This window comes from Arcticibacter tournemirensis (genome assembly GCF_006716645.1).
Classification (GTDB): domain Bacteria; phylum Bacteroidota; class Bacteroidia; order Sphingobacteriales; family Sphingobacteriaceae; genus Arcticibacter; species Arcticibacter tournemirensis.
On the sequence record NZ_VFPL01000001.1, the window covers coordinates 865,072 to 922,742 of the forward strand.

40 protein-coding genes (2 of these 40 only partly in view) are annotated in these 57,671 nt (G+C 44.2%); 23 read left to right on the forward strand and 17 right to left on the reverse strand.

What is annotated here, in order from left to right; genetic code table 11:
• The 9 genes from BDE36_RS03675 to BDE36_RS03715 form a co-directional block, all read right to left on the reverse strand.
• A protein-coding gene (locus BDE36_RS03675) for a mechanosensitive ion channel family protein (RefSeq protein ID WP_141813772.1) crosses the window boundary here: on the reverse strand, positions 1–389 show its beginning. 397 nt of this gene lie to the left of the window's left edge; only the first 389 of its 786 coding nucleotides appear in the window; it begins with the start codon at positions 387–389; its stop codon lies beyond the left edge, outside the window.
• A gap of 119 nt (positions 390–508) precedes the next feature.
• Positions 509–2,149: a chaperonin GroEL gene (gene groL / locus BDE36_RS03680; RefSeq protein WP_141813773.1), complete on the reverse strand. Its 1,641-nt coding sequence runs from the start codon at positions 2,147–2,149 to the stop codon at positions 509–511.
• Positions 2,150–2,306: 157 nt separating this feature from the next.
• Positions 2,307–2,582 (reverse strand): co-chaperone GroES, encoded by a 276-nt coding sequence (locus tag BDE36_RS03685; protein WP_109418203.1) that lies wholly within the window; start codon positions 2,580–2,582, stop codon positions 2,307–2,309.
• Positions 2,583–2,820: 238 nt separating this feature from the next.
• A complete protein-coding gene (gene secG, locus BDE36_RS03690) occupies positions 2,821–3,159 on the reverse strand; it encodes a preprotein translocase subunit SecG (RefSeq protein WP_128771347.1) in 339 nt (112 codons plus the stop codon).
• Positions 3,160–3,172: 13 nt separating this feature from the next.
• Positions 3,173–4,378, reverse strand: coding sequence for a hypothetical protein (locus BDE36_RS03695; protein WP_141813774.1), 1,206 nt, complete (start codon positions 4,376–4,378; stop codon positions 3,173–3,175).
• Positions 4,379–4,442: 64 nt separating this feature from the next.
• Positions 4,443–4,952, reverse strand: coding sequence for an LptE family protein (locus BDE36_RS03700; RefSeq protein WP_141813775.1), 510 nt, complete (start codon positions 4,950–4,952; stop codon positions 4,443–4,445).
• Between the two features lie 7 nt (positions 4,953–4,959).
• Positions 4,960–6,195: a sigma-54-dependent transcriptional regulator gene (locus BDE36_RS03705; protein ID WP_141813776.1), complete on the reverse strand. Its 1,236-nt coding sequence runs from the start codon at positions 6,193–6,195 to the stop codon at positions 4,960–4,962.
• A gap of 103 nt (positions 6,196–6,298) precedes the next feature.
• Entirely contained in the window at positions 6,299–7,720 is a 1,422-nt protein-coding gene (miaB, locus tag BDE36_RS03710; protein ID WP_141813777.1) for a tRNA (N6-isopentenyl adenosine(37)-C2)-methylthiotransferase MiaB, read from the reverse strand.
• A gap of 145 nt (positions 7,721–7,865) precedes the next feature.
• Entirely contained in the window at positions 7,866–8,930 is a 1,065-nt protein-coding gene (locus BDE36_RS03715; RefSeq protein WP_141813778.1) for a branched-chain amino acid aminotransferase, read from the reverse strand.
• A gap of 191 nt (positions 8,931–9,121) precedes the next feature.
• Between BDE36_RS03715 and BDE36_RS03720 the strand changes: the two genes are divergently transcribed.
• A complete protein-coding gene (locus tag BDE36_RS03720) occupies positions 9,122–9,373 on the forward strand; it encodes a hypothetical protein (RefSeq protein ID WP_141813779.1) in 252 nt (83 codons plus the stop codon).
• Entirely contained in the window at positions 9,370–9,774 is a 405-nt protein-coding gene (locus BDE36_RS03725; RefSeq protein WP_141813780.1) for a type II toxin-antitoxin system VapC family toxin, read from the forward strand. Before BDE36_RS03720 ends, BDE36_RS03725 begins: the two co-directional genes overlap by 4 nt.
• Positions 9,775–9,849: 75 nt before the next feature.
• Here the strand turns inward: BDE36_RS03725 and BDE36_RS03730 are convergent, their stop codons facing one another.
• Both BDE36_RS03730 and BDE36_RS03735 read right to left on the reverse strand, forming a co-directional pair.
• Positions 9,850–11,142, reverse strand: coding sequence for an HAD-IB family phosphatase (locus tag BDE36_RS03730; RefSeq protein ID WP_141813781.1), 1,293 nt, complete (start codon positions 11,140–11,142; stop codon positions 9,850–9,852).
• Positions 11,143–11,281: 139 nt separating this feature from the next.
• Positions 11,282–12,268, reverse strand: a complete 987-nt coding sequence (locus tag BDE36_RS03735; protein WP_141813782.1) for an NAD-dependent epimerase/dehydratase family protein — start codon at positions 12,266–12,268, stop codon at positions 11,282–11,284.
• 61 nt (positions 12,269–12,329) lie between these two features.
• On the opposite strand from BDE36_RS03735, the gene BDE36_RS03740 reads away from it, so the two are divergent.
• The 5 genes from BDE36_RS03740 (at position 12,330) to BDE36_RS03760 (ending at position 19,817) form a co-directional block, all read left to right on the forward strand.
• Entirely contained in the window at positions 12,330–13,514 is a 1,185-nt protein-coding gene (locus BDE36_RS03740; protein WP_141813783.1) for a formimidoylglutamase, read from the forward strand.
• A gap of 118 nt (positions 13,515–13,632) precedes the next feature.
• Positions 13,633–14,283 carry a TetR/AcrR family transcriptional regulator gene (locus BDE36_RS03745; protein WP_141813784.1) on the forward strand — a complete coding sequence of 217 codons (651 nt, stop codon included), beginning with the start codon at positions 13,633–13,635 and terminating at the stop codon, positions 14,281–14,283.
• An 87-nt stretch (positions 14,284–14,370) separates the two neighbouring features.
• Positions 14,371–15,696, forward strand: a complete 1,326-nt coding sequence (locus tag BDE36_RS03750; RefSeq protein ID WP_235904384.1) for a TolC family protein — start codon at positions 14,371–14,373, stop codon at positions 15,694–15,696.
• Positions 15,697–15,702: 6 nt separating this feature from the next.
• Positions 15,703–16,752 (forward strand): efflux RND transporter periplasmic adaptor subunit, encoded by a 1,050-nt coding sequence (locus BDE36_RS03755; protein ID WP_141813786.1) that lies wholly within the window; start codon positions 15,703–15,705, stop codon positions 16,750–16,752.
• A gap of 11 nt (positions 16,753–16,763) precedes the next feature.
• Positions 16,764–19,817 (forward strand): efflux RND transporter permease subunit, encoded by a 3,054-nt coding sequence (locus BDE36_RS03760; RefSeq protein ID WP_141813787.1) that lies wholly within the window; start codon positions 16,764–16,766, stop codon positions 19,815–19,817.
• Here the strand turns inward: BDE36_RS03760 and BDE36_RS03765 are convergent.
• Together BDE36_RS03765 and BDE36_RS03770 are read right to left on the reverse strand one after the other, a co-directional pair.
• Positions 19,814–20,800: a hypothetical protein gene (locus BDE36_RS03765; RefSeq protein WP_141813788.1), complete on the reverse strand. Its 987-nt coding sequence runs from the start codon at positions 20,798–20,800 to the stop codon at positions 19,814–19,816. The genes BDE36_RS03760 and BDE36_RS03765 overlap by 4 nt on opposite strands.
• A 445-nt stretch (positions 20,801–21,245) precedes the next feature.
• Positions 21,246–22,295 (reverse strand): GntR family transcriptional regulator, encoded by a 1,050-nt coding sequence (locus BDE36_RS03770; RefSeq protein WP_202618180.1) that lies wholly within the window; start codon positions 22,293–22,295, stop codon positions 21,246–21,248.
• Positions 22,296–22,642: 347 nt separating this feature from the next.
• On the opposite strand from BDE36_RS03770, the gene BDE36_RS03775 reads away from it, so the two are divergent.
• The 16 genes from BDE36_RS03775 to porN all read left to right on the forward strand — a co-directional run bounded on the left by BDE36_RS03775 (position 22,643) and on the right by porN (position 49,775).
• The gene (locus tag BDE36_RS03775; RefSeq protein ID WP_141813789.1) at positions 22,643–25,801 is read left to right on the forward strand and encodes a SusC/RagA family TonB-linked outer membrane protein; all 3,159 of its coding nucleotides are present in this window, start codon (positions 22,643–22,645) and stop codon (positions 25,799–25,801) included.
• 18 nt (positions 25,802–25,819) lie between these two features.
• Positions 25,820–27,388: a RagB/SusD family nutrient uptake outer membrane protein gene (locus tag BDE36_RS03780; protein ID WP_141813790.1), complete on the forward strand. Its 1,569-nt coding sequence runs from the start codon at positions 25,820–25,822 to the stop codon at positions 27,386–27,388.
• A 23-nt stretch (positions 27,389–27,411) separates the two neighbouring features.
• On the forward strand, positions 27,412–28,293 hold the full coding sequence (locus BDE36_RS03785) for a DUF5017 domain-containing protein (RefSeq protein WP_161987529.1): 882 nt from the start codon (positions 27,412–27,414) through the stop codon (positions 28,291–28,293).
• A gap of 72 nt (positions 28,294–28,365) precedes the next feature.
• Positions 28,366–30,993 (forward strand): glycoside hydrolase family protein, encoded by a 2,628-nt coding sequence (locus tag BDE36_RS03790; protein ID WP_235904383.1) that lies wholly within the window; start codon positions 28,366–28,368, stop codon positions 30,991–30,993.
• Positions 30,994–31,017: 24 nt separating this feature from the next.
• Positions 31,018–34,398: a hypothetical protein gene (locus tag BDE36_RS03795; protein WP_141813792.1), complete on the forward strand. Its 3,381-nt coding sequence runs from the start codon at positions 31,018–31,020 to the stop codon at positions 34,396–34,398.
• A 51-nt stretch (positions 34,399–34,449) separates the two neighbouring features.
• Positions 34,450–35,838 carry an SGNH/GDSL hydrolase family protein gene (locus tag BDE36_RS03800; protein WP_211360906.1) on the forward strand — a complete coding sequence of 463 codons (1,389 nt, stop codon included), beginning with the start codon at positions 34,450–34,452 and terminating at the stop codon, positions 35,836–35,838.
• 1 nt (position 35,839) lies between these two features.
• On the forward strand, positions 35,840–36,505 hold the full coding sequence (locus tag BDE36_RS03805) for a GDSL-type esterase/lipase family protein (RefSeq protein ID WP_161987530.1): 666 nt from the start codon (positions 35,840–35,842) through the stop codon (positions 36,503–36,505).
• A gap of 28 nt (positions 36,506–36,533) precedes the next feature.
• Entirely contained in the window at positions 36,534–39,038 is a 2,505-nt protein-coding gene (locus BDE36_RS03810) for a beta-glucosidase (RefSeq protein ID WP_141813795.1), read from the forward strand.
• Positions 39,039–39,093: 55 nt separating this feature from the next.
• Complete coding sequence (locus BDE36_RS03815; RefSeq protein WP_141813796.1) at positions 39,094–41,379, forward strand: FAD-dependent oxidoreductase; 2,286 nt, start codon at positions 39,094–39,096, stop codon at positions 41,377–41,379.
• Between the two features lie 47 nt (positions 41,380–41,426).
• Positions 41,427–43,106 carry a sodium:solute symporter family protein gene (locus BDE36_RS03820; RefSeq protein ID WP_141813797.1) on the forward strand — a complete coding sequence of 560 codons (1,680 nt, stop codon included), beginning with the start codon at positions 41,427–41,429 and terminating at the stop codon, positions 43,104–43,106.
• Between the two features lie 79 nt (positions 43,107–43,185).
• On the forward strand, positions 43,186–44,202 hold the full coding sequence (locus BDE36_RS03825) for a DUF4271 domain-containing protein (protein WP_141813798.1): 1,017 nt from the start codon (positions 43,186–43,188) through the stop codon (positions 44,200–44,202).
• A gap of 8 nt (positions 44,203–44,210) precedes the next feature.
• The gene (locus BDE36_RS03830) at positions 44,211–44,975 is read left to right on the forward strand and encodes a uroporphyrinogen-III synthase (RefSeq protein WP_128771328.1); all 765 of its coding nucleotides are present in this window, start codon (positions 44,211–44,213) and stop codon (positions 44,973–44,975) included.
• A gap of 169 nt (positions 44,976–45,144) precedes the next feature.
• Positions 45,145–46,461 (forward strand): T9SS ring complex lipoprotein PorK/GldK, encoded by a 1,317-nt coding sequence (gene porK, locus BDE36_RS03835; RefSeq protein WP_128771327.1) that lies wholly within the window; start codon positions 45,145–45,147, stop codon positions 46,459–46,461.
• Between the two features lie 29 nt (positions 46,462–46,490).
• On the forward strand, positions 46,491–47,300 hold the full coding sequence (gene porL / locus BDE36_RS03840) for a type IX secretion system motor protein PorL/GldL (RefSeq protein ID WP_128771326.1): 810 nt from the start codon (positions 46,491–46,493) through the stop codon (positions 47,298–47,300).
• A 57-nt stretch (positions 47,301–47,357) separates the two neighbouring features.
• Positions 47,358–48,890, forward strand: a complete 1,533-nt coding sequence (gene porM / locus BDE36_RS03845) for a type IX secretion system motor protein PorM/GldM (RefSeq protein WP_128771325.1) — start codon at positions 47,358–47,360, stop codon at positions 48,888–48,890.
• Between the two features lie 6 nt (positions 48,891–48,896).
• The gene (gene porN, locus BDE36_RS03850) at positions 48,897–49,775 is read left to right on the forward strand and encodes a type IX secretion system ring subunit PorN/GldN (protein ID WP_128771324.1); all 879 of its coding nucleotides are present in this window, start codon (positions 48,897–48,899) and stop codon (positions 49,773–49,775) included.
• Between the two features lie 211 nt (positions 49,776–49,986).
• On the opposite strand, the gene uvrC is transcribed toward porN, so the two are convergent.
• From uvrC to porW, 4 genes are all read right to left on the reverse strand, one after another.
• Positions 49,987–51,804 (reverse strand): excinuclease ABC subunit UvrC, encoded by a 1,818-nt coding sequence (gene uvrC / locus BDE36_RS03855; RefSeq protein ID WP_235904382.1) that lies wholly within the window; start codon positions 51,802–51,804, stop codon positions 49,987–49,989.
• Positions 51,805–51,969: 165 nt separating this feature from the next.
• Positions 51,970–53,025 (reverse strand): IS110 family RNA-guided transposase, encoded by a 1,056-nt coding sequence (locus BDE36_RS03860; RefSeq protein ID WP_141813799.1) that lies wholly within the window; start codon positions 53,023–53,025, stop codon positions 51,970–51,972.
• A 426-nt stretch (positions 53,026–53,451) separates the two neighbouring features.
• Positions 53,452–55,701 (reverse strand): transglycosylase domain-containing protein, encoded by a 2,250-nt coding sequence (locus BDE36_RS03865; protein ID WP_141813800.1) that lies wholly within the window; start codon positions 55,699–55,701, stop codon positions 53,452–53,454.
• Between the two features lies 1 nt (position 55,702).
• On the reverse strand, positions 55,703–57,671 hold the 3' portion of the coding sequence (porW, locus tag BDE36_RS03870; protein WP_141813801.1) for a type IX secretion system periplasmic lipoprotein PorW/SprE. The gene runs 755 nt beyond the window's last position; 1,969 of the gene's 2,724 nt are visible here — the last part of the coding sequence; the start codon falls outside the window, past its right edge; it ends in the stop codon at positions 55,703–55,705.

The following is a 57,671-nucleotide window of genomic DNA, read 5'->3' on the forward strand; positions in this document are numbered from 1 at the left end:
CCCTGAGCAATGATGTTATCCCCTGCTTTAAAGGGCTTCAGGACGAGTATCAGCACACCGCTTGCGAAGTTTTGAAGAGTGCCTGACAAGGCTAAGCCGGCCGCCACACTAAATGCTCCAATAACAGTGGTGAGTATGGTCAGCTGTATTCCAAGCGTCTGCATTACGATCAGAAGCAGCATAACCTGCAACGAAATAATGATCAGACTCTGGATAAAAGGCTGCAAAGAGGTGTCGAATTTTCTCTTTTCCATACTCCGTGCTAGTCCCTTTTTTACCAGCCTGATGACCCACAAGCCTACTAAAAGGATGATAATTGCCAGGATTAGTCCCGGTCCGTTACGAAGGATCCAATCATATGCTTTGTCGTAAAATTTTTCCAGTTCCATGAGCTCAAACTTAAATAAATTGTTGCGAAATTATCTGCCGAAGTACAATGCAATAAAAAACCCCGAAGCTAAAAACTCCGGGGCTTTAATTTATGTCCCTAAAAGGGCATTTGCGAATCTTACATCATTCCGCCCATGCCGCCGCCGCCCATTGGAGGCATACCAGCACCAGCTTTCTCATCTTCAGGATCGTCAGCAAGTACACATTCTGTAGTTAACAACATGGCTGCGATAGAAGCAGCGTTCTCTAAGGCAACACGACCTACTTTAGTAGGATCGATTACACCAGCGCCAATTAAGTTTTCATAAGCATCGGTGCGTGCATTGTATCCGAAGTCAGCTGTTCCTTCTTTTACCTTCTGAACTACGATAGAACCTTCGATTCCTGCATTTTCGCAGATCTGACGTAGAGGCTCTTCAATAGCACGACGGATGATCTGAATACCGGTGTTTTCGTCTTCGTTTGATCCTTTAAGATCAGCTAAAGCTTCAACAGCACGGATGAAAGCAACACCTCCACCAGCAACAATACCTTCTTCAACAGCGGCGCGTGTAGCATGTAACGCATCATCAACGCGGTCTTTCTTTTCCTTCATCTCAACTTCAGTAGCAGCACCTACGTAAAGAACAGCCACGCCACCTGCTAATTTAGCAAGACGTTCCTGTAGTTTTTCGCGATCGTAATCTGAAGTAGTAGTTTCAATCTGAGATTTGATCTGATTAACGCGGGCCTTGATATCTTCACCCTGGCCAGCTCCGTTGATAACTGTAGTATTATCTTTATCAACTACAACTTTCTCAGCCTGTCCAAGATATGAAAGGTCAGCATTTTCAAGCTTATAGCCTCTTTCTTCAGAGATAACAGTACCACCTGTCAGGATAGCGATGTCTTCAAGCATAGCTTTACGACGGTCGCCAAAGCCAGGAGCCTTAACAGCAACAACCTTCAGTGAACCGCGAATTTTGTTAACAACTAAAGTTGCTAAAGCTTCGCCGTCAAGATCTTCAGAGATAATTAAAAGAGGTTTGCCGGTCTGAACTTGTTTTTCAAGTACAGGAAGCAATTCTTTCATGCTGCTGATTTTTTTGTCGTAGATCAGGATGTACGGATTCTCTAATTCCGCTTCCATTTTATCAGCATTGGTTACGAAGTAAGGAGAAAGATAACCGCGGTCAAACTGCATACCTTCTACAGTTTTAACTTCAGTTTCTGTGCCTTTTGCTTCTTCAACAGTAATTACACCGTCTTTACCAACTTTACCCATAGCTTCAGCTATTAACGCACCAATAACTTCGTCGTTGTTAGCTGAGATTGAAGCTACCTGTTTGATTTTGTTGTTATCTTCACCAACTGCTTGCGACTGGTTTTTCAGGTCGGCAACAACAGCTGCCACAGCCTTGTCAATACCACGCTTCAAATCCATAGGATTTGCACCGGCAGCTACGTTTTTAATACCAGCAGTTACAATAGCCTGAGCCAAAACAGTTGCAGTTGTAGTTCCATCACCTGCAATATCAGCAGTTTTAGAAGCTACTTCCTTCACCATCTGTGCGCCCATGTTTTCAAGGCTATCCTTCAAATCAATTTCCTTCGCTACAGTTACACCATCTTTGGTGATAATAGGCGATCCGAATTTTTTGTCAATGATCACATTACGACCTTTAGGGCCTAAAGTAACCTTAACTGCATTTGCTAAAGTATCTACCCCTTTTTTCAGGGCGTCACGTGCTTCAACGTTGTATTTAACTTGTTTTGCCATTTTTGTTGTTTTTAGTTGTGAGAGATTAGATATTAGATTTGAGTCTGTTTATCCTAAATGTCTTATCTAAGCCTCGACTTTTAATAGTTTCTTTTTAACATTCGATCTGGATTATGAGGGATTCTACTCTCTCATTCCTCAAATCTCATATTTCTTTTTACAATACTGCGTAGATATCAGATTCACGCATAATTAAATACTCCTTACCTTCATAGGTAATTTCTGTACCGGCATATTTGCCATATAAAACCTCGTCACCTACTTTAACAGTTAACGGCTCATCTTTTTTGCCATCTCCAACGGCAACTACAGTTCCTCTTTGAGGTTTTTCTTTAGCTGTGTCAGGGATATAGATACCTGATGCTGTTTTTTCTTCTGCAGGAGCAGCTTCAACTACTACTCTATCTGCGATAGGTTTGATATTTAATGCCATAGTAATTATGAATATTAGTTTGTTTCTCTTATCGTCAGATTTTATGCCAAAGGATACGCAACGTATCTTAATGTGTCTTATTTGTCAAAATTTCATCTGTTATATATTTCTGTTTAAATTGATTTAACCTTCCAGTGTCAAGCTGTCATGGAGTGGCAGTGTTGTGAGGCTAGGTAGGGGTATATAAAAAAAGCTGCCCCATTCGAGGACAGCTTTTCTTTATTCTTTTTTTCTGAATTTACTTCTTGCTGGTATCTTTTAACCCCGGCAAAGTGGTAGGAGCAATAGGAGCAGCCGGAGCCCCTTTGTTAATCTGCTTTTGAATTTCTTCTGCTTCAGAATTTCTTTCACCACCTTTTGGAATGACAACATTGATCAGCAGTACAATCACCATCAGGCTGATGATAAGGGTCCACGTGCCTTTTTCAAGGAAATCGCCTGTTCTCTGAACACCCATAATATTGTTGGAGCCTGCGAAGCCTGAAGTAAGGCCTCCTCCTTTTGGTTCCTGGATAAGTATAAGAAATGCTAATAATACACAAATGACAATTCCCAGGATGATAAGCACGTAAAACATAATATCTTATTTATTAACTGATTTTCTTTTCTAATTCTTCAATTTGACCGGCAAAGTAAAGCTTTTTATCCGGGAATTTCAAACTTAATTTCTTGTAAATTTCTATCGCTTTATGATAGAGCATCTGGTCTGTATAAATTTTAGCCAGGGTTTCTGATACAAGCTCGAAATTATCCTCGGCGCTTTTGCGGGCCTTGTTCTCTGTATCAAGTTTATTAGCGACAGGCGGCCTTATCTGAGGCTCCTCTTGTATAAACTTTTCTATTATTTTATCTTCTTTCTTTTTAAGCTCAAACTCTATGGTCGTGGCTGCTGCAGCGGCCTCAAAGGTATTCAGCTCGGGTTGAATATGAAATATATTCTCGATAATCTGCTGATTCAGTTCTCCTGCAGGTGTTCTTTTAAGGTGGTGTGGATTTCTTACGAAAGGCTGATATGTTGCTGCGTGCTCCTTCCGTGTTTTATGAAGCCACCATAAGAACGTGTACGGCATTGTGTCATCGTCATATTTGGCTATATCTGAGTCATGTCCAATGCCTGGAGTTATCACTTCCCCGCTCACCGCTTTCCCTAATTCCGCTCCCTGAAGCGGATCTATAGGAGAACGGTCAAAAATAAAGTAATCCGAAGCTGCAATGCTTTCCAGGGCTATGGCGTTATTGCCTTCAATAACTTCTGTGGCCTCCTGCGGCTTCGCTTCTTCCTCTACCTCTTCAGAAATTTCAGTTACTTCTTCTATCAGATGTTCAACAACAGGGACCACCGTTTCTATAGCAATACCTTCAACCGGAGTTACATAAAGTATTTCACTATCATGAGGAATCTGGCTGTCTTCGGCGCCTTCAATAATAACTCCAGTCGTTTCCTCCTCCGTTACTGCGGGTTCTGGAACAGACGCTTCCTGCATGAACGCTGAAGGACTGCTGCTTTCATCCAGACCAGATGAAACAGGATTATTATAGAATGACTCAGGATTATAAATAAAGCGATGTAAAACGTCCCGCCTCGGAGCATAAGCAGCAGCCTTTTGAAGATAAAAATCGTAATCTGGGGAGTCGGCATGCTTCAGGGCTGACAGATAAGCAAAATGTAAAGGCTGACAATAAGGGAATTTTAATACCAGGTATTTTAAAGCAGCAATATCAGCATCGTTCAGATCGTTCTGAGGCAAAAGGAATTTTAGAAATTCGCCGTCCCCTGTTACATTTAGTTCTCCCACTGTGCTATATATTAAAACTTAAATATTCTCTTATAATCATCCTTCAATGTCTTACCTCACCGAGCTACCAGTTTGCAAACGCCCGGTTAAAGATGTCCTCTGTTAATTGGCGATTGATATTTGCTATTGCTGTACCTTCCTGCGACTGTATGTTACTACCCTGGAGCTGCTCGTATCTTGTGAACTGTTGCTCGAAACTAAGCTCGTTATCCAGAGTATTTATAAATTTTACACTTACCGTAATGGTTAGCCTCATTGCTTCAGCACGCTCATTTCCTGTAATTGCTGCCGGTTTAATGCTATAATCTGTGATACGGCCTTCAAAAATACCATCGCCATTTTCTCTCACAATGCTTAGGCGCGACTGACTTCTGATTCGCTCTTTCAGCGCTTCGGTAAATTGCTGACTGAGGGTCGCCACTACTATTGGTGCGTTATTTTCGAAAAATTGAACGGTCACCGTTTTCATGTTAGCGGGAATTGACGCTCCGGAAAAGCTGTAGATCCCGCACGACTGTGATAAAAACAGGAAAGGAAGAATCAGCCAGAGGCTTTTTTGCTTAATAATTTTCATTTTCAAATTAACTGAGGTTTAGCTCTTTTATTTTACGGTAAAGAGTACGTTCAGATATTCCCAGTTCCTGTGCTGCAAGCTTCCGTTTCCCTTTGTGTTTCTTCAGAGCTTTTTTTATCAGGTCTGATTCCTTTTCTATCAGCGAGAGCGACTCTTCCACTTCTTCCGTATGAGGGGCGAAGTTAAACTCACTCTTTTTATCTTTTTCCGGTTGATGCAGCAGAATGGGCTGCAGGTTTTGAGGCGCGGGCGGGAACTCGGGCTCGTGGTAGAGTTGATTAAAAATCTGGGGATTTTCCCGTAAAGCTGAAGTGTTGCCTCCATCACGGATAATCTCCGCAACCAGTTTTTTCAGGTCTACCATATCCCTTTTCATATCAAACAGAACTTTATAGAGAATATCTCTTTCTGAAAAGTCGTCTTTCGCATCCTGTTTGATCCTCATAGGTAAAGTAGAACCCTGATCCTGCGGTATATAATGCAGAAGGTTTTGAGCAGTGAGGTTCCTGTCTTTTTCGAGCACTGCAATCTGTTCCGCCACGTTCTTTAGCTGCCGGACATTTCCCGGCCAGGAGTAATTAGTTAACAGTTGCTGCGCGTCAGGATCAAGCTGGACAGAGGGACTTCTGTATTTGGCGGTGAAATCAGAAATAAATTTCCTGAAAATCAGGTGAATATCTTCTTTTCGCTCTCGTAGAGGCGGTATTTTAAGGGGCACGGTACTTAAACGGTAATACAAGTCTTCCCTGAACTTTCCATTTTTTACCGCGTCGTAAACATCTACGTTTGTTGCCGCAATTATACGCACATCAGTTTTTTGCACTTTGGAGGATCCTACTCTCAGGTATTCACCTGATTCAAGCACCCGTAAAAGTCGTGCCTGGGTTCCAACCGGAAGTTCCGCTACTTCATCCAGGAAAATAGTGCCACCATTTACTACTTCGAAGTAACCCTTTCGGGCCTCATGAGCTCCTGTAAAAGAGCCTTTCTCGTGACCGAATAATTCGGAGTCGATTGTACCTTCAGGAATTGCGCCGCAGTTCACAGCAATAAAGGGGCCGTGCTTTCGCGCACTCAGCTGATGGATAATATGCGAAAATACTTCTTTACCGCTTCCACTTTCGCCAGTGATCAGAACTGAAATATCTGTAGGTGCCACCTGCCGGGCAATATCTATCGCCCTGTTAAGCAATGGTGAGTTGCCTATTATTCCGAAACGGTTTTTTATATCCTGAATATCCATGTATATTTAGTATCAAGTAGTTAGTATCAAGTATCAAGATGCAAGTACCAAGAGCCATTTTTATTGTCCTGATACTTGCATCTTGTGTCTTGATACTAACCTGCTATTCAACAATTTTACCAATAAGCGTTGCAGTCGTACAGCGTTCAACGAACACATTCACGTACTGCCCCGGTTTATAATTTTTGTCCGCCGGAAATACCACCGTTGCATTCTGATCACTCCTGCCTGCATAATCAAGTTCTGACTTTTTCGAGAAACCCTCGATAAGTACTTTTTGAACTTTCCCTACCTGCTGAAGCAGCCGTTCGTGTGAATGCTGCTGCTGCTTCCTGACAATTTCATTCAGCCTGCGCTTCTTTACATCGTCAGGAATATCATCAGTGAATCTTTTAGCTGCCAGTGTTCCGGGTCTTTCAGAGTACATGAACATGTATGCAAAATCATACTTTACATAATCCATCATGCTCAGTGTATCCTTGTGCTCTTCTTCCGTTTCTGTACAAAAGCCGGCAATAACATCAGTGGAAATTGCGCATTCGGGGATGATACGACGAATGCTGTTTATTCTTTCTGTATACCATTCCCGGTCGTACGTGCGGTTCATTATTTCAAGTACCCTCGAATTGCCCGACTGGATGGGCAAGTGGATATACTTACATATATTTTCATGCTGTGCCATGGTATATAACACTTCATCGGTAATATCTTTCGGATGCGAAGTTGAAAAACGGATCCTAAGATCAGGACTTACAAGAGCAACCTGTTCAAGAAGGCCGGCGAAGTTTACGCTTTCTGTTCCATCTTCAGAAGTCCATTTATACGAATCTACGTTCTGTCCTAGCAAAGTCACTTCCCTGTAACCTAGGTCGAATAACTCCTGAGCCTCTTTAACGATAGAATGTGCATCGCGGCTGCGTTCCCGTCCTCTGGTGAAGGGAACAACACAAAAGGAACACATATTGTCACATCCCCTCATGATAGAGATGAATGCAGTGATTCCATTTGAATTTAGCCTCACCGGATTAATATCGGCATAGGTTTCTTCGCGCGAAAGCAGTACGTTGACAGCACGGCTACCGTCGTCCACTTTATCGATCAGGTTAGGAAGATCACGATACGCATCAGGCCCAACAACCACATCTACCAGCTTTTCTTCCTCGAGGAACTTAGATTTCAGTCGTTCTGCCATACAGCCAAGTACGCCAACCACCATTCCCGGGTTCCTGCTTTTTACAGCACCAAACTCACGCAGGCGGTTTCGCACCCTTTGTTCAGCATTTTCACGAATAGAACAGGTATTGATGAAAATAACATCGGCTTCTTTGTAATCCGCGGTGGTTTCAAACCCCATATCCGTCATAATCGAAGCAACGATCTCGCTGTCGGAGAAGTTCATCGCGCAGCCATAACTTTCGATATAAAGCTTCCGGCCGTTATTTTTAGTGGAGGTACTTTCGAGCATTAACGCTTCTCCCTGCCTCGCTTCATCATGTTCTTTTACACTGCTCTGCAAATTGTACATACTATTCTGCTTTGAAGTGCAAAAGTACGAACATTTTGTATAAATGACAGGATGGCAGGCAGGTTTTATTGAAGAGTTCGCTGGGTGCGATGCTTTATGATAGCAGGGGAGGATAGCTCCCCTGCATATTCTCTATGTTTGGACTTTATACGGTATAGTTCCAGCCAAATTCGTCCGCTACTTTTCCATAGCGGATTTCATTAAGCGCTTTGAGTGTTCTGTTCGAAAACTCGGCTTTAGTGGTGTCAGGCAGGTGATAAAGTTCACCTTCCGACCCAATACTGGCAATCGGCGCAATGGTAGCTGCTGTTCCAACTCCGAAAGCTTCCGTTAATTTTCCGTTTTTAAGCGCGTCAATCACTTCAGCAACCGAAACACGTCTTTCTTCAACGGGAATACCCCATTTTCTCGCAAGTGTCAGAACACTGTCGCGGGTGACACCTTTGAGAATGGTATCCCGCGTAGACGGAGTGATCAGGGTACCATCAATCATGAACATAACATTTGCGGCTCCAAGCTCCTCGACGAATGCATGGTCGCGGCCATCTGTCCAGATAAGCTGATCGAAGCCTTCTTTCATGGCTTCCTGAGCTGGAAGCAATGATCCGGCGTAATTTCCTGCTGCTTTAGCAAACCCGAATCCGCCTTCACTTGCACGTGAGTATTTGGTTTCAACCTTCACCTTTAAAGGCTTTGAAAAATATGCTCCTACCGGTCCTGTAAGAACCATGTACTTATATGTCTTAGAAGGCTGAACTCCCAGGTAAGGATCTGTAGAGAACATGAATGGCCTGATATACAGCGAATGATGTGCTGCTGTCGGGATCCAGTCCCGGTCGAGATCCACCAGCGCAGCTATGCTCTGCACAAAGATATCTTCGGGAAGCTCCGGAGCGCATAAGCGTTCTGCCGATTTATTAAAACGTTCTGCATTCTTGTACGGACGGAAAACAGTTACTTTTCCATCATCGTGTTTATAAGCCTTCAGTCCTTCAAAAAAAGCTTGCCCATAATGGAGCACTGAAATAGCAGGACTAAAAGAGATATCGCCATAAGGGACTATCTGGAAATTTTTCCATTCGCCGTCTTCGTAATCGGCAGTAAACATGTGGTCGGAAAATACTTTTCCGAAGGGTAAATGACTGAAATCTGTTTCTTCCAGCCTTGACTTGTTCGTTTTTGTGATCTTTATATCAAGTGTATCTGTCACGGCATCAGAGGTTTTATAGAATACTTTTACAAAGTAACAGTTTTTTGAGGAGTAAAAGGGGAGAATTTGCGAATTCTTTGTTTCTCTATAATTGTTAGCTGCCGGGTTATTTCACTTGTTTCAATAAACTAACTGTTTTGACTTATGTTATTTTAGAACACCGGAAGTAAAGAAATTCTTATATTTGAATAATGAGAGCAACAGATTTGAATGGACGATTAATTGATACTTATCTTGAAATGCTCAGGAACCTAAGCCAGGATCATAAGCTTGATCTAATTTCTAAGCTTTCGGAATCATTAAAAACTCAGCGGAATGGCTCTAGTACGGAGAAAGCTTTAAATGATCTTTACGGGGCTTTTAAATCGGAGGAACAGGCAGATGAAATAATTGCTGCTTTACGGGATTCCAGACGTTTTACACGTGGCATTGAAGAATTGTGAAAAAATATCTCCTTGATACTAATATTTGCATTTATTTCCTCAAAGGCCTTTATGACATCCATTCAAGGATTGAAAAAGAGGGGATAGGTAATTGTTATATTTCAGAAATTACAGTTGCAGAGCTGAAATATGGTGCTGAGAATAGCAAAACTGAAAGGAAAACAGAGAATAGAAGAGTCGTCGCTGAGTTTATTCAGATGTTTACTATATTGCCAATTTTTAATAGCCTTGATATTTATGCTTCTGAAAAAGCGCGGTTAAGGAAATCTGGGCTTCCTGTGGACGACTTTGATCTCTTAATTGGTGCAACTTCAATAGCAAACCGCATGGTAATGGTTACGAATAATTATAATCATTTTGAAAGAATTAAAGATATAAAGCTGGAAGACTGGACTAAATAGGAGAAAGGTCTTGCAGTACCTGACCACCAAGATACTATAAAACCTATACATCAACCCGGAATCACAACCCGGCCCTTAATACAATATCCTGAATTTAATCGTTTGCTCGATTTCTTTCAGTTCTTTCAGCACCTGCGGATCATATTCAGTAACCACGTCGGTTATAGCATAACCTATCTGGTGATTAGTCATCAGGAACTGGCCAACAATGTTAATATTGTTGCGTGCGTATACCTGATTGATCTGCGCCATTATTCCCGGAACATTTTTATGAATATGGATCAAACGATGGGCATTTCCAACTTTTGGTAATTGGAGGCTTGGAAAATTGCCGCTTAAATAGGTATCACCATTATTAATAAAAGTCGCCATCCTTTTAGGGATAAACTGTGCGTTACGGGGATTCTGTTTAGGATCATCGAAAACTACAATCCCCATTTCCGTGGCTATTTCATGAGATAATTTGTGCCGGCTGTTTCCAAGGTATCCTATTGTTTTCAACTTAACAGCCCTTTCAAGCTGAACATCGTCCAGTTTTTCGCCATCGCCCAGCAATAGCATGCCTACATCTGCAACGTATTTTTCTTCAAAAGTTGGCTTTTGACGGATAGAGAAGCCGTCCTTGCTCAATACTTTTATCGCTTCTTCGGGCACACCGCCCACGATCAGGCACAGGATTCGGTTCTTTGGATATGAAATAGCACGTGGAAGGTTATTGACGTATAAAAACTCATCGAAGCTTGGTGTAACATGATCAGCCTTTTCAAGGATGCTCTGACGCGCAATATTCTCTGTAAATGCATAGAACTTTTGTATCAACCCGGATTCCTTTAGCTGGAAGTCAGAATGCCCATCACCTATTCCAAAGATGTTTCCCTGTAATTGCAGCTGTTTCAATAATTTAACCTTTCCCCCCTCTTCCGAAAGCGGGTTCGTTTCATCGTACCCTATGATATTGCCTTTATCATCAAACTTAAAAGTATTGGCATAAATATTCTCTCTTTTGATGTAGTAGGGGAGCACAACGGGAGTGATAAACTCCTTAAATCCTCCGGAAACAATCAAAACCTCATCTGCGTGTTTTTTGAAGAAATCACGGTTGCGCGAGAATGAAGATGACACTTTTTTCTTGAGGCGGCTTACAAGCAGTTTAAGATGTTCTTCATTAGCATGAAGAAGCTGGACCCTTCCCGAAAGACTCTCCCGGAATGAAAGTTTTCCTTCCATAGCGGCATTGGTAAGATCTTCAATCTTCTTATATATAGCTTCCCTTTCAGGGTGTTTTTTTAAAGATATCCTTACCAGTTCGTCTAACGCCTCAACCTGCGTAAATGTGCTGTCAAAATCTATTATGTAATAATTCTTCATTTTATATTCGATAGGGACAAAACTAATTTTGTTACCAACCCGTCAGCCCCTTTTTCTATTTACTTGCTATTTAATTTCAATACTATAACTCACCGAAGCCATTGCTCATCAACAATCGTCCCCTTTCAACTGTCCATTCTCAATTGTCCCCTGTCAATTGTCCATTTTCAATGATCCATTCTTTTATGCTCTCCTTCACCGGTTTAAACCTGAAATCAGGAAAGAAGCGTAAGAATTTTTCTGAAGAGTAGCTCGTCTGTTTAGAAGCACTGTGTGCCGTATCCTTTGTCAGGCCGTATTTCTTACCCGTGAAAAATCCGGCGAGCCGGGTGAGCCGCCAGGCAATCGAGAGCAGCCAGGGTCTGGCCCTGATATTAGGCGTTTTAGTTCCAAGTGCGTGTGCTACTGTTTCAAATACCGTCTTGAAAGCGATGTTTTCTGAGTTAAGAATGAAGCGTTCAGAGCGAACGTCGGCTTCCATCAGCAAGATCATCGCCCTCGCAACATCTTCAACATCCGCCATTCCGCAAACACCATCTGTATAGAACTTTGATCCCTTCCGCGCCATGTCAAAAATTTGACCGCTTCCCTGGGTTCCCGCGTTTTTACCAATAATGATGGAGGGATTCACAATGACAGCGTTCAGTCCTTCTGCAATTCCCCGCCAAACTTCCATTTCACTTTCGTATTTCGAAATAGAATAACCGTGCTGGCTTCCGTCAAATTCCCAAAAGCTCTTTTCATTTACAGCGTTTCCGTTCTTCGGATCTCCCAGCGCCGCCACAGAGCTAACATGCACCAGTTTCTCGACGCCGTGCTCCATGCACAGGTCAACAACATATGCGGTGCCTTCTTCATTTACTCTGATCATTTTCTTTTTGTCAGATGGCTGAAATGAAATGGTGGCTGCACAATGGTACACGTGGCTGATCCCTGCAAATGCCTTTTCAAGAGAAAAATAGTCGAGCAGGTCGGAGTCGAACCACTCAATCTGAGGGATGGATTTTAAAGTATCGGGAATTACAGAGCTTTCGCGTTTCAATGCCCGAACCCTTTTCCCTTGTGCGTATAGTTGTCTTACTAATTCTGAACCTAAAAAACCTGTTGCGCCAGTAACCAATATCATCCGGCAAAATTTTGAAAATGCTTTCAAAAGTAAATGAATAAAATGGATATTTGGAGCGAATATGTCTTTAAACGATTTTTTCTCGCCTGTCGATCACGATAAAATTAGCCCCCAGTCAGGTTTTCTGCCTGGCCAGCTGGGTGCACGAGCTATAATTTATTCCGGCGAATTTCCCGAATTAAGTAAGGAAAACTTTGATATAGCTTTATTTGGGGTACTTGACGACAGGAATGCGGTAAACAATCAGGGATGTGCCCTCGGCCCCGATTATGTACGGGAAAAGCTATATAGTTTGTATGAGGGAACAGCGAACATGCGTATTGCAGATCTTGGCAATATTAAAGCTGGTCACACTGTTTCCGACACCTATATCGCCGTAAAGACGGTAGTTGCAGAACTTGTAAAAGAGAATATCCTTCCTGTCATTATTGGCGGGGGGCAAGATCTTACATACGCTCAATATATGGCCTACGAGGAGCTTGAGCAAAAGGCCGATCTTGTTGTTATCGATCCGAAATTCGACCTCGACGGTACTACTGATGTCTCTACCATTGAAACAAAGTCGGATGCTTATTTGAATAAGATCTTCCTTCATCAACCCAATTATCTTTTTAACTTCAGTAATATTGGTTATCAGAGTTATTACGTTAACCAGGACAGCCTTCGCGTGATGGAGCAGCTGTTATTTGACGTGAATCGACTTGGCGACTTTTACGGAAGAATTCCTGTTGCAGAACCTATTATTCGCAATGCTAACATATTAAGCTTTGATATTTCAGCAATCCGGTCATCCGATGCAGGCGGAAACGCGAATGCCAATCCAAACGGTTTTTACGGCGAAGAAGCCTGCCAGTTATGTCGCTATGCCGGCATGAGCGACAAGCTGAGCTCTTTCGGATTGTACGAATTTAACCCGGCTTTTGACCGCAACGGACAAACAGCAATGTTACTTGCCCAAATGATATGGTATCTTTTTGATGGATATTATCAGCGGAAAAGTGATTTTCCTCTTCAGCCTAAATCTCAATACCTCATTTACAGAGCAACACTCAGCGACAATACCCATGAGCTTGTTTTTGTAAAAAGCAAAAAGTCGGATCGCTGGTGGATGCAGGTTCCTTATCCCACAAGTCATTCGGGGAACGACCGGTACCATCTTGTTCCCTGTCGCTACGACGATTATCAGACTGCCGTGAACGGCGAAATGCCAGACCTCTGGTGGCGTACCTATCAGAAGCTGGTGTAAAAGGGAATCTTGAGTCTGAGTCTTGGGACTTGAGTAAAAGCGAAAAGTAGAGAGCCCAATCTAATCTTAAATCTTTTTTTAAATATTAACACTGTTAAGTATATTTGCGGTGTTATTTATGGGAATAAAAGAAAGAAAAGAACGGCATAAGGAAGATCTAAAGCAATTAATACTTGATACGGCCAAGGCCTTATTTATGAAATATGGCTATGAAGCGACCTCAATCCGTAAGATTGCAGCTGAGATAGAGTTTAGTCCTACTACTATTTATCTTTATTATAAGGATAAGAGCGATATCATTTATGCGCTTCATCAGGAAGGTTTTAAGCTGATGGGACAAAAGTTCAGTGCCCTGATTAACGTAGAACATCCTTTTGAGCGCTTGAAAGCGATGGGTAAAACCTATATGCAATTTGCTCTTGAGAATAGCGATTTCTATGAACTAATGTTCATCATGAAAGAGCCGCTTGAGTTTTTAGACAATAATTGTGGTGATACACCCGGCGGGGAGGGATGGCCTGAAGGTTATAATACCTTTAATTCATTGTTGATGACAATAGAAGAATGCCAGCGGGTGGGTTATTTCAAAGGTCATGAACCCAGAGTCTTCGCTTTGATGGTATGGTCTACTATGCACGGTTTGTGCAGCCTTACAGTGCACGGACATTTAGGACACATGGCAAAGAGCCATAACTTTTTTGAGGATGGGGTAGAAGCCCTTGAAGCTGCATTTGCAAGCTATGTCCGATTGCTTGAAGGTGTGAAATAAATTTTTTTTATCCACTTATTAACGGTGTTAATAATGAGAACAGTATTAATTGTATGTATGATTTTTTTATCCTGTTTGCCTTGCTCAATGAGCCATGCGCAGGTAGCGACGGAGAGAAATCCTCTTGACGCATATATTGCTGAGGGTTTAAAAAACAATATAGTCATTCAGCAGAAGGATATTTCGCTAGAGAAAGCTCTGCTTTCGCTTCAAACAGCGAAGAGCCTGTTTTTGCCTACCATAGCTTTCCAAATGAACTATCAGACAGCCGACGGCGGGCGGAATATTCCATTGCCCCTCGGCGATTTGCTGAACGGCGCTTATGCCACCTTAAATCAGTTGACAAACTCTCAGAACTTTCCCCAACTCGAAAATCAGTCAATAACCTTTCTTCCGAAGAACTTCTACGATGCTAAACTACGTACTACGGTTCCTGTGATCAACTCCGACATTATCTACAATCGAAAGATCAGCGGGCAGCAGGTTGTTCTGCAGGAATTTGAAGTTGCAACCTATCGCAGGGAACTGGTTAAAAATATAAAGTCGGCCTATTTTAACTACCTCACAGCTCTCAACGCTGTGGACATCTATCAGTCGACCATAGACCTGGCAAACGAAGGAAAACGAGTAAACGAGAAGCTACTGGAGAACGGAAAGGGACTGCACGCTTATGTATTAAGGGCTAATAGTGAAATTGCCTCAGCACAGGCTCAGCTTACTCAGGCAAAACAGCAGGTTGAAAACGCAAAGTTATATTTCAATTCATTATTGAACCGTCCGGGCGATTCACCTGTCGATACCGCGTATAATGCCGACGCTGGTCTTATTCATGCTTCCGTGCAATTAAAAGAGGAAACAGGTCCCGCTGCGCGCGAAGAACTACAGTCACTGCAACAAGGAATTCGCATCAACGAAACAGTAGTGAAAATGAATAAAAGCTATTGGATCCCCAAATTAAGTGGGTTTCTTGATCTCGGCTCTCAGGCTGAAGGATGGAAATATAACGACCAGTCTCGGTATTACCTCGCAGGCTTGCAACTCGATCTTCCTGTTTTTGCCGGAAACCGTAACCAGCAGAAGTTGAAACAAGCGGGCCTCGACGCCAGGAACGCGCAGCTGAATCTCGATCTGGTACAGCAACAGCTTGAGCTGAGCAGCAGCGTTGCCCGTAATAATCTAAAAGCGGCATGGGAGACTTATCGATCAGCGCAGGTGCAGCTAGAAGCAGCAGAGTCGTATCAGAGACTCATCGAACGCGGCTTCAGAGCGGGTACAAACACCTATATAGAAACGGTAGACGCCCGTACCCAACTGACCTCTGCCCGGATGGCGGTCCTAATAAATAAGTATAATGTTCTTGCTGCTTCTGCAACCCTCGAACGGGAAACAGCTTCATACACGTTCAGTAAATAAGATATCATGAAAAAGACACTTTTTATTCATAGCATAGGTTTGTTCTGCTCATTGCTGCTGTTCTCATGCGGTAATAATAAGCAGTCGGATGAGGCTGTACAGGAAGATATAATACCGGTAAGGCTGCAGCCGCTTGAGCTGGGCAGCGATGGAACGATAGTGCATGCTTCTGGTTTATTTACAACGGACGATGAAACCGTATTATCTTTTAAAACAGGCGGTGTCATAAACCGCATTTTTGTGAAAGAGGGCGATGCTGTAAAGGCGGGGCAGGTGTTGGCAACCCTGAATCTAACGGAGGTAAACGCAGGTGCACAGCAGGCCACTTTAGCAAAAGAGAAAGCACAACGGGACTATCAGAGAGCCTTTAGATTATATAAAGACAGCGTGGCGACGCTCGAGCAAATGCAGAATGCGCGTACAGCACTGGAAGTTGCAACTCAGCAGCTGAAGGCTGTCTCGTTCAACAAGCAGTATTCCGAAATCCGGGCGACGGTTAGTGGCTTTGTTCTCCAGAAGTTCGCTAACGAAGGCCAGATGGTAGGGCCGGGAACTCCCGTACTGCAGGTCAATGGGGCAGGTAAGGGGCAATGGTTGTTGAAAGTTGGGGTGAGTGACCGCCAATGGGCAGCTATTGCCAGGGGAGACAAGGCTACCGTTCAGACGGATGCCCTGCCTGGAAAAGTATTGCAGGCATACGTATTCAAAAAGTCAGAAGGCATTGATCCTTCGTCCGGGACGTTCATTATTCATCTTAAACTAAATGCAAAGGCTGAAGGATTGGCGTCGGGTTTGTTTGGAAAAGCTGCCATTACGCCTTCTGTGAAAATAGTGAACACCTGGGCTATTCCTTATGACGCACTTCTGGATGGCGATGGCGGAAAGGGTTATGTATTTACTTCAGATGACCGCAAAACGGCAAAAAAAACAGAGGTAAAAATAGGAGAGATACACCAGGATAGTGTGACGATAACCGGCGGACTGGAGAATGCAAAGTTTTTGATTGTCTCCGGCAGTCCCTACCTGAACGACGGATCTAAAATCAAAGTGCAGTAAGGAGGCGTACGATGGATATTTCGAAATATGCAGTAAAAAACTATCAGTTTACCCTCATCATGGTGCTGATGGTAGTTGCGGTTGGTATAAGCACCTTGCTGACGATGCCAAGGGCAGAAGACCCGGACATGAAGACGCCACAGTTTCCCGTGGTGATAATATACCCCGGTACCAGTCCCAAAGACATGGAGCAACTGGTGGTAAAGCCGCTCGAGTCAAAACTTTATGGGCTGGATAATATCAAACGTATAAAGACAAATGTGCTGAACGGCCTGGCCGTAATCAATGTCGAATACAGGCATGGCAGTAATGTAGAGGATAAATATCAGGAACTGATCAGGGAGATAGGTGCGCTTCGCAGTCAGCTGCCCCAGGATATTTACAGCATAGATGTGCAGAAGGTGGAACCCTCCGGAGTGAACGTTCTGCAGATAGCGCTAATTTCGGAAAATGCATCTCGGGGCAAGATGAAAAAGTTCTCGGAAGATCTTCAGGATGAGCTTGAAAAGATATCTTCACTCAAGGATGTGAGGATCCACGGGTTGCCCCAACAACTCATCAGGATAGATGTACAGCCCGACCGGCTTGAACAATTACATATTCCACTTGCTACCGTTATGCAGGCGGTGCAAAGTGAAGCAGGCAATATACCGGGAGGAAGCATTATAGCAGGAGGAAAGTCTTTTAGCGTGAAGACCAGTGGAAATTATCAAAGCATAGAGCAGATAAAGAACACAATCATTTCCAGTAACGCAGGCAAGAATATTCTCCTGCGGGATGTAGGCAATGTGTATCCTGATTATGCCCCGGAGACACATATGACCCGTCTTAACAGTCACCGTTGCCTTTTTGTAACGGCTGCCCAGAAGGAGGGTGAAAATATCAGTGCAACACAGGAAATGTATCTGCCCGTTATTGAGAAATTTAAAACGACCCTTCCCGCCAATATAGATCTGGTGGTGAACTTCGATCAGGCCGACAATGTAAACCATCGGCTGAAAGGCCTTGGTATCGACTTTGCCATAGCCGTTTTTTTGGTACTGATCACTTTGTTACCTCTGGGTTCAAGAGCTTCGTTGGTGGTGATGATTGCTATTCCCTTGTCGCTGTCCATCGGCGTTGTACTTGTACATCTTGCCGGTTTTAGTCTTAATCAGTTAAGTATTGTCGGTTTTGTTGTGGCATTGGGCTTACTGGTTGACGATAGTATTGTCGTTATTGAAAATATAGAACGCTGGATGAGGGAGGGGCATTCCCGGCTGGAAGCGGCGCTCAAAGCAACAAAGCAGATTGCAATGGCCGTTGTTGGGTGTACGGCCACTCTCGTTATTGCCTTTATGCCTCTGATGTTTATGCCGGAAGCTTCAGGTGATTTTATAAGAAGTCTGCCTACAGCGGTGATCAGCTCTGTACTTGCATCCATGCTGATTGCGCTTACTGTAGTTCCTTTTCTGGCGAGCCGCATGCTTAAGCCGCATGCGAACCCTGCGGGAAACGTTGTTTTACGCGCATTTCAAAAAGTAATTCATGGCACGTATTCTGTATTGTTGGATAAGGCGCTGAAGAAACCATGGCATACCATTGTCATTGCAGTGGTTATTTTCGGAGCGTCTCTATCACTCATTCCCGTTATTGGGTTCAGCCTGTTCCCTTCATCAGAAAAACCGCAATTCCTGATAGATATTACAGCCCCTCTTCAGTCCAATATATACTATACCGACAGCATCACCAGGCAGATAGAACGAAAGTTAAAAAGCATGCCCGAAGTGAAGTATTATTCGTCGAACGTTGGAAAGGGAAATCCCCGGATCTATTATAATGTAATCCAGCAGAATGAGAAGTCCGATCTTGCCGAGATCTTTGTTCAATTGCGACCCGATACCCGGGCCGACAGGAAGACGGAGATTATTGCAGAGCTAAGGAAGGCCTGGACGCCCTATCCCGGCGCTAAAATAGAAGTAAAGGATTTCGAACAGGGAATTCCTATGATCTCTCCTGTAGAAGTACGGCTTTTGGGCGACAATCTGGATACCCTTCGGAATCTGGCATCCAGGGTCGAAGCGCTGCTCAAAAACACGGAGGGGGCAATCTATGTGAACAACCCGGTGAGAAACAATAAAACGGATATACGCGTAGATATCAACCGGCAAAAAGCGCTGGCTTTGGGTGTCCCCGCCGTAAATGTCGATCGCACGGTAAGAATGGCGCTGGCAGGTATCGACCTTGGAGTATTTTCAGATCCAGCTACTGATAATGATGATTATCTTTTGCGTATGAGTATTCCCAGGCCGTCCTATCCCGACTTGTCCGTTTTTGATGGTATCTATGTCAATAATGTGAAGGGAGGAGCGGTACCTCTGAATCAGCTTGCAACGCTCCGGTTAGAATCTTCGCCCTCAAATATCAATCATATTAATAAAGAGCGTACGGTTTCTGTCAATAGTTTTGTTCAGAAGGGCTATCAGAATGACCGTGTCATTCAGGATGTGATCAGCAAAATGGATCAAATGACGTTTCCTGCCGGATATCATTACCAAATGGGAGGGGAGGTAGAGACCACCCAGGAGTCGTTTGGCGGCTTCGGGACCATCGTCCTTATTACCGTCTTCCTGTTTATCGCGGTGCTCGTACTCGAATTTAAGACATTCAAGAGTACCCTGATCGTTCTTTCGGTCATTCCCTTAGGTATTGTGGGAGCCGTATTGGCTTTACTGGTTACAGGAAACACCCTTTCATTTGTCGCCACGGTTGGTATAGTTGCGCTTGCCGGTATTGAAGTGAAGAACACCATCCTTCTGGTCGACTTTACCAACCAGCTGCGGCGGGATGGAATGCCACTGAACGATGCGATTGAAAAAGCAGGTGAAATCCGTTTTCTGCCTATTATTCTAACCTCGCTGACCGCTATTGGCGGTTTATTGCCCATCGCCTGGTCTAGTAACCCATTAATCTCTCCTTTGGCGATTGTCATGATCGGAGGACTGATCAGTTCAACACTCCTGTCGAGGGTCGTAACGCCTGTGGTGTACAAATTGATGCCGCCGGTGATAAAGCACCCCCACTAAAACTTCACCCTCTTCCCCTTGAGGGAAGAGATATCGTTTATGCTGGCCTTTTCTCTTTTTCGTTGCCGGGATTGCACCTCTTTGGGAACCTTCTTTCCCTTAGGCCACATCGCTTCCCGCAGGACATCGTTGCCAAAGTACTCCAGCATATCAAACACCCGCTGGGGCCGCCCTGTAGATTTCATTTCCTTGTCGTCGTCTTCCACGCGCTTTGCTCCGTAGCCTGCAGGAGCTTCGCCTTCTGAGGCATAAGTGGCGATCAGGGCTGCGGGACAATACTCCTTCGTGTTCATGCTCTCATAGCGCAGCTCATACTCATTGTAGCTCAGGCAACTGACCGAAGCTATCAGGATCAAAAGACTTCCCTGGGGGACCTCGCCGTCAAACAGCAGCTCCTGTGCTTCTATGGTGTCGTCCTTGTCTATCTCCACATCCTTTACCCCCACATATTCATAGAACTCCTGCCGGAAGTTGAAGGCCACCAGCATGAAGCGTAGCCGATACCGGTCGATCTTCTCCTTTTTAAAGGGAGAAACAATATCCGTTTGGGCATTGATCTGCGGAAGACTTACCACCACCTGTCCCTGCTTATTACGCCGGACTGCCGGTTTTACCTTCAGGCAGTCGGAGAGTTTACTGTTGAGGTTAAACTCCATCCCCTCCAGGAAACCCAGTTCACCGTCGTGCAGGTCGCGTTCCCCGCGTCCTTTGATACGGCTGTTACGGATACACTGGTAGACCGCCCTGGAGAGGCGGTTGATCATGCCGCCGTCGTAAAGATCGCGGTATGCCGGAAGGAAAGCCTCGCGGATGACCCTTCCGCAGCTGCTTGACATGCCAAACTCGGAGGCACTCTCACGGCTGGCTACTGTTTGTTTAAATCTTTTGGGCTGCCCCTGAACCACGGTCATGCCCCTGTACCTGCGATAGATAACGGTCCCAGCCTTGCCGTGGATACCGCCCTTATTGTCTAAAATTGCCATATATTAAGTTATTCTGCTTTTGCAGCAGCCATCAGCAATACGGTAAAGGAAACAGCACTATCCGGGATAAAAGGTCTTGCAAATGCCTGCCTGCACAGAGAGTAAAGTTGAGGATAAAAAGAAAAAAATGCAGGAAAAAGTACAATTTAAAACGAATATAAAATACAGAAAATGAAAACATTGGAGTGACCGGGATCCCACCGGTGACTGCCCCCATTGTGTATGTCGCAAAAAAGAACCACTACAGAAGCAGTAGTGAGTCCATGTTTCATATAAAAACGTGGACTTATCGGGGGTTTTGCATGGGATTAGTACTGGTTCATACAAACGCCGGTTAGCACGGGGTTAGTGCCGGGGTTGAGATTGTCAAAAGGCATAAAAAGGCTACTATCGAAAGGCAGCAACTTTCGTGAATTTTCGCTCGCTTTATAAGATACTGAAAAGGCTACAAGGAGTTTCTTAGAATAACCTTCGAGGGGTCGCGCATCCGTATTATCCTTTTTTCGATGATTGCCTTAGCTGCTTCTTCTCCCATTTTATCAAAGTCTGTACTGATCACCGTTATCCCGTTTTCAAGAACTTCCTTCACGGCAGTATCGTTATATGAAAGAAGTCCTATGTCTTTTCCCAGCTTCCAGTTATTTTTTCTTGAGAGTTTTATTATGCTGACATCGTCCAGATCGTACCTTCCGAAAGTGATGTAGACATTACCCTTTTCAAACGCTTCTTCCTCGACTCTATGAGCGATCTTGTTTTTAAATTTATACTCTTTGCTAAACAGTTTAAAGCCAGCTATAACCGCATGAGCATGATAGGCCTCCTCGGGCGCGATGAGAATAAGTTGGTTGTATTTCTTAAGCCGGGGCAGCAGTTCCACCAACGAATCATAAATATTGGATTTAAAGTCCTGGTAAATAGATGTATAATCGCCACTCAGGTTCTTTTCGTCATAATCAATGATAATCCTTTTATGGGGCGGAATCTGGTTTAATAGCGCTGAAGGATCTTCCCTCAGAAAGGTGGTGATCACAAAGTGCGTGTAATTATTTAAATTTTCATGGATTAGCTTTTCAAATACTTTGAAGTTATGATGGTGGAAAAACACGTCTACATCCGCAAAATCTTTAATGGTATTCAGAAAGGAATAGTAGATACGGTCGCGAAGGATGTTCATCTTGTCGAGAAGAAAAAATATCCTGTATGGATGATGCTGTGCTTTTCTTCTAACATAATAGCCTTTCCGATATACTGATTCGATGATGCCTTTTTCTGAAAGATAATTTAAACCTTTAAGGACGGTTTCCTTACTCATGCCGAGCTGCTCTTCCAACTGCTTTAAAGAGGGGAGGCGGTCGTTCACATGCAATTGATCTGTTTCTATCTGGTGATTTATGTGCTCTGCCAGTTGCATGTATTTCATACGGTGATTGAATGGCTGAAGAGACTCGTCTGCTGAGATTTCAGTCGCTTCAGGGGCGTGCGGTGACGATTTCATAATTTAAACGCAAAAGTAAACAAATATTTATTGTTTTAACCAAACCAGACCAGTCATGTTGCAAAGCTCATCGATATAGATTTTTTAAAAAACCTTTTTTTGTTAATTAAGAATATGTATACTTGCCTCAGTAAATATATAGACCAGACCAAACCAAACTATAACGTATATAAATAACCAGTTATGAAACATTCTTTTTTAATGCAATTAAAATTTGGGGGCTCGCCGGGGATGGACCTTTCATGGTGTGCAAATCCATTATGGATTGACAGGATAGTATTACTATGCTGGACTTGTCTTTATAGACAGAATGCCGGCAGTTCAATAGACTTTAAAGGATGAATTTTATGAAAAAACAAATACCAGTTTATTTAGGTGTGCTTATTTTTTTCCTCATTTGTTCGCCGGTGGTAACCGCCTATGCACAGCAGAAGGTTTTTAAAACCATTTCCGGAAAGGTTGCCGATGGAATGAATGAGCCGTTGGCGGGTGTAACGGTAATGATCAAAGGTAAACAGACTGCTGTACAGACCAATAACGATGGCCTTTATTCGATACCCGTAGCTGATTCGATGAATGTGATGCTTCGTTTTTCTTACATGGGTTTTACTACTAGAGAGATATGGGTAGCTGCAAAAAACACCATATTAAACGTGGTGTTGCAGAGCGATGTAAAAGCGTTGGACGATGTGGTTATCATTGGCTATGGCTCTGTACGAAGAAGAGATTTAACGGGAGCCGTTGGGCAGGCTGACGTTGGAGATATGAAGAAAGCCCCCGTTCCCAGCTTTGCGGAAGCACTGGCCGGACGGGTGGCTGGTGTACAGGTGAACTCCAACGACGGGCAGCCTGGAAATGAAATGAATATCGTAGTAAGAGGAAACAATTCCGTTACTCAGGATAATTCGCCGTTGTATGTAATTGATGGATTTCCTGTGGAAACTGCTTCGAACAATATTATAAACCCCGAGGAAATAGAAAGTATTGAAGTCTTAAAGGATGCTTCCGCTACGGCTATATACGGAGCAAGAGGCGCCAATGGTGTAATCATGATTACAACAAAGAAAGGAAAGAAGGGCGAGCCTGTCATAAGCTATGATGGATGGGTTGGCAGCCATCAGGTCAATAAAAAGCAGGAAGTATTAAGTCCCTATGAGTTTGTAAAATATCAGCTTGAGCAAAATCCTACTGTCTATACTCCTATTTATCTGAACAACGGGAAAACAATCGAAGATTACAGGGATGTAAAGGGAATTAATTGGCAGGATCAGGTTCTCAGGACGGCGTTGGTGCAGAATCATAACCTGGCGATCAGGGGAGGAAATGAGAAAACCCGATATTCGTTGTCCGGATCTTATTTAGATCAGCAAGGTGTTATTCTGAACAGCGGTTTCAGACGCTATCAGGGGCGGTTCGGCTTGGAGCAGGATGTTAGTACAAAATTCAGAGCTTCAGTGAATGTCAATTATTCTGCAACCAAACGTTACGGAACCATTGCTGCAGATGCACAGACCAGCCCAACCGCCAGTTTGATGTATAGTATGTGGGGATTCAGGCCTGTGACCGGAGATTCGATCAAAGACGCTAATTTACTGGAGCAGCTTTTTGATCCTGATATAGATCCGAGCGCAAATACTGATCTGCGTATTAATCCCTTGCTGGCAACAATCAATGAGTATAATCCATTATTCAATAATGTTCTGATTGTAAATACTCTGGGAGAATATAAAATCACAAAAGATCTGTCATTCCGTGTAACAGGTGGGTTGACAAGTACTAATCAGAGAAGGGAACTATTTAATAATTCTAATTCCCGTCTTGGCCATAATTATACGAATAACAAAGTAAACGGAACAATCAGCAACCGGGAAATAACCAATCTTTTGAATGAAAATACTATCAGGTACAATAAAAGATTTAGCAAAGATCACAATTTAAAAGTGCTTGCAGGGGTCACGATACAGGATATACGTGACTTTTCTAATGGCTTTACTTCAACGCTTGTTCCAAATGAATCTTTGGGTATTAAAGGATTAGACGAGGGACAGATTACAGCAGCCCCGACCACTGATTTATCAAGTGGTTTACTGTCTTATTTGAGTCGTGTAGATTATTCTTATAGGAACCGATACTTGTTTACGGCTTCTATCAGAGCCGACGGATCATCGAAGTTTCTTAAAGAGAATCGCTGGGCATACTTTCCTTCCGCTGCATTTGCCTGGCGCATGAAGGATGAAAGTTTCATGCAAAAACTCGAGTTTTTAAGCGAAGGAAAAGTAAGAATCGGCTACGGAGCTACCGGAAACAACAGGGTCGGCGAATATGCTGCTCTGACGGCTTTACAGATCAATGCTTCGTCGGGATATGCCACTGGAAATAATGCCGGGCAGGGAATTGTGCCCACTAATCTGGGAAATACTGCGTTGAAATGGGAAACGACGGTTCAATCGAACGCCGGAATAGATCTGGGGTTTTTTAAAAACAGAATTAGTCTGACGGCCGATTACTATTACAAAGAAACGAAGGACCTGTTATTAAGGGCTACCCTTGCACCCAGTATGGGGTTTTTGTATGCCTTTAAAAATATAGGGAGAGTTTCTAACCGTGGCCTTGAACTTACTTTGAGTACGATAAATATTGAACGTAAGAATTTCTCGTGGTCATCAGATTTTAATATCGCCTTTAACCGGAATAAGGTACTGTCTTTGAATGAGGATGAACCTAGCCTGGCGACGCGTGTAACATGGGGAAATTTTAATAATGCCTTCCCCTACATTGCAATTCCCGGAAAACCCATCGCTCTTTTTTACGGGATGCTTTTCGATGGCGTATATCAATACAGTGATTTTGATGGTACTACTGGCAGAGGTTATGTTCTGAAAAGAGGAATCCCTAACAATGGGGTTGCGAGAGAAAATATAAAGCCGGGTGATGTAAGGTTTAAAGATATCAATGGTGACAGTCAGATAGATAATAATGATCTTACCATCATTGGCGACCCGAACCCGTTGCATACCGGTGGGTTCAATAATAATTTGTCGTATAAAAAATTCGATCTGAATGTTTTTTTACAATGGAGTTATGGGGGAGATCTCCTAAATGCAAACAGGATAGAGTTCGAGGGCGGAGATCCGGTAACCAGGAATTTCCTTAATATGTTTGAATCGTTTGAAAATAGGTGGACTCCTGAAAATCAGACGAATGATTTGTACAGAGTGGGAGGGCAGGGGCCGGCGGTATATTCGTCAAGAACAATAGAGGACGGCTCTTTTCTCCGGTTGAAAACGCTTGCGCTTGGATATACGCTACCTGCTACGGTTTTGAAAAAAATTAACGTCAAAACGTTAAGGATATATGCAGCTGCTCAGAATCTGGTTACCTGGACCAATTACTCAGGCCTGGATCCGGAAGTGTCTACCGTAAATTCGGCGCTAACGCCAGGGTTTGACTGGTCTCCATATCCTCGTCCAAGGACAATCACACTGGGTTTAAATGCGACTTTTTAATCTTCAATAATGGTTAATATGAAAGGTTTACTTTTTTTTCTGATCACGGTAGTGCTCTGTTTTTCTTCCTGTTCAAAACTGTTGGACAAGGAGCCGGATTTTGTAACTCCTGACAAGTATTTTAATACTGAAGACGAGTTAATGAAAAGTCTGAATGGGGTATACAATCGCCTGATCGATCCGAACGGCCGGATGTACAGCAGGGCATTGTTTAGCTATTTCGCTGTAAGCGATGAAGCATTTTTTAAGAATATATCAATAAATAACATCCGCGTAATGGCAATGGATGCGGCCGATCTTGATATAGGTCGTTTTTGGGAGGTTTGTTACGAGGGCATTAACCGGGCTAACTTATTGATAGAACATGTTGATGGTGCGAATATAGATGCTCAACGGAGAGATGCCATCAAGGGAGAAGCTTTGTTTTTGCGGGGTTACTACTATTTTATACTGTGCGATTTCTTCGGGGCCGTTCCTTTAAAGCTGCAGGCGACTCAGTCGCCAAACGATCCGTTCCTGCCCCGGGCTTCGCTGTCAGAGGTATATAACCAGATCGTGAAGGACATGAAGGAGGCAGAAGGACTGGTGCACGATATCGATTATTTTTCCTATAATGAGCGTGTTTCTAAAACAGCGGTTCAGGCCATTCTTTCAAGAGTGTTTCTAAAAATGGCCGGGGAGCCATTAAAGGACGTATCTAAATTCAATGATGCGCTGGAATATGCCAATAAGGTGATTGCCTCCGGAAAGCATTCGTTAAATCCGAGTTTCAGTCAGATCTTCATTAATCATTGCCAGAAAATCAATGAGCCGAAGGAATGTCTGTGGGAGATTGGGATGTATGGCAATAAAATTGGGAACGTTGATCTTGCCGGAATGGTGGGGGTTGAGAACGGTATTGAATGCCCGAGCGAGGCGATTGGATATTCTGGCGGTGCCATGCGTGTTACGGCCAAGTTGTACAATCTTTTTGGGAATGCGGATACATTGCGTCGTAATTGGAGCATTGCACCTTACAAATATGTGACTTCGAATGGCGCGACAGTTCGCTCTTATTTTACGGGTCAGCAGTTGTATGACCGTAATCCGGGCAAGTGGCGGCGGGAATACGAAACGGGAACCAAGGCACGAAGCTATAATGCAACGAATTTCCCGGTTATACGGTATGCCGATGTCCTGCTTATGAAGGCGGAGGCTGAAAACGAAGTACATGGCGGTCCGACCGAAGAAGCCTACAAAGCTATCAACCAAGTACGCAGGCGGGCATTCGGAAAACCCTTAGATGCAGCTAATCTGGTTTGCGATATTCCGCAGGGATTAGATAAAGATCACTTTCTGACTGAAGTCCAGAACGAACGTGCCAGGGAGCTATGCTTTGAAGGTTTGCGTAAGCATGACCTGATCCGCTGGGGCAGCTATGTAACGACGATGAATGTGACGGGAAGGGATATAGCGGCAACGGCTCCTTCTACTTACAGATATGCCGGCAACGCCGGGATCAATACCACTGCAAGGAATGTATTGTTCCCGATACCTAATACAGAAATAACTGTCAACAAACAGATAATCCAGAATACAGGATGGTAGGAATACCACAAAAGTTTTATCGTATGCATAAGATCTTTTTATACATTTTTTGTGTTTTCATCGCAGCGGGATGCTCGAAGGAAAAAGTAGTTGTACCTGATTTTGAAATTTCCACAGAATCTGGTACCTATAAGGTGGGCGACACTATCACATTCAATTTCTCTGGAAAGCCCGATAATATTACGTTTTATTCGGGAGAACCCGGGCATAACTTTGACTACAGGTCGCGGACCGTCGCAGATAATGACCTGCAGATCGAATTTAAAACGCTTGTACAGTATGCGGTCATCTATGACAATCTTAAACTATTGGTCTCTACGGATTTTAATGGTATTTATAGTGCCGATAATCTCAAACTGGCAACATGGACCGATATCTCTGATCGGGCAACTTTTTCAGCCGGACAGGATAATGTTTCTTCGGGGGTTATCAGCCTTAAGCCCTATGTCAGAGATAACAGCCTGCTATATGTGGCTTTTCACTATACGGACTACAAAAAGTCGCAAGGGCAGAACCGTTGGATAATACGAACATTTACCGCCGACAAAATATCACCGGAGGGGGTGGTATCCAATTTGGCGACAATGGCTACAGGCGGGTGGAAAGGTATTAGCTTACTGAACAGCACGCAGGTATGGACGATCTCTTCGACTCAGTTATTAATGTATGGAGGAACAGCTGCCAATGAAGACAACGACGATTGGGTGATCTCTAAAGGTTTCGATTTCCAATCAGTAGAGCCCGACCTCGGGATCGCGCTGAAAAACGTTAGTACCAGATTGGATAGTTATCAACATGTTTATACAGAGCCTGGAACTTATAAAGTGGTGTTCGAAGCATCATCCGTTAGGTACAATGGTGAGAAGCGGGTGGTCAAGGAGCTGTCGCTGCAAATAATGCCGTAATGTTCTGATATGATTGTTGAAAAAATCAATGAGGTTTTACCTGTTTTTATGAAGTGTATTCAAAAATATAGGATGGTTACGTTTTCTCAGCAGGGAATGGTTTTATGGAGGACATTTATCGTGGCTCTGATGTTTTTTTTGCCTGAATGGGGTTCAGCTCAGATGCGTGGCGATATTGATCTGCATAATGACGCGCTACAGTTAAGCTGGCAAAAAACAAAAAAAGGGTACCGGTTAGCTGACCTGAAAGTTCATAAAAAAGACGGATGGAGATCGGTGCCATCACCATCAGGTTGGTATACCGTCCTGTACGCAGCTGATAAACCCAGTGAAGCCCCAATCTCTATACGGGATAAACATAATATGGAGATTACTTTTCCGGAGGAGAAATACCGGTATATAACTCCGATATGGAAACAAGTGACCTCATCTGTTGAAATGAATACAGCAGGTTCTGCTGTTCATTTTTTACCTCGGAGTGTTGACCGGCATCATGAACAGCTAGTGTTCAGTGAGGATAACAGGCTGGCGGCTATACGGGCTGCCTGGTCGCTGGATGAGCGGTTTCAAAACGACATTCTGGTAACAATGACGCTCACCGCAAAAAAAGCCGGGTATTATTCGCTGTCATCACCCACACTGGCAGCTTTAAGCAAACAACATCTGCAATGGGCCAGTGTTCCAGGTGTTTTTCAGGGAAATGCCATCGAGCCGGATTTTATCAGGGCCTTTGCATACGGTCAGGGAATTCCTGACAAGCCTGTTGTGGTAAGGGAACGAACTGTATCTACATTGTCGCCCCTGGTTACAACGGCCGATACGATCACTTTTGCCGTAATACCGGATCCAAAGACCGGCCGCGATCCATGGAAGTATGATAAGAAGACACAGTCCGATTGGCTGTTAGGCTTGTCTGTGATGAACCGGAAGGCAGAGCTTTCACCAACCGTCTATCATCCCGTATTAGGCGAGAAGCAATCTTTTTTGAAAGCGGGCGAAAGTGTGAGTTTTTCGTTCAGGTATACGGTGCAGCCTCAGGGCTGGTATCCGGTGTTTAAACATGCCATTAACGATATTTACCGGTTTAAGGATTTTCTGAAACTAAAAAAAGCCAGGCAGTCGCTCACCGACAGGCTTTTAGGACTGCATAATTATGTAGTAGACGATAGCTTGTCAAAATGGCGGCTTGACCAGTACAATGGAATGACGATCGGGGCGCAGGACTATTTAGGAGGAGTATACGGCTCTGAACGTGATGCACTGAAAAACTCCGACTATGGTGCGATGTGGATGCTGGCGAAAATAAGTGATGACAGCATCTTAAGAAACACCCGCTTGCCCTATGCCCGCAATTTTAAGTTGGCCCAGCAAAATAAAGAAAACGGTTTTTTCTACGGAGCGGCGGCTGGGCAGTACTATCTCAATAAAAGTAAAAGGTTTACAGAGGAGTGGGGGCCGTACTCTGAGCCTATCGGTTTGACTTATTATATGATGATGGACATAGGCAATATCCTGCTATTCGAACCCGGTGATAAAGTGCTGAAAGATGAACTACGCCTGGCCGCCGATAAGCTTTTAGCCTGGATGGGCAGTGACGGCCGGTGGCAGGTTGCCTATGATAATCACACTGGCAAAGCTCTGTTTACCGATCTGGAAGATCTAAGGCCGACATTTTACGGTATGGTTATCGCATATAAGGTTCTTCACGAGGCGAAATACCTGCAAGCGGCTATGAAAGGGGCCGACTGGTATATTCAGCACGCCGTTGATAAAGGCCGCTTTTTGGGTGTATGTGGCGATACCCGGTTTATGCCTGATTTTGCTACCGGGCAAAGTGTTCAGGCTCTTCTGGATCTGTTTGATCTTACACAGGAGGAAAAGTATAAAGAGGCTGCTGTCGCAGCTGCAAGGATTTATACCGCTTCCATCTATACCCATCCGATTCCGACTTCCGAAAAGAAGGTGGTCAATGGGGTGGTTCGGGAAGATTGGGAAATAAGCCAGGCGGGCTTGAGCTTTGAGCATGGCGGAGTACTTGGATCGGCGAACCATCATGGGCCGATTTTACTGGCAAGCCATGCCGGGATGTTCGTGCGTTTGTTTGCGGAAACGAGAGACTCGTTGTTTTTAGACATGGCCAGGGCTGCGGCGCTCGGACGGGATGCTTTTGTTGAACCCAGGACGAACGTTGCATCTTATTATTGGGATGCGATGAATAACGGCGCCGGTCCCTTCCCCCACCATGCCTGGTGGCAAATTGGCTGGATTACTGATTACCTGTTGTCTGAAATTAAGGTCCGGTCGCTGAAACAAATTGACTTTCCAGGAGGCTTTATTACACCTAAGGTTGGTCCGCATCAGTCCTATGGTTTTACGGGCGGCACGGTATACGGCACACAGGCTTCGTTGTTGTTAAAAGCCGGTGTCATTCATTTGGAAGATCCTTATGTTGATTATTTTATGGCCGCCAATGAGCATGAAAAGAAATTGTTCGTCATGTTACTGAACAATGACGACGAAAGGAGGGTAGCCAGCTTCTCGCTGGACTATAGTAAGGTATGGAAGGATAAGCAGATTACGCCGGTTTCAATTTTTGGAATAGATGAGGGGGGAAGCAGGCGGGAATTACCGACGAACCCCGGCCTGGCTCTTCCCCTGGAGCCGTATGGCTTACAGACGATAGAGATAAGGTATAAATGAATCTGAAGTAATATAAGTTTCGAAATGAGAAAACGATCGGTATTGATCCTGCTCCTATGCTGGTGTGGTGTGTTGGTAGCACAAACCAACACCTATTTGGTTGAAGCAGAAAGTTTCCAGTTTAAAGGCGGTTGGTTTGTTGAAAGGAGCGGTCTGTGTACAGGATCTGCCATGCTGAGGGTGTTAGGAAGTAAAGTAGGTGCGGCGGATGCCCTCACGGTGATCGATGTGAAAGAAAAAGGTAGGTATCAGATATGGGTTAGGTCGGCTGATTACGCCTTACAGCAGGGAACCAGGTTATTTCAGATGGAAGTCAATAATATTGCTATGGAGGCAAGTGGTAAGCACGGACATGAAGGTTTCTTCTGGGAAAAAGCGGGAGAACTTGATCTGGAAGCAAAACCGGTTTTATTAAGGTTGAAAGACATTAGGAAAAACTATGGGCGTTGTGATGCCATTATGCTGTCTTCCGACCCTGGTGTTGATCCTAATGAGGCTAAGCTCTTTGAACTGGCGAAGTTCAGAGTGCAGCCGGCTGATATGCAGGCGACCTCTGCAGGAACACAGGCTATTTCACCGCCTTTGGCGGTATCCCCGAATGCCGCTGTGACAGCAGAGATCAGCAACGAATACCTGCGTTTACGTTTTGCAAGGGCCGGCGCGGGAAATAAGAGTATTGCTGCAAGAACGGAGATCAGAACAGGCGATCGCTGGCAGGCATTGCATGCTTTTAACGAGGACCATAAAGTATTCCTCATTTCTTCGGCGCAACCGGACTTTCATTATTCAAATTTCTTTCCCGCCTGGGGCGGTTCTATTGCGCGCAGCTATTTTACGTGGAATAACAAACAGGTGTTCCTGCAGCAATCCGACGATTTGACTAACCCGTTTACGGCAGGAAACTTAAGTGAGGCGATTCCGGTCAGTGCAGAAAAGGTAAATGAAAGTACCATAAAGGTTTCCTATGTTACAATGGACGGTTCTATGGTGACCGGCTTTTGGTCGCTCGATAAAGAAACCCGCCACTTTCATGTGAGGCTAAGTTGTGTTACAGCGAATGCGGGGTATTACAGCATGGGCATTACGGCCTTTCAACCAGTTGATAGTGAAAAGGTTGCCAATGTGTTGTTGCCGCCGATGTTTCAATACAAACGGGTGTCGCCTAAACCGGTGATGTTAACCTCATCCATGATGCAGCAACCGTTGGCCATCGTTGAGTCGCGTTTGGGCGAGGGATTTGTGTCGGTTTTCGCTGCCGCGGATGCAGACAGCTTTCCTTTGGAATGGGGTAATTCTGATAACGCTCGGATAGGATTCTCCATAAAGAACGTATCCAATCAAATACAGGCTACAGCTTTTTCACCGGTATTGGGACTTGCCGATTCCAGGATGCGACAAGGAGATACTTTAGAACGGTCGTTTATTATAGGTGCTTTGCCTGAAAGATGGAACGCTGCGCTGGAATATGTTTCAAACAATGTTTTTCATGTAAGAGATTACCGTACACAATCGGTTTCATTAACAGATGCGATTTTTAATATGGTTGATCTTGTCAAAAACGATGATGCCAGTGGATGGGATGCCCGACTAAAAGGCTTCTATGACATTGAAGCGAACCCTGCTGCTGACCCTACTGTAGTGCAGGCTTCTCCGCTTAGCCTGCTCTCGACCGCTTTGATAACGAACGATGAAGATCTCTTCATCAAACGTGCCCTGCCTGCAATAGAATACACTTTATCGCGCAGCGGATACCGGTCGACGGCTGCAGCGCCGGACGATAATAAAACAGACCGGTCGCAGGTGTTTGATCCGTTTCGGTCGCAGTTTACAACAGCTTATTTTGAAGGATTGCATACCCTGCTCGCGAAAGCGAACCCCTGGATAAAAGACGTCGCACTTCCTGGTAATAAGATAAGAGACGCCGCCGGATATTCGGTCAAAATTCCCGACTGGGTACAGGAACTAGCTGCCTATAAGCTGACAAACGACGGTAAATGGCTTCAATCAGCCCGTGAAGGCGCCGATAAATTCGTGAAACAACAGGTATATAGTAATACCCGGACTCCGTTAGGTAAAGGAGGCTTTTACAACACCTCGTTCTATGCTTACTGGTGGGACCTATTGGATCTATACGAATTAACAAAAGATAAGCAGTATTTAGACGGCGCAGAATTCAGCGCATTCCATACCATCGCCGGCATACGCAGCTACCCCGTTGTAAAGAACGCTTCGCAGGTTATCCATCCGGATGGTAAATATACTGGTAATACCTCGCTATGGTGGAAAGGGGACAGGAAATACCGGTTAGGATTTCCCAGACGTCCGGATGATTCTCCGGAAAAGCAGGTTGCTCAATGGACCGTTTCGCCCGTTGGACTGGGATTCGAACAGCCGTTTACTTATTTCGAAGTGGGTAAAACAGTAAGGCCCGTTTTCATGAGTAGCTGGGCTCCGCATTTATTAAGGCTGTATCAACTTACCAGACGCCCGATTTTCAACGTATATGCCCGTAATGCCGTGATCGGTCGTTTTGCCAATTATCCGGGATATTATGCGACAGGGTATACCGATATTCCCATGCAATCTGATTTTCCCTATAAAGGTCCCGATGTCAGCTCCATTTATTATCATCATATTCCCCCGCACATGGCTTTTTCCTGGGACTACCTCATCACGGAGGCTATACAGCGCTCCTGTGGCAGGATCAGCTTTCCTTACGGCAAACAGGAGGGATTTGTATGGTTTACTAACCATGTATTCGGGCAAGGTGCGGGAGAGATCTTTGGAGATCAGCAGGCACGCTTATGGATGAAAAGAGGCCTTGTCTCCCTTGACTCTCCCCAGATAAATTATATCACAGCCATATCGGACAATAAGTTTTGGGTTATCTTATTGAATGAGTCAGATAAGAGAATTCCGGTGACTGTTAGGGTGGGCGACGAGGCTGGGATCCTTAAAAACGGAACTATTAAAGGATACCGGAATGATCAGGTTAAAGTTTTTAATATGCCGATAGCAAACGCAGAAGCAACAGTTGAAACAGATGGAAAAAGCGTATTAGCACTGGCTTATCCTCTAAAAAACAGCCTGGCAAGTAAGCCCATCCCCGAAGTGAAACAAGGTATGCGGGTTGTGGATTTGGGTGAACCCTGGGGTAAACTATATATGTACAGGATAAGATCCACCTTCGGATGGGATGCGATATATGGATATGTCAGCTCCCAGAAACTTACCGGTGCAACGATCGATGTGTCGTGCAACGGCCAGACGGTAACCAGGAAGAGCTATCCTTTCGAATGGAGTTTTCATAAAATCGGGATGACCGGGAAGGCGGCTGTAAAGATAAAGCTGCAGGCGGCAGACAGGCCTGAAAGGGAAGAGCATATTGTTTTTGATGTGAAATAAGCAGGTACCGTAATCGTGAGGTTCAAAAAAAGATTGATCATTTTATACTTATTGCTGAAAGTCTGTACCGTTAACGGGCAGGACGCAGAAGAACTCCAGCGGATCAGCGCTTCTCAGGCTGGTGCATCTCCCCTGTATTTTATTGCGAATGAAGAGGCGCCGTCAGTCGCGCCCGGATTGTTCTACAAAGACGACGAGTGTAAGGTACGCAGCGGCCTGAAGAATTTCTTCACAAAGATAAGAGATGGAAAAGCCGTTACTGTTGGGTTTATAGGCGGCAGCATTACACAGGCTGAATATTGCTACAGAATGCAGACGGCAAAGTTCATAGCAGCTGCCTGTCCGATGATGAACTTTAAATGGTTAAATGCGGGCATCTCAGGTACGGGTACCGATCTTGGCGCCTGCAGGATAAACGAACAATTGCTGCAATATAACCCTGATCTGGTATTTATAGAATTTGCTGTAAATGGCGCTTATGCAGCCGGCATGGAAGGGATGGTCAGGCAAATCATCAGGAATAACCCTGCTACTGATATTTGTTTTATTTATACTGTTCTTAAAGACCAGATTAGCGTGTATCAAAAGGGCGGTATTCCCTTCAATATTCAGCGGCTTGAAGAAATCGCCTGTCATTATCAATTGCCTTCTATTCATTTAGGTATGGAGGCGGCACAAATGGAAAAAGACAGCCTGTTGATCTGGAAAGGCAAGACCGGCCCGGCGGCGGGCAAAATTTTGTTTTCAGAAGATGGTATTCATCCGGTGACTTCGGGAGGAAATCTCTATGCCGCGGCTATTACCAGAGGTTTTATAAAGATGAGGACGACTGCCCTTGCCGAATCACATCCTCTTCCTCAGCCGTTGTTGCCTGATAACTGGGAGGATGCAAAAATGCTGGATCCGATGACGATTGCCTCATTTGACGATCACTGGAAAAGGATGAATACAAAGGAGCATGATTTTCTGAAGCAGTTTTTGGGATGGTTTCCTTATATCGCTTATTCTGAGAAGGCAAACAGCTCTTTTAGTTTCAGGTTCAAAGGAACCGCGTTCGGCCTGTTTGACATAGGCGGTCCGGAAGCAGGTCAACTGTATATTGCAGTGGATGGCCGTCCGGTGAAACTCGAGAAGATCTCTGCCAATGGCTATCAGGCCTGGAGGGCGAATCAATCGACAGGCGATGAGGTTTTGAACCGGTTCAACAGATTCTGTAACAACCGCTACCGGGGACAGTATGATTTCGTGGAACTGGAGGACGGCGTACATACTGTGACGATCACCATTTCAGCACAAAAAGCGGATAAAAGGCACATTCTCGGGGCGGAGCAACTCAGCGATATTCGGAAAAACCCGGAAAGATATGAGAAAACAGCTGTTTTCCTCGGGAAAATATTGCTTAGAGGGGAGCTTGCACAGAACAATACTAAAACGAAATAACATGACAAAAGTGATTTTAATGGTAGCGGCGGTTTTTGCTTTTAACGCAGCCGTTGCGCAGCAAAAGAAATTGACGCAAAAGGAAAAATGGGAACAAAAGGTGGCAGCCTATGAACGTAAGGATGCTGCTGATTTTCCAGGGAAGGGTATTGTAGTATTCACCGGCAGTTCGTCTGTGGAAAACTGGAAAACGCTGCAGCGGGATTTTCCGGATAAGAAAGTACTAAACAGGGGAATTTCAGGTACTAAGACCACTGATCTGGGTCAGTATATCGCAAGGGTCATTACTCCATATAAACCCAGGCAGATCTTTTTGTACATAGGCGATAATGATATCGGCTATAAGCATGTGCCCGATACGATCTTAAGAGATTTCAAACAGCTTTTCTTCGCTATCAGGAAAGACAATAAAAAGGCGGAGATCGTTTTTATGGCCATTAAGCCCAGCCCTGTTCGAATGAAATATCTGGACAATATTGAGCAAACGAATGAGCTGATCAGGAGCTTTATGGCTATTCAGCCGCAAACGGTATATGCCGATACCTTTCACCCGCTGTTAACCGACAACAAGCAAATCGTTCCTGAATACTATTCAAAGGACGGATTGCATATGACGGCGGAAGGATACAAAATTTGGGCCGATGTGATAAGACCTTTAATTAAATGACACCAGGGGTTCTGGAAAAAAGATTGATATGAATTTAAAGCTAATAAAGTCCTTTAATGCTGTATGTTGTCTGATGGTTTCTCTCAATTTGTCTGCCCAGGTTTACAGGGACAGCACAGCGGATGTTGAGGGGAGAGTGAACGACCTGCTTTCGAGAATGACCCGCGAGGAAAAGATTGACTATATAGGTGGTTATAACGGGTTTTACATCAGGGGAATTGAACGACTGGGACTGCCTGAAATAAAATTGACCGATGGGCCGGTTGGAACGCATAAAGACGGGAAATCAACAGCATATCCTGCAAGCGTCCTTTCTGCCGCAACGTGGGACACGAGTTTGGTGTATCAACTAGGAAAACAACTCGGCAGAGATGCAAAAGCACGGGCAGTACATGTTTTGCTGGCTCCAGGAGTGAATATCATACGTGCGCCGATGGGTGGCCGGAACTTTGAATATTTTAGTGAAGACCCATTTTTAAATGCACGCATGGCTGTGGCGTATATTAAAGGACTACAGGATGAAAAGGTAGTGGCCACAGTTAAGCATTACGCAGCAAATAACCAGGAATGGGACAGAAATAATGTAAGCAGCGATATTGATGAACGTACCTTACATGAAATATACCTGCCCGCCTTTAAAGCCAGTGTCCGGGAGGCGAGGGCGGGGTCTGTGATGAACAGCTATAATCCGGTAAACGGAGTTTATACGACACAAAGCGATGTTCTGAATAACAAGATATTAAAAGGAATGTGGGGATTTGATGGTTTTGTGATGAGCGATTGGTCGTCTACCTACGATGGTATTGCGGCCGCGAACGGCGGGCTGGATTTAGAAATGCCGCGGGCCAGGTTTATGACAAAAGACATATTGCTTCCGGCTATTGCGGACGGCCGCGTGGCCATGTCGACTATTGACGATAAAGTGCGGCGTATATTAAGGATTATTTTTCGTTTCGGCTTCTTCGATAAGGCTCAGCTGGATAGATCGATCCCGCTAGACAACCCTGATGCCGCTGAAGTAGCGGCCAATCTCGCGAGGGGAGGAATTGTATTGTTGAAAAATAAAAACAACACTTTGCCTTTCTCTGCTGCCCAGATCAAAACGCTGGCTGTAATTGGGCCTAATGCGAATTCTTATATAGCCGGAGGAGGCAGTTCTTATACATTTCCTTTTCATTCAGTATCGGTTTTGGAAGGGATCAATAAGATTGCCCCTGATATAAGGACTATTTATGCCGCGGGAATTCCTACGTTGCCAGACGTGGTGGCCTCATCTATTTTTTATACAGGGAGAAATAGCCCGATAAGAGGTTTAAAAGGTGAGTATTTTAATAATATCAGGCTGATCGGCCAACCTGAGAAGATTGTGACTGATACCACGGTCAGCATCAATAACGGTTGGCATATTGCTGCTGAGAAACAAGGCATTCCGTTTGATCATTGTTCCATACGCTGGACGGGTGTGATCAGACCGCAGAAAACCGCACGATATCGTTTTACAGTCCGGGGGTTTGATGGATTCAGGCTATTCGTAGATTCAAAGCAGGTTATCAATGAGTGGCGTGATCAGGGAATTACCACAAAAGAAGCCGTTGTGGTGTTAGAGGCCGGAAAAGAATACGACATCCGTTTAGAGTACTTTGCCAATGTTCACCCGGTAGATATTGTACTGGCCTGGCGCGAAGATAAACTGCTCTTTGAAGAAGCTGTTCGTGCTGCCGCATCAGCTGATGCCGCTGTGGTCTGCATGGGCTTTAACGAGAGCAGCGAGCGCGAGAGTAATGATCGCACATTCTCCTTGCCTGAATTTCAGGATAGTCTGATTAGCTGTATTGTAAGAGCGAACCCTAAAACGGTAGTATTGCTCAATGCCGGGGGTAACGTTGACATGAATGGCTGGATAGACAGTATTCCGGCCCTGTTGCATCTATGGTATCCCGGGCAGGAAGGAGGGACCGCAGTTGCGGAGCTCTTATTCGGTTATATAAGTCCAAGCGGTAAGCTGCCTGTGAGTTTTGAGAGAAGGTGGGAAGATAATCCCGTTCACGACAGCTATTATGATCCCGCGAACACCAAAAGGATAGCCTACAAGGAGGGTTTGTTTGTAGGCTACAGGCATTACGACATCAGTGCTGTCAAACCCAGGTTCCCTTTTGGGTTTGGCTTGTCATATACCAGCTTCAGATATAGTAATCTATCCATTGCAGATCAGGGTAAGCCTGGGTTTCCTGATATAAGAGTGACGTTTACTCTTACAAATACCGGTGGCGTGGACGGGGCAGAAGCGGCACAAATTTATGTGAGGGAACTTAAGTCAAAAGCGCTGCGGCCATTTAAAGAGCTCAAAGGATTTTCAAAGACATTTCTTAAAAAGGGCGAATCTAAAAGAGTATCTGTGCGCCTTGATGCAAACGCTTTTTCGTATTACAGACCGGAGAGGGGAGTTTTTGATTACAATCCTGGAAGGTTTGAGGTACTTGTCGGTGCCTCTTCAGAAGACATCAGGCTAAGGAAACCGGTAGCGGTAAAATGATTTACATACGCTGGCGAACAGTGAAAGTACAAGAAAGAACATTGAGATTTTATATATGATTCAAAGTATAGAAAAGAATAAAAGAGAGTTGCAGCAAAAAACGATGTATTCAGACCTTGTCATTGTAGGTGGAGGCCTGGCTGGAATATGCAGTTCAATCACAGCTGCCCGGGCTGGCATTAAAGTAATCCTTGTACAGGACCGGCCAGTTTTAGGAGGCAATGCTTCAAGCGAGATACGGCTTTGGATGTTAGGAGCGACTTCACATATGGGTAATAATAATCGCTGGTCGCGTGAAGGCGGAGTAATTGATGAGATTCTGGTAGAAAATACTTATCGTAATCCCGAGGGTAATCCTGTTATACTGGATATGCTCTTACTTGATAAAGTAATGAAGGAATCTAATATTACTTTATTGTTGAACACGGCGGTTTATGAAGCAGAGAAGGAAGACGCTGATACAATAAATTTATTAAAGGCGTTTTGCAGTCAAAACTCTACGGAGTATATTCTGAAGGCCCCTTTGTTCTGCGATGCATCAGGGGACGGCATTGTTGGATTTCTGTCGGGGGCAGCCTTCAGGATGGGAGCGGAAAGCAAAGAAGAATTTGGAGAACAAATGGCACCTGACACTGAGTATGGAGAATTGCTTGGCCACTCTCTGTACTTTTATAGTAAGGACACAGGGAAACCGGTGAAATTTATTCCTCCTTCTTTTGCTTTAGGCGATATCACTAAAGTACCTCGCTACCGTAACTTCAATGCTAAGGAGCATGGCTGCAAGCTCTGGTGGGTAGAATATGGTGGCCGGCTGGATACTGTACATGACACCGAGAAGATTAAATGGGAGCTTTGGAAGGTAATTTATGGAGTATGGAACCATATAAAGAACTCAGGAGAGTTTCCGGAGGCAGAAACGATGACGCTAGAGTGGGTAGGAACTATACCCGGAAAAAGAGAGAGTAGGCGTTTTGAGGGCGATTATATTTTAAGACAACAGGACCTGATTGAGCAGCGGACACATGAAGACGCGGTGGCTTACGGAGGCTGGTCGATAGATCTTCATCCAGCAGACGGAGTGTTTAGTGAAAAGCCGGGATGCAACCAATGGCATAGTAAGGGCATTTTTCAAATCCCTTACCGCTCACTTTACAGCCGGAATATAAATAATCTTTTTCTTGCAGGCAGAATCATCAGTGTTAGTCATGTTGCCTTCGGAGCTACACGTGTTATGGCTACCTGTGCCTACGTCGGACAGGCAGTAGGTATGGCAGCAAAGATTTGCATTGAAAATAATTTAAATCCGCGCGACATCCTAAGCAATGGCTTAATGCTAACCCTGCAGAGGGAATTAATGAAAACCGGACAATTTATACCCGGCTTGATATTGAAAGATCAGCGCGATATCATACAGAAAGGCAGGGCTATCGCGAGTAGTGAGATACGTTTTAAGGGATTCCTGCATGAGGGGCTTTGGAAAGCACTGGATTGGTCCTCGGCACAGATGTTTCCTGTTGATACAGGAGAAATTCCTTCCTTTAGTATGGATGTAAATGCGTTAAAGGATACTATGTTGGAAACTGAGCTAAGGATCAGCAGCCGCAACGGAAATTATACACCCGACTTAAGCCTCTCTAAAAAACAATTCAGCCTTAAAGCTGGACAGCAAACGGTAGGAATTCATTTTGATTCTATCTTAAAAGAACCGGCCTATGTATACCTGATAGTGAGCAAAAATCCGGAGATACAGTTGGGTTATACAGAGAAGCGGGTTACAGGCGTTCTTTCGGTGTTTAATCTGGTTAATAAAGCAGTATCAAATTACGGTAAGCAATCTCCTCCTGAAGACTCAGGAGTAGATGAATTTGAATTTTGGTGTCCTCAACGGCGGCCCGGGGGGCATAACTTTGCTATAGAAATGAGCCGGGCACAACAGGTATTCGGAGCAGCGAACATCGCCAATGGGATAGACCGGCCGACTACAGGGCCGAATGCGTGGGTAGCGGATCCGGACGACCCATCGCCTGTGCTTACAATTGAGTGGGATGAGCCAAAGAAAATTGGTAAAATCGAGTTGTTCTTTGATACGGATTATGACCATCCCATGGAATCGGTGCTGATGACGCATCCGGAGAATGTAATGCCGTTCTGTGTGAGGAATTATAAAGTGAAAGATGATAAGGGGAATATCTTATTTGAGAAAGAGGATAACTACCAGACGCGCAATACCATCATATTTAAAGAGCCGGTAGTCACCAGTAAAATACAGATAGAAGCAGAGCATCCATCCGCCAATGTTCCTGCTGCTATATTTTCGGTAAGATGTTACAGGGATATTTAAGTAGGACAATCCTTTTCACTTCAGTAAACGAGGGATAAACCATAATCATGAACTCATTAATCGACACTTCTGTCATCGTTGTATTTTCAGTATTTATCATGCTCATAGGTTTCATGTTTGCCCGTACGGGCCGAAACCTTAAATCATTTTTTGCAGGTGGAGAGGCTGTGCCCTGGTTCATCGGGGGGCTTTCTCTCTTTATGAGTTTCTTTTCGGCGGGAACCTTTGTAGCTTGGGGATCTATTGCCTACAAATACGGCTGGGTGGCAGTAACCATTCAGTGGACCATGTGCATAGGGGGGCTGGTAACAGGTCTTTATCTTGCACCTAAATGGAAGGCTACCGGTAACCTTACTGCAGCAGAGTTTATTAAGGAAAGGCTGGGAGATAAGGTGCAGAAGAGCTTTATATATATCTTTATGCTGGTATCGTTGTTTATAAAAGGCTCGGTCCTGTATTCGGTAGCCAGGCTGGTGGGCTCTTCACTGGACTTTCCCCTCGTGCCGGTTACCGTGGTGCTGGGTATCTTCATGATCGCTTATACGGCAGTAGGAGGACTATGGGCAGTAATGGTGACTGATATTCTTCAGTTTGTGATCCTTACGGCAGCGGTGCTTCTGATCATTCCACTGGCGTTTTCAGAGGCGGGAGGTGTAAACGTGGTTTTAGAACGTGTTCCTGAGAACTTCTTTCATATAGTGAATGGAGAGTATACCTGGGGCTTTATTGTGGCTTTTGCTCTGTATCACATCTTTTATATTGGCGGAAACTGGACCTTTGTACAGCGCTATACCAGTGTGGATACGCCCAAGTCGGCATCAAAGGTGGCCTTTCTTTTTGCAGGACTATATATAATCAGTCCGGTGCTGTGGATGCTTCCACCGATGATTTACCGGACGATGAACCCGGGACTGACTGGATTGGAAACGGAGAATGCGTATCTGATGGTATGCAAGCAGGTGCTGCCGGCAGGACTAATGGGATTGATTTTAACAGGTATGTATTTCTCCACTTCGGCATCGGCCAATACGGCGTTGAATGTTGTCTCGGCAGTATTTACTAATGATATTTATAAAGGGATCAACCCGCATGCTTCAGACAGGAAGTTGATGAAAGTGGCAAGATTGTCATCCTGGTTCTTTGGGATAGGGATGATCATCATTGCATTGATTGTACCTTATATTGGAGGTATAGTTGAATTTACTCTAAGTGTGGGGGCTATAACAGGTGGCCCGTTACTTGCTCCGCCAATTTGGGCGCTTTTTTCTAAGCGGATTACCGGAAGAGCAACGATATATATTACAGTGATCAGTCTGATAGTGAATCTTATATTTAAGATGGTTCTGCCCCTGCTTATGGATTATAAACTGAGCAGAGCCAGTGAGATGTTGCTGGGTGTGTTGCTCCCCTGTATTCTGTTGCTGTTATATGAAGTATATGCAGCATCGAAGGGCTGGATCAGTGAAGAATATCAGCAGCTTCAGGACAGACGGGCGGCACAGAAAACCGAAGTAGCAGAGATTGATGCGACAGAAGCATTAGAGATTAAGCGTCAGAACAGGTTTGGGTTGCAGGTTATAGCATTTGCACTGGCTTTTATTGCCTTGCTGTTGTATGTCTTGTGCGCCTTTACTACCAAGGGAACTATTCTGGTAGCCGGGATTGCAACAGTAATCCTGTTATGCTCGTTGATCCCGTTCTTTGCCTCCCGAAAAGTCGTCGTATAACTTAATCATATAACAGACGTCCCTTTACTTTCTTTGAATCAATTATTCAGGTACATTTGCGGTTCAAAGAGATTGAAGGATGCCTGTTAAATACCTTTTATTGCTTCTTTTTACGGTTTTTTCGGGACTTACCGTGTTTTCCCAGGTTGATTCTCAGGCCACCCGGGGGGCAACGACAGTTGAAGCCGGCAGTGTTGCCAGGCAACCGGCATACCGGGATTCTGCGTCTATTGCGCGCTGGATGCTCAGGCGCGACTCAATCAGGTATGCAAGAGATTCAATCAGGGCCGTTGCCGACTCTTTGAACCTGGCATCGGTAAAGATACCTGACCCTAAACGCCCGAATCTCTTTCGTGATAGCCTGGTGCGATATTACATGGTGAAAGGTGTTGATTTTCAGGGATGGTCGCGCAGGTTTACAAAGCTTTCTAAATACGAAGAGGGCAGGCTACGGGCAAAGGGAGAGCTGTGGGTCGTTGCCTTTATATTTGTGCTTCTAATGCTTTTCGCCGTATTGAGGAATGCCTTTAATAAGGAATTGTCGGCTATGATTCATGCTTTTTTTAGCAACAGAGTTTTAGGGCAGATCAATAAAGAGGAGAACTTTTTTAATTCCTGGCCTTTTGTATTCCTGTACCTTTTGTTTGGCTTTACTATAGGAATGTTTCTCTATCAATGCGGGAAATATTTTCAGTTGTCGTATGGCTATAGCGGTGTAAGCTGGTTTTTCAGGCTATCATTTATCGTCATCGGCTTATATACTTTAAAAATAATAATAATAAAGATACTGGGATTCTTATTTGATGCGGGGAAAATAGTGAAGGAATATATTTCCATTTTATTTATGAGCTACTTTAACCTTGCCTTGCTGTTTTTGCCAATAGTTATTGCTTTTAGCTTGACGCCGGCGAGGTTTGCGCCTTATTATATCTACTTGTCGTTCATATTAATAGGTTTTATTTTCTTTTTCCAGTTTCTCAGAGCAATAACGAACATATTATCCGGGTATAGGTTTCCTAAAGTTTATTTATTTATCTATCTTTGTGCCCTCGAAATTTGCCCATTATTAATATTAATTAAGGCGCTCAGGTTCTAAAGGAAGATATGCAATCAGAAGCTAGAAAGAGAAAAGTAAAAAGTATTTTGGTAACCCTGCCAAAGCCCGATACGGAAAAATCGCCTTATTTTGAGCTGGCTAAGAAATACAATGTTAAGGTCGATTTTCGCTCATTTATCCATGTTGAAGGTGTTCCAGCCAAGGATTTTCGAAAAGAGAGGATTAATCTGGCGGATTATACAGCGGTTATTTTCACAAGTCGCAACGCTGCGGATCATTTTTTCAGGATATGCGAAGAGATGAGACACGAAGTGCCTGCAGAAATGAAATATTTCTGTCTGTCGGAAAACATTGCGTTGTACCTTCAGAAGTATATTCAATATAGGAAGAGGAAGATATTCTTTGGAAAACAGACAGCCTCGGATCTTGCTGAGGTATTAAAAAAGAACGCTGCTGAGAAATTCTTGTATCCATGTTCGGATGTTGCGACAGAAGAAACGCAAAAGTTTTTGCAGGAGAATGGGTATAATTTTACCACTGCGGTATTGTTTCGTACCGTATGCAGTGATTTATCCGATCTGGCGAATGTGTTTTACGATATCATCGTTTTCTTTAGTCCATCGAGCATTCAATCCTTATATAAGAACTTCCCTGATTTTGAACAGAATACGACGCGGATAGCCGCTTTTGGTGCTAGTACGCAGAAAGCAATTCAGGAAAGAAACCTCATTGTAGATATTCCCGCGCCTATGCCTAACGCCCCAAGTATGACCATGGCTATAGAGCAATATATTAAGATGGTAAACAAATAATACGGCCTTCTGCGAATTTTTATCCCCGAATTGTGAAACCTTCGCCTCTATCCTTCGTAAAAACCCACATACTTATCGGGCAATAGAAAACCATGATAATGTTTTTAGGTTTAGATGGTTAAGAATTGTATATTAGGCAGGTTTTTTTAAGCAAGAGTTCAAAACATCAATGAGAAAATTATATATTATCGCTCTCGCAACCATTTCAGCGTTTTCAAGTGGCTGCGGGAAGGGCGGTGCAGGTGGAGAACTGGTTGGAGTAAGAACTAAAAAAGTGAATAGCAGCAGAGTGCCTTATGGTATGGTTTATATACCGGCAGGTACTTTTGTTATGGGACAAACTGATCAGGATATTACTTTTGCCCAGATTGCACAGAATAAACAGGTAACCGTTCAGGCATTCTACATGGACGAAACCGAAATCACAAACAACGAATACAAGCAATTTGTGAACTGGGTAAGGGACTCCATTGCTATAACCGATTATTTACAGGATCCTAAGCTTTACATCCAGACAAAAGGACAGGCAGCTAATGCCGGCGGTCCTAAATATATCGACTGGAAAAAAGTTGGAGATGGCTCTGTTATCTGGAATACCAGAAAAAATGCTGCCAATGCAAATAAACTGCAAGCGATGTATTATCAGGGAGAAGATCGTGTGTTTGATCGAAATGAGATTGATGTACGTCTTCTGAAGTATAACTTCGCAATCATGAATTACCGGGAAGCTGCGAACTACCGGGGAGATAAAAGCAAGAAACGGTCTGACTTCATTTTCCGCGATACTGTAGGTGTATATCCCGATACTCTTGTATGGCTGGCTGACTTTGCTTATGCGCAGAATGATCCGATGACGGAAGGGTATTTTTCTCACCCCTCTTATGCAAGTTATCCTGTGGTAGGTATTACCTGGCGTCAGGCGAGAGCGTTCACCATTTGGCGGACCCGTTTGTATGAAGGAAGCGAACAAGGATCAAGAAATCCGCGGTTACCTTTTGAGCTACCGTCGGAGGCAGAGTTTGAATATGCAGCGAGGGGAGGTCGCGTGGGAACAGATTATCCATGGGGCGGCCCATATATCAGGAATGCAAAGGGGTGCTTAATGGCTAACTTTAAGCCTGGACGGGGGAATTACAATGACGACGGCGGGTCTGTGACTGTAAATGCCCGCTCGTACTATCCGAATGACTTTGGATTATACAATATGGCCGGTAATGTGGCCGAATGGACAGCGTCGGCTTATGATGAGTCTGCATCCACTTTTGTACATGATCTGAATCCTACGTTTAGCTATGAGGCTAAAGCGAGTGATCCGGAGGTAATGAAAAGAAAAGTAGTAAGAGGAGGTTCATGGAAAGATATAGGTTATTTCCTTCAAAACTCTACCAGGGCCTTCGAGTATCAGGATACGGCAAAATCATATATTGGCTTCCGCTGCGTGACCCGCTTTCCAGGAAGAGATATCAGAGATAAAAGTTCTTTTTAACAATACATCTTCACTATTATTATTTTACTATGGCTAACAAGAAAAAATTCAAATTAGAGCCCCTGCATACAGCGATTTCATGGGGTGCAAGTGTGGTTATTATTGGAGCATTATTTAAGATCCTCCATATTGGCGGTATATTAGGTAATTATATGATTGGTGTGGGACTTGGAGTGGAAGCATTCCTTTTCTTCATAACCGGATTTGTTCCTCCTGCTAAAGATCCTGAATGGACAAGGGTATACCCTGAGCTGGATGACGAGTTTACGGGTGAACTGCCTGCAGCAAGTGCGCGTCCTGCTTTGGCTGCTCCTTCTACATCAGCAGCTTTGGATAAAATGCTGGCAGATGCAAAGATCGGACCTGAGCTTATTGAAAGCCTGGGATCAGGACTAAGGACATTTGGTGATAAGGTTGCTGCTATTTCTAATGTTTCGGATGCTACCATCGCTACCAACGAATTTACCGGTAAACTGAAAACTGCTTCGGCAAGTTTTGATAATTTGAGTGTTGCTTTTGACAAAGCTTCTGCCGGACTGGTGGAAATGGGGAATTCGGGGATCGACTCTAAGTTATATCACGAACAGGTAAATAGCCTTGCTAAAAATCTTTCTGCTTTGAATGCTGTTTACGAACTGGAGTTGCAGGACTCAAGCGCTCATTTAAAGTCGATGAATAAATTCTATCAGAACCTTTCATTAACCATGCAGAACTTTAATGAATCTCTGGAAGACTCGAAACAGTTCAAAGAGGAAGTGGGAAGACTGGCCAAGAACCTGGGATCATTGAATTCTGTATACGGTAATATGCTTTCCGCTATGAATCAACCACGGGTTTAATAGCGGAATATAACAATTTGTCATTTATCTAAATTAAAGCAACAAATCTAAAAAAGCATGGCCGGAGGAAAAGAAACAACAAGACAGCGGATGATCAATATCATGTATTTGGTATTGCTCGCTATGCTGGCCTTGAATGTCTCAGATACTATTTTAAATGCGTTTAAAAATATAAACGATAGTTTAGAACTTTCAAAGTCAAACGTCAACACTAGTGTAGATCAGATGTTTGCCGCTTTCGAAAGCACGAAGCTGAAAGACGAACCCGAGCGGGCGAGGCCTATTTACGAAAATGCAAAAAAAGCAAAGGCCCTTTCAGACGATCTGAATAACTATATAGAATCCATAAAAAAGGAGTTCGCCCGTCAGGGCCAGGGATATGATCCCGAAACCGGAGACTTGAAAGCACGGGATAATCTGGATATTGCACCGGGGATCATGATCAATAAAAAGAAGGGTAAGGAGTTAAAGGCAAAAATCAATGAGACCCGCGAAAAGCTGATCGCTCTTCTTGATGAGAAGGAACGTCAGACGGTATCATTATCACTCGTGGCAAAAGATCCTGCAAAGTCTATTGAAGGAAAGAGGACCTGGGAGGACGTAAACTTCGGTGAAGGCACTCCTTTGACAGCTGCGATGACCATCTTAACGAAGATTCAAACCGACAACAAGAACGCAGAAGCGGATGTTGTTAAACGGATATTGGGTAAAATGGATCAGGCTGTAGTGAATCTTGACAAGTTCTCAGCTGTGGCGGTTGCCCCTACATCTTATTTGATCCAGGGCCAGCCATATACTGCAGAGGTATTTCTTACTGCTTACGATTCGAGGTCTAATCCTACTATTACAGTGGGCGGATCTACTCTTCCAGTAAAGGACGGAAAGGGTGTGTATACTGTTTCGACGAATAAAGAAGGCGTTTTCTCCTGGATTGGGAAGGTCAGGGTAAAACAAACGGATGGTTCAATTAAAGAATATCCAACTACAGAGCAGAAGTACCAGGTAGCGCGGCCGTCGGCTGTAGTATCACCTGATAAAATGAATGTATTTTACATCGGTGTTCCTAATCCTGTATCTATATCGGCGCCAGGAATTCCAAAAGAAAATATGCGTGTAAGCATGAGCGGTGGTAGTATTTCCGGAGCGAATGGAAAGTACACTGTGAAGGTCAGTTCTCCCGGAAAGGCAACTGTATCTGTGGCTGCAGAAATTGCACCCGGTAAAGTGCAGACTATCGGAACAACAGAGTTCAGAGTTAAGCGAATCCCTGACCCAGTAGCTAAATTTGCAGGCAAAACCGGCGGTGTTCTTAGCTCGGTAGCAATAAAGGCGCAGAACAATGTATTTGCGATGCTTGAAGGTTTTGACTTCGATGCAAAATTCTCTGTCACCCGATTTAGTCTTATCATAGCGAAGCCACGGGCAGATGCTATTGTTCTTCAGACGTCTGGAAACTCGCTTAGTGGTGCTATGAGAACCGCGCTTTCGGGAATAGGCCCTGGTGCAAGGGTGATATTTGATAACATCGTGGCTGTTGGTCCCGATGGGTCTCCAAGGGCATTAAACTCAATAGCTTTAACGGCTAATTAAAAGAATATGAAAAGAATTTGCATAACCGGTTTATTCAGTATGTTGGGAGCGATGCTTTACGCGCAGCAGCCTAATATGAATAACTCAACCATTCCGGTACCTGTAGATACGGCACAGGAAAGACCTGTAGACGGTTACTTCAGAAAGAGCAATATAGAGAATGCTAAAGTAACTCCTTATGCCAATCTTAGGGACGTGGATGTGATGTTCTCAAAAAGAATATGGCGTGAGATTGATGTAAGGGAAAAGATGAACTCGGCGTATGCTTCTCCTAAGTCCCGTTTGATTGATATCATCATGAATGCTGTGACAGCAGGCGAGCTTAGAGCCTATGATGCAGTAAGTACCAAGGATGATCCTAACGGCGACTCTTTCGCTACCGTTCTCAAGCCGGAACAGGTGATGGGTAAGTTTGCTGATAGCGTTCTTATACCCGACTTTAATGCAAATGGCGAGCAAATAGGGTCACACATGGCTACAGGGGAGTTTAACCCTGACAGCGTGGTGAAATTCCAGATAAAAGAGGACTGGATATTTGATAAGAACCGTTCAGTATATGAGCCAAGAATTATCGGTATCGCACCAATGGTGAAAATTAAGGCTGCCGGGCAGGACCTTGGAGAGCAACCTGCTTTCTGGATCTATTTTCCTGAAGCCCGTCATATCTTCGTCACCAAGCCGGTGACTACAAGAAACAATGACGCTACGGGATTAAGCTACGACGATATTTTCATGAAGCGGCTTTTTTCAAGTTATATTGTAAAAGAGTCAAATCCTGAAGACCTGAGGATAAAGGATTACGCCCAGGGCATAGATCGCCTCTACGAATCTGAACGGATCAAAAAAGAGCTGCTCGACTACGAGCATGATTTATGGTCGTATTAGGTGTTTAGTATTTAGTATCAAGTATCAAGATTCAGGTATCAAGATTCAAGTATCAAGTATCAAGAAGCAATTGGGAGCAGGTCTTGCCTGCTAAGAGATAGATTAACTACAGTAAAAAAGCCGGGAGATTAGCATCTTTCCGGCTTTTTTGCTGTCATGCCAGGCATTTAGTCTTGATACTTGATACTAAATACTTGATACTAATTGATAATTATCCTTCCCCAAAATACCCCAGGAGGGAATCTACTTGTTTTTTATTAAGGACGGCCAGGAGCTCATCGCTTGTGGCTTCCCGGATCTTTTTTACCGATCTGAAGTGTTGCAGCAACTTCTCTGCAGTGGTTTTACCGATGCCGGGAATGTTCTTTAGTTCTGTTGCCAGGGTAGCTTTGTTTCGCTTGAGACGATGAAATGTAATTCCAAAGCGGTGAGCTTCATCGCGGAGCTGCTGTATGATCTTGAGTGTTTCCGATTTTTTATCAAGATAGAGAGGGTACTGGTCGCCGGGATAAAAGAGTTCTTCAAGCCTTTTAGCAATCCCGATGACGGTAAGCTGGTTTTCAATTCCAAGCAACTTCAGGCTTTTTAGGGCAGCCGACAGTTGTCCTTTGCCGCCGTCGATGATGACCAGTTGCGGAAGGGGTGATCCTTCTTCAATCATTCTTTTGTACCTCCTGTAAACAGCTTCCTCCATCGTGGCAAAATCATTTGGCCCCTCTACAGTTTTCACGTTGAAGTGCCTGTAATCTTTTTTCGAAGGCTTTGCATCCTTAAACACCACGATCGCCGAAACGGGGTATTTACCCTGGAAATTGGAGTTATCAAAGCATTCTATATGCCGTGGGAGCTGGTTTAACCTCAAATCCTTCATCATTTGGCTAAGCAGCCGGTCGGTTCGAACCTCAGGGTTCAATTTTTCATACTGTTCTATCCTCTCACGCTTAAAGAAGCTTACGTTCTTTTGTGAAAGATCGAGGAGTTTTTTCTTTTCACCCAGTTTGGGTACTGTGAACCGTATCCCCGGGTCGTCGAGATCAATTTCAAAGGGAACGATGATTTCTTTTGAATGGCTGTTAAATCTACTCCTGAACTCGGAGATAGCGAAGCTTAATAACTCCTCGTCGGTCTCGTCGAGTCGTTTCTTTAGTTCAAGAGTCTGCGTTTGAATGACAGTTCCGTTCATTACTTTGAGGAAATTTACAAAAGCATATTTCTCTTCTGACGCAATACTGAAGACATCAACATCGGAGATGGAAGAGTTTACGATAGTCGATTTGCTCTGATAGCGGTCCAGTAAATCATATTGATGTTTAAGGCGATGGGCCTGTTCGAAGTTCAGGCTTGCAGCTGCTGTCTCAAGATCGTTTTTAACGCCCCGTATTACCGCGCCAGTTTTGCCATTCAGGATGTCCTTTATATTATCGATATTATGATTGTAATCCTCTTCGGTCTGATAAGCCTGGCAGGGGCCTTTGCAGTTCCCGATCTGGTATTCGAGGCAGACTTTAAACTTGCCCGCTGCAATGTTTTCTTTCGTCAGGGGAAGATTACAGGTGCGTAAAGGGTAGATCTCCTTAACAAGATCAAGGATCGTGTGCATCATGCTCACGGAGGCGTAAGGACCAAGGTATTTAGAACCATCCTTTATGATGCGGCGGGTCCAGAAGATCCTTGGAAATGGTTCGTTCTTGATGACAATCCATGGATAGGTCTTGTCATCCTTAAGCATGATGTTGTATCGCGGCTGGTGCTTCTTTATAAGGCTATTCTCGAGCAGCCAGGCATCGATCTCGGTGTCGACTATAGTAAAGGTAATATTAGCAATCTTGCTCACTAATACCCTCGTTTTTGCGTTCACCCTATAGCTATCCTTGTTGAAATAACTCCCAACCCTGTTTCTGAGATTCTTAGCCTTCCCGATATAGATCAGCTCGCCACTTTCATTCCAGAACTGGTAAACACCCGGTTTGGGCGGGATCTTCTTTAATGCTTCGCGGTAGTCGAATTCCATGTTTGTGTTACTGGTCATTGGCTCCTGGCAATTAGCATTAGCTATCAGCATTTAGCTATCAGCAGTCAGATTCTGTGTTAAGAACCAAATAATAAAATTAATTTATTTGTATTTTTGTATAACCAAGGCGGCCTTGAGCCAGCCTCTTTAGAGTAGCGGTCTGTGACTGCTACTCTAACTATTTTAAGCTGTTTGTCGTCGTTCCGCCTCATTCTTTTCTATCTGTATTTTTTGAAGATAATCTTTGTCGTATTCTTTGCCACTACGGTATAAGGTGTACATTAAAGCCAGTATTTTTCTTTGTACCGCCACGGCAGCTTTCATCTTGATTCCTTGTTTCTCCACTATCCTGAGATACACTGCTTTAAAGTGCACATCGTGCCTGATGGCTGTAAGCGCAGGGAAGTGCATCGCCTTTCTCAAGTGCCGGTTTCCTCTTTTAGATATCTGCGCTTTCCCCCTTACGGAAGTTCCCGACTGCTTTTCTTTGACGTCCAGTCCTGCGTAGGCGGTAAGTTGCTTCTGATTGCGTATCAGATCAAAGCCATTGGTTTCTGCCAGTACGGTCACTGCCGTAAGGGCACCTACACCTGGAATAGAGGTGAGCTGTTTTACAGTTGCACTCACTTTTTGATTTTTGGCAAGCATCTCTCTGATTTCCTCCCAGATCTCTGCGGCCTGGTCCTTTAATAGTTTAATCCGTTTGTCAAGCCGGATAAGCGTGCCTTCATTGGGCTCTGCTTCAGCCAGTTCTGCATGTTTTTGGTTTCGCAACTGGTTCAGCTCCTGCTGCAACTGGTCCCTTTCACGGGTAAGTTGCCTGAGTGTTTTATACAGCGGTGCAGGCCGCTTCCAATCATCCAGCTTACGTTCAAGGCCAAACAGACAGATGGCTTCGCTGGCGCTTTTGTCTGTAATGGTCCTTACTTTCAGGGTCCTGAAATAATTACTGATTTTATTGGGCAGGACAATACTCACTGCACATCCTTCCCCTGAAAGATAATAAGCCAAAGCTTCATGATACACTCCGGTGGATTCCATAACATAACGTACTTCAACCTGATCTTCACACTGTTTACTGACCCAGGCACGCAATTCATTAAAACCCTTACTGTTATTAGTGAAGGTCTTATGTCCTACGATCTTAGGGGTCCATTGCTGATCCATTTTTCCTAGTGATACAACTAATTCTTTTTGTGCTACATCAATGCCTGCTACCTGTTTTACTACGGTTTTCATACCAATCTTTTCTTTTTGTTTTGAAAGTGAAGGTCTCTCTCCGTTTTTTCTCCTGTTGGATATTCTGGATATACCCCAGGGGTATTCCTTACATTCTGTTCAAACTCTAAGAGAGTAAAAAAGGTGAGGCTGTAATCTGACTGCCTGCATACCTTTAAGGCTGCTTAGCCATCGGTGCGCTCTCACCCTTTTTCACTTTTTTTCCTTCAAATTTATTGGTATCTTATCTTTTTTATCTCCTTTTTTTTCTGCTGTAAACATAGGAGCCATCAGTACTTCAATTCTTTGTTTACGAGATCTTCTTTTCTTGCAACCATCAATATATAAATTCAAGTCGCACCCGATAATTCATAACACCCACTCATAACTCATAATTCATAACTCCATAATACAACCTGCAACACACCACACACAACCTGCATCCCATTACGGGTTCGGTTCTGTTGCGGGTACTCCAGCCGAGTCGGTAACAGATTTCGGAACATAGGCATCACAGTTGAGTGTTATGCTCATTCCTCCTTTCGGAGTAGGGAAGTCGCCTTTGGTGTATTTAAGTGTGGGATCCGCATATACCTTTTTCATGTACAAGGCAAATACGGGCAGCGCTGAATTAGCTCCCTCGCCCTGGCTTGTAGACAGGAAGTGAATAGCGCGGTCCTCAGCTCCGGTCCAGACGCCGGTAACCAACTGTGGCGTTATACCTATAAACCAGCCGTCGGAATTACGCTGAGTGGTGCCGGTTTTACCTCCGATAGGGTTCGTCAGCCGGTATTTATACTGAATGCGGCGCCCTGTTCCCCGCTGGACCACTCCCTTGAGCATGTCCGTCATCGCATAGGCTGTTTGTTCATTCAGCGCAACGGTTACTTTCGGCTTCCGTTCGTAGATCACTGTGCCATTCTTATCCTCGATCCGAAGAAGATAGATCGGTTCATTTAAAACCCCATGGTTTACAAATGTTGAATAAGCTCCCGTCATATCCAATAAAGAAGCGTCAAAAGTCCCAAGACAGATTGCAGGATAAGGATCGAGATTTGGTGAATTGATCCCCATCTTTTTAAGCAAGGTAACCACAGCGGTGGGTCCTACCTGCTTCATCATATAGGCTGTTACATAGTTCTGTGAATAAGCTAAAGCGGTTTTAAGCGTGATATAACCGGGTATAGGCTTATAGGCACGGGGAGTCCATCCATCAATTGTAACCGGTTCATTGGGGGCCTGGTAGCAAGGGGAGAATCCCTGGTTCTCTATAGCGACGGCATAAGTAAATGGTTTTGCCGTTGATCCTACCTGGCGGGTTCCCATCTTTACCTGATCATATTTGAAATGTTCGAAATTTATTCCTCCAACCCAGGCTCTCACATAGCCAACAGATGGACTGTCTCCTGCCTCTATGGATACCAACGCATTTCTTAGCATCAATTTATAGTATTTGATGGAGTCCATAGGAGTCATCACTGTATCTATATTTCCTTTCCAACTGAAAACATTCATTTTGACGGGCGTATTAAATGATTTCAGTATGTCGCCTTCGGTAAGACCTTCGTCTTTGAGGTATTTATAGCGGTCAGAACGTTTCATTCCCTGTTCAAGCAATATCTCTGCTTCTCCTTTGAACGGATTCCGTCCCTTCCATACCTTGTTAAACTGAGTCTGCAGCGTACGTATATATTCACTCTGCGCTTCTTCGGCATACTTCTGCATATGCGAGTTGATGGTTGTGTAGATCTTTAAGCCGTCCCGGTCAAGGTCGTATGGTGTATCGTCGGCCTTTTTAATGTTTTGTTCTTCAAAAATCTTCTGAATATCTTTCTTAAGCACAGCCCTGAAATACGCTGCGTATCCTTCATTATGATTAATCGGTCTGAACTTCAGAACCAACGGTGTTTGTTTTAGTTCTTCAGCCTCGGGATCGGACAAGTAACCTGCTTTACGCATATTTTCGAGAACGGTATTCCTTCTGGCCAGCGATCTTTCCGGATTCCGCACCGGAGAGAAGAAGGAAGGTCCTTTCAACATTCCAACAAGAACCGCTGCCTGCTCCGGCTTTAGCTTGTCGGGCGTGGTGTTAAAATACGTTTGCGAAGCTGCCTTTATACCAAAGCTGTTATAAGAACCGAAGTCGACCGTGTTAAGGTACATCGTTATTATTTCTTCTTTGGTATAGTTTCTTTCGAGCTTTATGGCTATGATCCATTCCTGGAGTTTTTGAATAAAACGTTTGAAGACATTGTGGGCGCGGCCTTCTTCCTGAAACAGATTTAAAGCAAGCTGCTGTGTAATAGTACTTGCTCCCTGTTTTTTCCCAATGAGATTATAGAAAATGATTGTAAAGGTTCGTTTAAAGTCAATGCCTGAGTGACTGTAATACCTGACGTCTTCCGTCGCAATCAAAGCGTTGATTACATTAGGGGATATCTGGTCGTAACGAACGTTTGAACGGTTTTGCACAAAGTAGGAGCCCAGTACCACGCCGTCGTCAGAAATGACGTCCGACGCAAGGTTGCTTTTAGGATTTTCGAGATCGCGGAAAGATGGTAGCGTTCCGAACAGGCCAAGTCCGACACTAAATATCAGAATGATTCCAAAGGCTATGCAGCCAAGAACGATCTTCCAGAATGTGACTGTATAACGGCGTGTTTCTTCTTTAGTTAAATGAGCTTTTCTTTGCTGCATGTTATTTGTAGTTCTTATAAAATTCCATGTACGAGTTTATCATCGCACGGGTATTTAACTTCTCCAGTTCCCGTTTACTAATTACAAAAGTATTATATCTTTCGGAAGCTATCTTCATAATATCGTTTATTAACGGAAGAATGCTTCTTTCATAATTAGTAACGTCTTTACGACTAAAGAACGGGCCTACAAATATCAACTGATTTTCGTTATTAACTGTTTTTAATTGATGTTTTATTGAAGATCCGGCGAATTTCGACCGGTTAAACTGGCCTATGCCGAATCGGGAAGGGCTCAAATTAACACCGGGTGAGAGAACGTTCACTACAAAATAGTATTCAGCTGAATCAGGCAGGCTGTACATTGCCGGTGGCAGGGCCGCTTTAGGCTCAGTAGTAGTTTTAACTGGTGCGGTATCTGTGGTCGGCGTTTCAACCTTTTGTCCTTGCCCGGCAGGCACTGTCTCTGAAGGTTTATTCGCGGGTGATGTTGTTAGAGGGCGCTTTTCATTTGCGGCGAATGACTGAACAGGCTCAGGCTCCATAAAAATATTCATGGGGTCGTATTCGAGAAGGGCCGTAGGCCGGCTATTCATTTCCTCCCTGTGACTGCTGATATATTCAAGGTGCTGGCGTACAATCGGAGCGATTAACTGGTCGGTAGCGAATGTATCGGCCAGCGCCTGAAGTGCCGTTTCAAAAGGGGGAAGTTTTTGAATATGGCCTGCTGCCAGAGCCTTCAGGTAGGCAAATTGCGGTGAAAGCTTGTTTTTTCCGAAAAGTCTTTCTGCTTTTGAAATTTCATCTATTACCTGCGGGTATTTCCGTGACGTGTAAAGAAGGTATACTGAATTATAAGTTTGATTGATTGCTGCCTCCTTTTCATCCGCCTCCCGTCCATATCTTGGGTTGAGAACAGTTTTTGCGTAAGCTGTTTCAGGGTACTGTTTCAGGAGCATGTCGCGGTAAACATCTGACTGCTGGCGGTTCGTCTGCGCGTACAAGAGGTAAAGATTGTAATAAACAGCAGGGGTGTAGGAACTTTCGGGAACACGTTTTAGCAGTTCCTGAAACGTACGTATCGCTTCGTCTTTGTCTTTCATCTCGTCGCGGTAAAAGCCGGCAATATCGTAGTATGCCGCGGCGATTCTTTCATTTGAGAGGCGAAGGGCCTGAGGGCTAAGCGGCACCTCTGCGATGTACGCTTTACGCCTCTCATCGGGTGAAGAAGGGGTTTGATTTTGAGTGAGTGTTCCTGTGCCCGACTGGTTTTGCACTGTTTCGGTAACGTCGGAGGCTGTTTTATTACTTCTTCGCCAATTATCTGCGGGTGGCCGGCTTCCCCATTTTCGTTGAAAGTCTGAGAATCCCTGACTTATAGCAGTTGAGTTATTGAAATAAAACTTTCCTTCCTTCTGCCGAATGTTGGGGTTGTCTATAGCAGCTATAAAGGCGTCGGGATTGACAGGAGAGCCCGATTCATTTATTGTTTTTTGAGCCTGCTCACGGACAAGCTGCCCGATCCGCTCTTCCCTGTCGGCCTCATTCATTCTCGCCAGAGCCTGAAGGGTGTCTTCTTTTGCAATGATCCGGAAGCGGTCGGCAAGTAACTCCAGATTCCCGCTTTTACGCCTGATCTGGTCATATCCATGAAACGTTGGAGGCAGCGTGTTCAGGGTAGTATCATAATAAGATTTAGCCTTAGTATAGTTTCCTGTTCTGAAATATATTTCAGCGAGTTTCAGATAAGATAACCCTTTATGTACCTGGCTTTTGGTGTTTTGTTTCGTCGCCTTTTGGTAGCTCATAATGGCTTCGCTTAGTTGTTGCCGTTCAAGATAAACGTCGCCGATACGGTAATAGATCTGATCTGAGAAATCCAGGTATTTGTCGCTTTTAAGCATTGATCTAAGGCTGGCTATCTTGTCGTTTTTACGGTTGCCCTCTTCGTCCCTCATGCGGACCCGGTTT

What these genes read in the sequence shown, in the direction of transcription:
- secG (WP_128771347.1), bottom strand. Translation starts at nt 3,159, where the DNA reads ATGTTTTACGTGCTTATCATCCTGGGAATTGTCATTTGTGTATTATTA.
- BDE36_RS03750 (WP_235904384.1), top strand. Translation starts at nt 14,371, where the DNA reads ATGAGCCATGCGCAGGTAGCGACGGAGAGAAATCCTCTTGACGCATAT.
- groL (WP_141813773.1), bottom strand. Translation starts at nt 2,149, where the DNA reads ATGGCAAAACAAGTTAAATACAACGTTGAAGCACGTGACGCCCTGAAA.
- BDE36_RS03775 (WP_141813789.1), top strand. Translation starts at nt 22,643, where the DNA reads ATGAAAAAACAAATACCAGTTTATTTAGGTGTGCTTATTTTTTTCCTC.
- BDE36_RS03770 (WP_202618180.1), bottom strand. Translation starts at nt 22,295, where the DNA reads ATGAAATCGTCACCGCACGCCCCTGAAGCGACTGAAATCTCAGCAGAC.
- BDE36_RS03705 (WP_141813776.1), bottom strand. Translation starts at nt 6,195, where the DNA reads ATGGATATTCAGGATATAAAAAACCGTTTCGGAATAATAGGCAACTCA.
- BDE36_RS03700 (WP_141813775.1), bottom strand. Translation starts at nt 4,952, where the DNA reads ATGAAAATTATTAAGCAAAAAAGCCTCTGGCTGATTCTTCCTTTCCTG.
- porL (WP_128771326.1), top strand. Translation starts at nt 46,491, where the DNA reads ATGGCTAACAAGAAAAAATTCAAATTAGAGCCCCTGCATACAGCGATT.
- BDE36_RS03735 (WP_141813782.1), bottom strand. Translation starts at nt 12,268, where the DNA reads ATGATATTGGTTACTGGCGCAACAGGTTTTTTAGGTTCAGAATTAGTA.
- BDE36_RS03730 (WP_141813781.1), bottom strand. Translation starts at nt 11,142, where the DNA reads ATGAAGAATTATTACATAATAGATTTTGACAGCACATTTACGCAGGTT.
- BDE36_RS03810 (WP_141813795.1), top strand. Translation starts at nt 36,534, where the DNA reads ATGAATTTAAAGCTAATAAAGTCCTTTAATGCTGTATGTTGTCTGATG.
- BDE36_RS03815 (WP_141813796.1), top strand. Translation starts at nt 39,094, where the DNA reads ATGATTCAAAGTATAGAAAAGAATAAAAGAGAGTTGCAGCAAAAAACG.
- BDE36_RS03780 (WP_141813790.1), top strand. Translation starts at nt 25,820, where the DNA reads ATGAAAGGTTTACTTTTTTTTCTGATCACGGTAGTGCTCTGTTTTTCT.
- BDE36_RS03830 (WP_128771328.1), top strand. Translation starts at nt 44,211, where the DNA reads ATGCAATCAGAAGCTAGAAAGAGAAAAGTAAAAAGTATTTTGGTAACC.
- BDE36_RS03740 (WP_141813783.1), top strand. Translation starts at nt 12,330, where the DNA reads ATGTCTTTAAACGATTTTTTCTCGCCTGTCGATCACGATAAAATTAGC.
- BDE36_RS03805 (WP_161987530.1), top strand. Translation starts at nt 35,840, where the DNA reads ATGACAAAAGTGATTTTAATGGTAGCGGCGGTTTTTGCTTTTAACGCA.
- BDE36_RS03745 (WP_141813784.1), top strand. Translation starts at nt 13,633, where the DNA reads ATGGGAATAAAAGAAAGAAAAGAACGGCATAAGGAAGATCTAAAGCAA.
- BDE36_RS03785 (WP_161987529.1), top strand. Translation starts at nt 27,412, where the DNA reads ATGCATAAGATCTTTTTATACATTTTTTGTGTTTTCATCGCAGCGGGA.
- porM (WP_128771325.1), top strand. Translation starts at nt 47,358, where the DNA reads ATGGCCGGAGGAAAAGAAACAACAAGACAGCGGATGATCAATATCATG.
- BDE36_RS03825 (WP_141813798.1), top strand. Translation starts at nt 43,186, where the DNA reads ATGCCTGTTAAATACCTTTTATTGCTTCTTTTTACGGTTTTTTCGGGA.
- BDE36_RS03720 (WP_141813779.1), top strand. Translation starts at nt 9,122, where the DNA reads ATGAGAGCAACAGATTTGAATGGACGATTAATTGATACTTATCTTGAA.
- porK (WP_128771327.1), top strand. Translation starts at nt 45,145, where the DNA reads ATGAGAAAATTATATATTATCGCTCTCGCAACCATTTCAGCGTTTTCA.
- BDE36_RS03790 (WP_235904383.1), top strand. Translation starts at nt 28,366, where the DNA reads ATGGTTACGTTTTCTCAGCAGGGAATGGTTTTATGGAGGACATTTATC.
- BDE36_RS03860 (WP_141813799.1), bottom strand. Translation starts at nt 53,025, where the DNA reads ATGAAAACCGTAGTAAAACAGGTAGCAGGCATTGATGTAGCACAAAAA.
- BDE36_RS03760 (WP_141813787.1), top strand. Translation starts at nt 16,764, where the DNA reads ATGGATATTTCGAAATATGCAGTAAAAAACTATCAGTTTACCCTCATC.
- miaB (WP_141813777.1), bottom strand. Translation starts at nt 7,720, where the DNA reads ATGTACAATTTGCAGAGCAGTGTAAAAGAACATGATGAAGCGAGGCAG.
- uvrC (WP_235904382.1), bottom strand. Translation starts at nt 51,804, where the DNA reads ATGACCAGTAACACAAACATGGAATTCGACTACCGCGAAGCATTAAAG.
- BDE36_RS03765 (WP_141813788.1), bottom strand. Translation starts at nt 20,800, where the DNA reads ATGGCAATTTTAGACAATAAGGGCGGTATCCACGGCAAGGCTGGGACC.
- BDE36_RS03795 (WP_141813792.1), top strand. Translation starts at nt 31,018, where the DNA reads ATGAGAAAACGATCGGTATTGATCCTGCTCCTATGCTGGTGTGGTGTG.
- BDE36_RS03755 (WP_141813786.1), top strand. Translation starts at nt 15,703, where the DNA reads ATGAAAAAGACACTTTTTATTCATAGCATAGGTTTGTTCTGCTCATTG.
- BDE36_RS03820 (WP_141813797.1), top strand. Translation starts at nt 41,427, where the DNA reads ATGAACTCATTAATCGACACTTCTGTCATCGTTGTATTTTCAGTATTT.
- BDE36_RS03685 (WP_109418203.1), bottom strand. Translation starts at nt 2,582, where the DNA reads ATGGCATTAAATATCAAACCTATCGCAGATAGAGTAGTAGTTGAAGCT.
- porN (WP_128771324.1), top strand. Translation starts at nt 48,897, where the DNA reads ATGAAAAGAATTTGCATAACCGGTTTATTCAGTATGTTGGGAGCGATG.
- BDE36_RS03865 (WP_141813800.1), bottom strand. Translation starts at nt 55,701, where the DNA reads ATGCAGCAAAGAAAAGCTCATTTAACTAAAGAAGAAACACGCCGTTAT.